Source organism: Ensifer sp. Root558 (assembly GCF_001427045.1).
Classification (GTDB): Bacteria; Pseudomonadota; Alphaproteobacteria; order Rhizobiales; family Rhizobiaceae; genus Ensifer; species Ensifer adhaerens.
In genome coordinates this window covers 953310-1008154 of sequence record NZ_LMGC01000001.1, presented here as the reverse complement: position 1 = coordinate 1008154, position 54845 = coordinate 953310, and the positions used below count along the sequence as shown (strand labels likewise).

Here is a 54845-nt window from a genome sequence, read left to right as displayed (position 1 = left end):
ACCGCGACAGTACCGGCCACATGACCTGAGCTCTCGGTTTTTCAGCGAAGGGGCACGCTCGCGGTGATGCTGCGGCGATGTTCGGGCGGTGGGCTGTTCACAGCCGGCGAATGCGGCGGCAGAACCTCAGCTTCCGGCGGGCGCCCCTGAGAGCGCCTCGCCGGCGACGGCATCTCGTTTGGGGATGGTTCCCACCTCAGCTACAGCATTTGGAAGCGGATGAACTACAGCACGAGGCTTCCGTAGCGGCTTTCTCGGCCAACCAACGGTCCCGAGGCTTGCAGCTCGCAGGCCGTGGCGTCAACGCGACCTGGAGAGTGCCGTCTTCCGCGACAGGAGCATTCGCGCAGAACAACTGCATCGGCCGGACGCCATCGCTCACTTCGAAGGTCAGCTTTGCGGAGCCGTCGAGACGGACGCGTTCGGAAACCTTGCGGACGATGGCCGAGAACTTCCCGGCCGTCATATGGGTCCGCTCGCCCTCCTCGATGTCCCACAGCTGCACGAAAATCTCCGACCAGGCTTCCGGATTTGCCCCGCAATCAAGCGCGGAGAACTGGCCAGCCTTGACCTCGGTCACGTGATAGCCGGGCTTCACGGGCTTTCCGTCGTACAGGAAGACCAAGGGCAGGTCCGGTGTCTCTGCGGCTCTGCCGAGCAACTCCCCAAGCGAGATATCGGTTTTGTCGGATTGGCTATTGTCGATCGCGCTCATTTGTGGCTATCCTCAATTTCAATGATTCAAGGATTATTGAAATATGGATGATCGTCAAGCCCTCTCCTCCTTCGCCGCGCTTTCACAGGAAACCCGACTTTCCATCGTGAGGACCCTGGTCATCGCCGGCCCTGAAGGTCTGGCGGCCGGCGCGATTGCCGAACGCATGGGCGTCTCTCCATCAAACGTCTCGTTCCACCTCAAGGAACTCGAACGATCAGGCCTCATCTCCCAACGCCGGGAGTCGCGCTCGATCGTCTATAACGCAAGTTACGACACGCTGGCCGATCTGGTGACTTTCCTGATGGAAGACTGCTGCGCGGGGCATCCCGGCATCCGCGGGTCCGTCGAGCGATCCGCCAGTTGCTGTTCAAGCGAAGCATAGCCCGTCAAGGAACACGTCATTGCATACGATCAAGGTTCCGGCGGGCATCGTCTCCGCTCTCGGTGTCACGCAGATCATCGGCTACGGCACTCTCTACTATTCCTTCAGCATCCTCGCACCCGGAATGGCCAAAGACCTTGGCATCAGCCTGGAGCGGGTCTTCGCCGTCTTCTCGGTCTCGCTGTTCATCGGCGGCCTGTCTGCGCCGTTCATCGGCAGGCACATGGACAAGATCGGTGCGGCAACGGTGATGACGCTGGGGTCGGCCCTTGCGGCGTTAACGCTGGTGCTTTGTGCATGGTCGCCGTCTGTGTCGCTCTTTGTCCTTGCGATTGTCCTGCTCGAAGTGTCCTCCGGGATGGTCCAGTATCAGGCGGCCTTCGCAACACTGGTCGAAAGCGAACCTCGCACCGCGTCCCGCAGCATCACCTATCTGACACTCATCGGCGGCTTTGCCTCCACCATCTTCTGGCCGATCGCCGCGGCACTGACCGGATATCTGACGTGGCGGGAAATCTATCTGGTGTTCGCCGTCCTGAACCTTATCGTCTGCATGCCCCTACACTACTGGATCATGCGTGCCGGAAGGCTGAGTTCCAAGACGGACGAGACAAGAACCCGCGAGGTCGTTGTCGGCGCTCTCGAACCCCAGGCGCGTCGCCGTGGCATGCTGCTGGTCTCCTTTGCCTTCTCTCTTTCGGGCTTCACCCTCGCCGCGATCCTCGCCCACATGGTGCCGATGCTCGGCGCGATCGGACTTGGCAGTGCGGCGGTCCTGATCGGTTCCTTGTTTGGTCCGGCCCAGGTCATGAGCCGCCTGATCAACATGGTCTTCGGAAAGAGCCTGTCGCCGCCCGCGCTTGCGATTGTCTCTGCCGCTCTCATGGTCACTGGCGCGGTAATACTCGGGGTGTCAGGTGATTGGCTGCCCGGTGCGGTGGCTTTCGCCATCTGTCTTGGCCTTGGGTCAGGGATCAACAGCATCGCTCAGGGGAGCTTGCCCCTCTATCTCTTCGGGTCCGCTGGCTATGGCGCGATCACGGGCAAGATGGCTGCGGCAAGGTTGGCGACTGGCGCGGCCGCCCCGTTTGCGTTCGCAGCCGCTATGAACCACTTCGGGACAACCCTCTCGCTTTTCGTGATCGCCGCGCTGGGTACGCTTGGGATCCTGGCGTTCGTCGCTGTCGCCTCATCGGTGCGTCGCGACCGCGTTGCCCGATAATGGAAGAGCGTACATAAAAGTCCGCGGATCACCGCCATGAAAGCCAAGCCTCCGTGAACACTACGATCAAATCCACGACGTCACGCAGTCATCCGGCCGCTTTCGGCGGCGGCGCCATCATCGGCGCACTCGGCGGGTTGATAGGGCTTGGAGGGGCAGAATTTCGTCTGCCGCTGCTCATCGGCGCATTCAATTTCGCGGCCCTCGAGGCGGTGATCCTGAACAAGGCAATGAGCCTTGTCGTCGTGTCTTGCGCCCTGCCGTTTCGAGCCGGCACGATCCCTTTCAGTCAGATCGCATCGAATTGGCCGATCGTACTGAACCTTCTTGCAGGAAGCCTGATCGGTGCCTGGTTCGGCGCAGGATGGGCCACACGGTTGAAATCTGAGACCCTCTACAGGGTGATATCCGTTCTTCTTGTCGCAATCGCCGTCGTGCTGGTGCTTGGCCACGGCACCTCGGCGGGTCAACCGCTTCTGACCGGAAACTGGCAGATTGTCGCCGGTATATCCGCCGGCTGCGTGATCGGCATCGTTGCGTCGCTGCTGGGCGTCGCCGGGGGCGAGTTGCTCATTCCGACGTTGGTTCTGCTCTTCGGCGCGGACATCAAGCTCGCCGGTAGCCTCTCACTGGCGGTGAGCCTTCCTACAATTCTGGTAGGCTTTACCCGCTACAGCCGCGACCAGAGCTTTTCGGTTCTGGGTCGCAACAGGGTGTTCGTCCTCATCATGGCCGCGGGATCGGTGGTGGGGACGTTCGTCGGCGGTCTACTCCTCGGCATTGTCCCGAATTCGATCCTCCTTCCCGCACTCGCCGTGATCTTGTTGCTGTCAGCCGTGAAGGTCTGGCGGCACGGCTGACAGGATTTCTTCCCTAGATCAATTTGACGCGCTTTTCGAGCTCGACCCCGTGGCCTCAGGCGACGGACCATCCGCCGTCCACCAGCAGGTTCGCGCCGGTGATCAGGCTCGCAGCCGGCGATGCAAGGAAGACTACGGCACCCACCACATCATCGGTTTCCCCGATCCGGCCGAGTGGAATGTGATCGACCGTCGCTTTGCGATTTTCGGCATCGGATAAAAACGGTGCTGTACCATCCGTGTGGATGAATGTCGGCGACACGGTGTTTACGGTGACATTATAGCGCGCCCATTCGGCTGCAAGGCAGCGCGTGAGGTGATTAATTGCCGCCTTGCTCATGCAATAGATTGCCTCACCGCGCAGTGCGACCGTACCGGCCTGTGAGCTAATGCTGATGATCCGGCCACCATTTCGCGCGATCATGTGACGGCCCACTGCCTGTGTCATCAGGAAGGTGCCCTTGATGTTGACATCGAGTATCTCGTCAAGGTCCTTCTCCTCAACGAGTTCCGCGAGATTGCCCGGGGCCACGCCGACATTGTTGACGAGGACGTCGATCCGACCGAATGCAGAAACCGCCGCGTCGACGGCTTGTGCCATATGGGCCTTCTTGGGAATGTCCAATTCAACAGGGAGAACCTTTCGTCCCGCACCCTCGAGTTCGGCGATCAGGCCCGCTGACGCTGCGACATCGCGGACCCCCAAGACGATATCTGAGCCTGCTGCAGCACAGGCAAGTGCGCAAGCACGTCCAATGCCACGGCTCGCGCCCGTCACCAAAGTCACCTTGCCCTCAAGGCTGAAATCCGGCGCACTCTTCCGCATCATTACCTCCCTAGACGAAGCTCAATTATTGCAGCGTCGGCGTGCGGATGCCAGTTGTTCTGCTCATGTCGCGCACGTGAAGTCCGTCCGACCAGCGTCATGCTCGTCGAGAACGACCTTGGGGCAGTGGTGCGCGGGCTCTAGGCTTGGCTCGGTGGGGAGATAGAAGCTTCCGGCTCAGTGCGGGCGCGATGCCTGACCGATCTTGGTCTCATTGATGGGTATCGGCCTGGGCGTTTCGATCCATGCTTTCGCCAGACCTATGGAAGTTCGATCTCACCGTTCACCACGTGGTTGAGACCAGTGCCCTCCGCCGTCAGCGTCATGCGCACCTTCAGCTTCTCGCCGCCGAACTGCCCCCCGCGCACCGCCTCTTCGATCTTACGCTGCGAGGTGACACCGACTTCTTTCAGGAACTTGCGGATCGACATGTTGAAGGCGTCTTCGCTCATCGTAGAACTCCTCGGCGTCCGTGAGGGAGCAGCGTGGGCGCTTGTCTATCGCCCGGATGTCAGCCTTGCCTCTCATCCCACGTTAGGAACCAACAACTTGCGGCTCCGTTGTTATGTTTGACCTCCTGGATTGGCGGGCAAGGCACGTCGCCAAAGGAACAGAACACACAGCAGTCCCCAGATTTTGGCCGGAGCATCATACCGCATCCATTGCAATCATAGAAAAACTGACAGACGTCGGTGGGCATCGTTTCCGTAGCCCCCTGGCCGCAATTGGGACAGGTGAGGGTTGATCGAAGCTGTATGGTCACACTTTGTGCCTCGGCAACGAATGCTTTCAGATGACGCCCGTCATCCATTGCTGAATAGCCTATTGGAAATATCGCCTCGTGCATAGTTTTGCGTCATGAGCGCTAGGTCCGTCTCGAAAGGCTGCAATGGGCCGCCACAAGCGGACAAGGCGTTGGTTCGCTTTGGCGCGGCCATTGCGATTGCAAGATGGCCGCTATCGGAACATTGCCGATGGCCTTTGACTAAATCGATCTCAGTGACACCCGCTTCTCCAACTCGGCCGCGTGCTCCTTCCGCTCGCTGTAGCGGTCTGTAAGGTGGGCCGAGGCGTCCCGTGTCAGCAGCGTGAACTTCACCAGTTCCTCGCAGACATCCACGACGCGGTCGTAGTAGGACGACGGCTTCATGCGGCCGTCGGCGTCGAACTCCTGGTAGGCCTTGGCGACCGACGACTGGTTGGGGATCGTGATCATCCGCATCCAGCGGCCGAGCACGCGCATCTGGTTCAGGGCGTTGAAGGACTGGCTGCCGCCGGAGACTTCCATGATCGCCAGCGTCTTGCCTTGCGTCGGCCGGATCGATCCCAGGGACAGGGGAATCCAGTCGATCTGGGCCTTCATGATGCCCGTCATCGCGCCGTGGCGCTCGGGGCTAACCCAGACTTGGCCTTCCGACCATTGCGACAGGTCGCGCAGCTCCTGCACTTTCGGATGGCTGACCGGCGCCTCGTCGGGAAGCGGCAGCCCCCTCGGATCGAACATCCGCACCTCGCACCCCAACCGCTCGAGAAGGCGTCTGGCTTCGTGCGCGAGCAGCCGACTGTAGGAAACCTCCCGGAGCGAGCCGTAGAGGATCAGGATGCGCGGCTTGTGCGTCGAGAACGCCGGACGCAACGCGTCAATGTCAGGTTGGCGAAGATGCCGCTCCTGCAAGGCGGGAAAAATTTCAGACAACGCGCTTGCCCTCCTGATCGAGGACCTGCTCGCCGTCTTCCTTGAAGAAGGCACCCTTGAAGGCATCCGGCAGGATGTCGAGCACGGCCTCGGAGGGTCGCGCAAGCCTGGTGCCGAGCGGCGTGACGACGAACGGACGATTGATGAGGATCGGGTCCTTCAGCATCGCGTCGAGCAGCTGGTCGTCCGTCAGGTTCGGGTCGTTGAGACCCAGTACCGCGTAAGGCGTGCCCTTCTCGCGGATCGCCTGTCGGACGGTCAGTCCGGCATCGGAGATCATCCTTGCCAACGCGTCGCGCGACGGCGGTGACTTGAGATACTCGATGATATCAGGTTCGATCCCGGCTGCGCGGATCATCTCCAGCGTGTTGCGGGACGTGCCGCAGGCGGGGTTGTGATAGATGGTGGCGTCCATTGTCATGTCCTTTCAGTGATGGTGTTCCGGGAGACAGCGGGAGCTGCCTCGTACCAGCCCTTGGTGCGGTTCACGGCCCAGACGACCGTGAGCATCACGGGAACTTCGATGAGCACGCCGACGACGGTTGCCAGCGCAGCACCTGACTGGAAGCCGAACAGGCTGATGGCCGCGGCAACCGCAAGTTCGAAGAAGTTGCTGGCTCCGATCAGTGCTGAAGGCCCGGCGACGCAATGGCGCTCTCCCGACATCCGGTTCAGGAGATAGGCCAGGCCTGAGTTGAAATAGACCTGGATCAGGATGGGAACGGCCAGCAGTGCGATGATGGTCGGCTGTGCGATGATCTGCTCGCCCTGGAAGCCAAAGAGGAGAACAAGCGTCGCGAGCAGGGCGAGGAGCGAAAGCGGCTGGAGTTTCGTCAGCATGGCGTCCAGCGCTTTGGTCGTGCCGTCGGCGGTCAGCCGCGCTCTCAGGACCTGAGCGATGATGACCGGGACAACGATATAAAGAACGACCGACAGAACGAGCGTGTCCCACGGTACGGTGATAGCCGACAATCCGAGAAGCAGTCCGACGATCGGCGCAAAGGCGACGACCATGATCGCATCGTTGAGCGCTACCTGGGAAAGCGTGAACAGCGGCTCGCCGCGCGTCAGGTTACTCCAGACGAACACCATCGCGGTACAAGGTGCTGCCGCGAGGATGATGAGGCCAGCGATATAGGAGTCAATCTGGTCGGCCGGCAGATACGGACGGAAGAGCCAACCCACAAATAGCCATCCCAGCAGCGCCATGGAGAACGGTTTGATGGCCCAGTTGATGAACAGGGTCACGCCGATGCCACGCCAATACGTGCTGACCTGCGCCAACGAGCGGAAGTCGATCTTGATGAGCATCGGGATGATCATCAGCCAGATCAGGATGGCGACGGGCAAGTTCACTTTCGCGACCTCTGCCGCGCCGATGACCTGGAAAACGCCGGGCATCAAATGACCGAGGGCGACGCCGACGACGATACAAAGGAAGACCCAGATGGTGAGGTAGCGTTCGAAGGTAGACATCAGGCCGTCTTTCCCTGGGGTGCCGTCGAACCTTCCATCGCGCCGATTTGGCGGAGTTTCGTTTCGAGCGCCAGGCGGTCGATCGATGCCAGCGGAAGGCTGATGAAGGCCATGATGCGGTTCTTGAGGAAGCGAGCGGCCTGTGCAAAGGCGCGCTGGATTTCGACCTCAGAACCCACCACAGCCGCGGGGTCCTCGACACCCCAATGCGCGGTCATCGGATGACCGATCCATACGGGGCAGGCCTCGCCGTGCGCGCTATCACAGACGGTAAAGATGAAGTCCATTTCGGGCGCGCCCGGCTGTGCGAAAACGTCCCAGCTCTTCGAAGAGAAGCCAGTCGCCGGATAACCGAGGACGTCCAGTTCCTTCAGGGCATGTGGATTGACTTCGCCCTTGGGCTGGCTGCCCGCGGAAAACGCCCGGAAGCGCCCGCCGCCTTCCTTGTTGAGGATGGATTCGGCGAGAATAGAACGAGCGGAATTGCCCGTGCACAAGAAGAGCACGTTGTAAGTCTTGTCGGTCATGGTTGTGTTCCGTGGTTAGGTCGGAGCTCTGTCGAGTTTCATGATCGTTGCCGATGCCGGGCAGATGCCCGACAGTTGACGGGTTGCGAGAACGGCGGGCGGCACATCGGCCCGCTCGACCACAATGAAGCCAAGCCTTTCGAAGAACGGTGCGGCGGAGGTCGTCGCAAGGAAGACTGCCGAGCTTACATCGACGGCCTTCAGCGTTTCCCTGGTCAGCGATTTTCCAAGCGCCTTGCCACGATGCTCGGGCAAGATGACTATCGACCTGAGAAGCACGTCGTCACCGCACGCCTCAATGCCAGCATAGCCAACCGTGCTTCGATCTGAGGAAACCGCCCTGAAAAACGAGCGCCCAGTGTCTTCGAGGTCTTCGGTTGGAAGACCGGAAGCCGACAGCGCCAGTTTCAGTTCGGGATCGCTCCCCGTGACTGGCTCTAGCCTGATGTCGCTCATGACAGCTTCACCTCGGGAGCACAGCAGGGTGTGAGTTCTGCGATGAGCGGCGCGCAGAGTTCCGCCGAGCCGCCGCAGCAGTCTTTCAGCAGGAAGAGGGTCAGGTCGCGCAGCCCCTGAAGGTCCGCCCGATAGATAATTGAACGGCTCTGCCGCTCGCTTGAAACCAGGCCCGCACGCGACAGCGTCGCAAGGTGCGCCGACATGGTGTTTTGCGGTACGTCGAGAAGCCGGGCGAGTTCGCCGGCAGGAATGCCGTCGGGTTCGTGTCGGACGAGAAGTCGAAACGTCTCGAGCCTGGTAGACTGGGCGAGTGCGGCAAGCGCCGCGATTGCTGTATTGCTATCCATACATCCAGAATAACGGATACGATTTTCGTGTCAACCTCCGCCGGCTTATGGAGGGCCAGAAAACTTGGCGGATCGAAATCCGCCAAGGCCCCCTCTCGATTTCACGCTGGCTCAGAACCGGCATCGGCTGGTTTTGAGCGAGGTCTGCCGGACGGCTCCTGTGTGGATGCTGAAGGCTTCATCTGGAATTGCCGCGTCGCCGGCGGCGGATGTGTGGTCCGATTTGCACCCGCCGACGGCTCCGCTGGAGAGCCTGTGGCTGGATCCCGGTGCTCAACGCCGTTTCACGCCGCCCGCCGTAAGCCGACTTTAGTCGGATATAGCGGCCACAGAACTCTTAGCATTTTGAGCCAGGCTTACCCGCCATCGGCGACGCTCTATTGCAATTCGCCGGGGCGGATCACCCGCGTTTTCCCGACATCAGGCGCCGGTGTTTTGATTTCAGTGTCGCCGACGCGAGGGGGCTTCAACACCCCATCGCAATCGTCCAGTTTTTCTGAGAGATTCTTCTGGTTCGTGTCGTCGCCCGAAGCAACGCGACAACGATCCTTGTCCTCAGCGTTCGCCGGCTGGGTAAAGACCGCCGCCGAGACCAAAACGGTCACTGCTGAAAGTGCGTTAAGGACGGATCTAAAGGCGCCGATCGGATTCCCGCTGCTTCTGAAAGCGGGTGAAGTGTTGACACCCACAAATCAAACCTTCGGGTGGCCGGATTGGTTCCAATTTTTTCGGCAATGACCCCTGAGCTTGTCAGTCGTTTCCTAGTGGACCGGGATGGGCGATGTCTCTATGGCTGCGGTCCCGCAAAGCAGTATGGCATCCTTCAGAACGTAACGGGTGACCGCATCGACGCCGATCTTTTTCGTGGGCACTGTGACGACATCCTGCGCCTGATGACCTCTCTTGGCACCCCGCACCGTCAGCGCCTCGGAACACAATCTACACCGGCCGCGTCGTCCATAAACGCGGCAAGCTTTAGAAGTGCTCGGCGAACTTCGCCGAGCACACAATGCTACGGAAGCTGGCGAGTTCCAAACGAGCCGAACACGGATCGAGTTTGAAGAGCGTCTCTTCGATCAATTGGGGAGCGCGCCGCTCTTCTTGGCTGCCCATGTGGCGATCACATCCATCAGGACCGGGTTGAGGCAATCATAGGGTTCAAGTCTTAGCTCGCGCAGCCGCGCGCGCACACCGTCCATCTTCGCTGGATCGTAGCCACTTTCGATGATCGAGGAGACGAAGGCGGCAAACCCGGGCTTCGCCCAGCCGCTTTCCTGGAAGCGCTCAGGAGGGCTGCGCGCCCCGGCCTCGAGCTCGTGCTACTGCGTCACGCGAAACGTTATATCGAGGCTCGCCTCGACGCCAGCACGCTGAACATCGTTGCGATCTGCAACATTGTCGCCGTATCCCGCCGGACGCTTTATCGCTTGTTCGAAACGGAAGGTGGCGTTGTCCATTACATCCAGAGCCGTCGGCTCGAGCGGATTAGGTCTATTTTGGCCAATCCCAGGGATATGCGCCGCATCTCCGACATTGCGGCCGACTTCGGATTTTTGAGAGGCGATCATTTCGCCCGCGCCTTCAAACAGCAGTACAGGCAAAGCGCACGGGAGCTTAGGCAATCGGTGAAATCAGACGGACGACCGAATACGGGTCTGGCGGTACAGGCCCCACACGCTGGATTCGACGATTGGATAAGGCAACTTCCGTCATAGGAGGTTGACCGATTTGCTGCTTGGCACGTTTCTCAGCGTCTGCGGACGATTCCCTCGCCTTGAAGGGAATCGAACCTGAGGCCTATTGGTTATCGAGACCTTGGAAGTCTCAAAAATGCTCGGGTCTGAATACTGAGCGAAATTCTCACGCGCTACCGCCACAACGCCGATATTGGCACAGCGGACAAACGTTCTCCGAAAGGGACCACTTTGTGGTGGTCATACAAGACCATGCCCGAAACAAACCGTTCTCCGGATGCTTCGGCCAAAATTCGCAATCCGGAAAAATCGGAATTCGAGACGGATGCTGCCGCCTTTATTTCGATACCGACGATCCGCCCCCTTGTATCTTCGATGACGATATCGACTTCGTTCTGCTGCTTGTCTCGAAAATGCGAAAACTCGAAGCGGGTTTGCCCGCCGCTGGCGAGTTTAAGGATCTCGGCAAAAACGAAAGTCTCCAGCAATGCCCCGAACTGACCCCTGTCGCCGTGGAGACGGTCGAGAGAGAGGTCACGAAGGGATGCGAGAAGACCAGAATCGAGGAAATGTATTTTCGGTGTTTTCGTGAGGCGTTTTAGTTTGTTCGAAAACCAGGGTTGTACGGTTCGAGCGAGGAACAGGCTCTCGAAGATGCCGACATATTTTTGCGTTGTAATGTGGTTCATCCCAATGGCCGCGCCAATTCCAGAATAGTTGACGAGCTGTCCCGAATGCTCTGCCAGGATGCGTAGGAGGCGCGGCATTTGAGCAATCTGCTCGATTTGCGCGACATCGCGAACGTCGCGTTGAACGATCGCCTGGATATAATCCGCATACCAGTCCTGTCTGCGGTTCAAGGTTTTGCGGGCCAGCGCCTCGGGATATCCACCGGCCAGAACCGCAGCCATGAGGTCGTCTCCGAAGAATGGCTCTCCGGCCTTGGCTTCGTTTTGGAAGGCGTCGCGCAGGAAGCTGCTGCCGGCGGTTCTGATCTCGCTTTGCGCAAGCGGCAGCAATCGAACAACCTCCATTCGCCCTGCGAGCGAGTCTGCCACGCGTGGCAACGTCATGAGATTGGCTGAACCGGTCAGAAGGAACCGCCCTGGGCGCTGGTCGGTATCCACGCTTTCCTTGATGGCCAACAGCAGTTCGGGCGCGCGCTGAATTTCATCGATGATGGCGCGATCCATACCTCTTACAAAGCCAACGGGATCCTGTCGCGCTGCGTCCAGGATGGTTGCATTATCCAGCGTGTAATACTCCATCCCCTCGTTGGCCATCTTCTTAGCCAACGTCGTTTTTCCTGATTGTCTGGGACCTACGATCAGTACGACTCGCGTGTCTGACAGGGCGTCGGCAACGCGTTGCTCAACGAGCCTTGGATACAGCGCCACAGCTTCATTCCTTTGATGACTGTTTGAAACTACGACGATGACCAATTGAAAGTCAAGGAGTGACGGTTTGAAATCTCCGTGGCGACTGATTGAAACTCGAAACCAGAAGTGGGTAGCATGTCAGATTGCGGCATGAGGGAAGCCACAGGCCATGAAAGGGGAGTGGGAAAAAGGTGGGGGTAAGAAATTTCGGCTAAGCAGGAGCCTTTTCTGAAGGGGCTTTCGTTGGCGTACGACATCCACAAAGAGCGGCGGCAGCGCCTGAGGAAGCTTGTGCGGCACCCGCAATTGCGCGAGCTTGTGATCGAGCAGCTGAAGACACCTTGGTCACCGGAACAGATTGCCGGTCGTCTGCTCGCCGATGGCGTCAGCGCCGTGCGGGTCTGCAGCGAGACGATCTATCGCTTCATCTATGGCAAGGAAGATCAGGCGCTGGAACTCCATCAGCATCTGGCGGAAGGCCGCAGCAAACGCCGCCCCCCGCAGCTCGAGGAAACCCCGTGACGGCACTTTTCCGGCTGCCTGCAGGATATCGCAACGCCCTGATTTCATGGTGATCGTTCGCAGTTCGGGCATTGGGAGGGCGACTTGTTGATCTTCGAACGTGATTTCGGCAACGCCAACCTGATCTCGTTGGCCGAGCGCAAAAGCCTCTACACCGTGATGATCAAGAATCCGAGCCGGCGCTCGAGACCGATCATGGACAAGATCATCGAAACGTTCTCACCTTTGCCAGCCTTTGCCCGGCAGAGTTTCACCTTTGATCGCGGCACGGAGTTCGCCGCTTTAGGGCTTTGGAAGATGGCATCGGCGCGCGGAGCTGGTTCTGCGACCCCAGTGCGCCGTGGCGGAAAGGTGCGGTGGAAAAACGCCAACAAGCGCAGCCGCCGCTTCACGCCCAGCGATACCGATCTCACCGCCGTCACCCAGCAATAGCTCGTCGCGCTCGTCCACCATCTGAACGCGCTGCCACGCAAGTGCCTGGGTTACCGCACACCCGCCGAGCTCTTCATAGCGCATTTGCGAGACTGCGCGTGATGCCCTACCCTTCACACGGCAATGTTGCACTTGGACTAGATTCTCCAGGGTTAACATTGGACCTGGAGGCATTGGCAACCAGAGCCGCTGTGATAACTGAGACCCTCGGATCTTATTCCGCATCGAAGCTATGTTCGACGAACAGAGAGCCGCTCGATGTTCTTCGTCTTGGCGGAACCACGGTCACGCCCAGCTCTCCTCCCCAACGAGCCTGGCTAAGGCTTTAATGCCGCAGTTCCTCGGGAGCGAGGTCTACGTACCGGCCAGTTGTATGGTCCTGACGGATAACAGCCAAACGACACCGTCAATCGACTACGATTGAAGGAAATATGGGTTAGTTATCGTCCGGTAATGCCCGGGAACGCGATCAACATGGAGACGGCGAGGATCTGTAACATGATGAACGGAACAAGAGCCCGGAAGATGATCCCCAGCGTAATGCCCGGAGGGGCCACTGACTTCAGGTAGAAGGCGGCCGGCCCAAAGGGCGGCGACAGGAACGACACCTGCATGTTCATGCAGAAGAGAACGCCGAACCAGACCGGGTCCATGCCGAGCGACTTGATGATCGGTACGAAGATCGGCATCGTGAGAAGGGCTATCCCGACCCAATCCAGAAAGGCGCCCAGCACGAACAGGATCAACATCATCACCAGCACGATCACAGTCGGACTATCGGAAATGCCGGTGATCATGCCAGAAACGAAATTCACGCCGCCCATCAAGTTGTAGACGCCCACGATGGCCGTGGCACCTATGCCGATCCAGACGATCATGCCCACAGTCGATAGCGTCTGCATCGCCGCATCGCGCAGCAGTCTATATGAGAACTCCCCCCGCAGAATGGTCGAAAGGATGACCCCACCGACTCCGATTGCGGAGGCTTCAGTTACGGACGCGATGCCGCCGTATATCGAGCCGAGAACAACGAAGACGACAAGCACCGGCAGGGCAAGACCCTTAAGGAGCCGGAGTTTCTCTTCTGTTGGGATCGGCGTCATATCTACCGGCGGCACAACGCCGGGCGTAAAGTAGGCGCGCACGAGAATATAGGCTACATAGAACATCGCCAGCATGAAGCCAGGCAAGAAGGCTGCCGTGAACAAATCACCGATAGAAACGTTCGCCGTCAGGCCATAGATGATCAGGACGATGGAAGGCGGGATCATCGTGCCGAGCGAACCGCCCGCGCAGACGACGCCGATCGCCAGGTTGCGATCATATCCGAGACGCAGCATCTGCGGCAGCGCGATAAGGCCGAGAAGAACGATCTCGCCGCCGATGATACCGCGCATGGCAGCGAGGATCACCGACACAAAGACGGTTTGAACCGCAACGCCGCCGCGTATTCGGCCGGCAAAAAGCTTCATGGCATCGAAGAGGTCGCGTGCGATGCCGGAGCGGTCGAGTATCGCGGCCATAAGGACGAACATCGGCACCGAAACGAATACGAAGTTCATCACAAAGGAATAAACGCGGCTCGTAATGAGCGGGATCGACATGGGCCCGAACCAACCGAGCGCGAAGATAAGTGCTACGAGAAGTGTGACAAAGGCGAGCGGCATGCCGGAGAGTAGCAGCCCTACCATCATCACGAACATAAGCAGGGTGCCCCAACCGATGCCGAGCGCCTGCAGATTGATGCTGAAATCAAACAGATCGGTCATCGTTCAGTCCTTTGAAGCTCGCTTGGCGTAGTTGACGGCAAGAATCAGAAACTGAACGACGAGCAGGATCATAACCAAGAGGATAAAGATCTTGATCAGGGCCGGCGTCGGCGGGCTCCAGGCACTACCGGTCGTCTCCAGGCGGACCTCGCCGGAAGGAGTGACCACGGCCCGTTCGACCATGTGATAGGCGGCAAAGGCGAAGAAGCCGCTGGCAAGGGCGCTAACAAGGGAGATGACGATGTCGGCGATCCGGCGCGCGCGGGGAGAGAAATGATCATAGAGCAGAACGACGCGGATATGGGTGTTGCGGGCGGTGCAATAGAGGCCGCCGAAGATGAAAGCGACGCCGCAAAGGAATACCGTCGTCTCATGTGCCCAGATCGTCGGGCTGTTCAACACGTATCGCAGGAATACTTCCACAAGCAGTATGAGCGCTGCGAGCACGATGCCGACGGCAAAAACATAGCCGGCTTCTCGATGAGACGGCCGAGCATGCCGGCTTCGGGAACGGCCCCGACGACCTCGGCGCCCATGGCGGCCCCGGCGTCCTCTGAAAACGTGTCTCTTGTCATGCCCCTCTCCCTCGGCACGAGAAAACGACGGCCCGGAGCGGGCCGCCGCATGGTTGGGTCAGAGCAAGCCCTTTTCCTTCAGGTAGGCCGTCAGCGTGTCGAACACCTTCTGGGCCATTGGCGAACGCTTCGCGATATTCTCCCATTCGGCGACCCCAAGCTTGCGAAACTTGGCACGCTCCTCGGCCGACCAATCGTGGATCGTAATCGAGCCTTCGGCCTTGGCCGCCTCCACCGCCTTCTGGTCGGCGGCCTTGAGACCGTTGTTCTGGGTCTGCTGGAATTCCTTGACAGTTTCCTCAAGGATTTTCTTGAGGTCATCCGGCAGCGCTTCCCATTTCGCCATGTTCATGGAGACCCTCGACGAGTGGCAGCGAGTGGAAGCCTGGATACACCGGATGTTTCGCAACGCCATTGAGGCCCTGCGCCTGATTGACCGAGAATGCGGAATAATCGGCCGCATCGACGACGCCCTTGTCGATCGACGTATAGACTTCGGAGGACGGCAGATTGACCGGGGCAGCGCCAGCGGCTGCAAACACGTTGGCAATCGGACCTTCCGGGGCGCGCATCTTCAGCCCCTTGAGATCATCGACACCATCAAGCGGCACACGCGAGACGAACGCTTCCAACCCCGGAGTGGAAACGCCGATAAAATGCAGGCCGTAGGAGCCCAGCAATTCCTGCATGATCTCCTTGCCACCGCCGTTCTCCACGAAGTCGATCATCTGCGCCGGATCGGACCAGGCGCCGACCGGATTGGAGATCAGGCCGAAAGCCGGATCCTTGCCGGCCCAATAGGACGAATCGCAGATCTGACCATCGAGAATGCCGCCTGCAACCGCATCAAGCGTTTCGTTATATTCCACGACCGAACCGACCGGCAGAAGCTCGATCTTCACCTTGCCGCCGGAGCGCTCGGCGACGAGGTCGGTCCAACCTTTCTGATATTCGAAGTTCGGGTTGCCCGCCGGGTCCGAAGACTGGAAGCGGAACGTGAATTCCTGCGCAAGCGCAGTGCCGGCAAGGCCGATGGCCGTGACGACGGCAAATGCACCAATAAGAAAACGCTTCATGCCTACCTCTACCCCTTCGGCGAAGCCCTTGCAGGTATCCTGATGATCGCTGGCGTATGGTTGTGGCTTGCAATTCCGGTTGCGTTCGTAGTCGGCACCATTGGTGCCATTTCCGTTTTCAAGGCCGTATACATTGACCGCCGTAAGCTGAAATGTGCTTGCGTCGGCGGCGACAGCAATGTCCCGTTGGGCCTTATCTCACTCACTGAAAACCTAATGTTGATTGCTATGGCGGTCTGGATGCTCATCAATCGAATAGAGGGATAGCATGTCCTATGTAACGGGGCTGGTAGGGCTCGGCCATGGGTTACGATGCGACGGCTACGAGGAGAAAATCAAGCCAGCCCACCTATTCAACCTCAGAGATTGAATAGGTGGGCTGGCGAGTTCCATCCTGCCGGCCCGGCAGAAGGACGACACTCTCATGGCCCCTTAATCGCCTTTCGGGGCCATTCTTTTTCTGGCCTGCCCTTGGAAGCGAATTCTACGCCTCCTATATAAGCTAATGCGCATTTAGATCCCCGCCCTTCGGAGACTGAAGGCGCCTGACGGCTTCACCATTAGTGAAGTCGTGTAGCCGGCCTCGTCGCCCCCCACGACGAGGCCGTTTCTTAGAGTCGCCTTTCCGAGCACACCCGTAGAATCTCTGAACCATTGGGCGCATAGTATAGCGCGTTAGAACTAGCGCGGGCCGCCTGCCGCCCCACGCGAAGGAGGCCGCATGTCTTCCAAGGATCCAGATCTAGATATAGACGCCGAAGACATCAGCCTTTTGGTTGAAATACTAAAAGCCGCTGGTTATCTCGAAGCCAAAGAAAGAGATGAACGCGCAGAAAAGCTTGCTCTGGCGCGGTTCCTGACGGCCGCCATTCAGCGGGGCGAACTGACAAAGGCGCAACTGACCGCCTTTCTTGGGAAGAGCGGCGCGCCAGGCGGACAAAATCAAATTGCAGCCCAAACGAAAACGGAAGCCATCAATCGGTGGGAGAATGAAGGTGGCGCAATCGCAGGTTCACCTTTTGAGCTTCCTCCAAGTCCGGTTCGACGCGCACCCCCTTCATTCATAGGAGGTGTCAGTGCACATACCGCCCAAACTCGCAATTCAACATCTTGGTCCCCGAGATCTTGCCTTGATACGAAAAGTCTTCGAAACGGCCTGTGCCAAAACTCGCATTCCACATCTCAGCAAGCGAGCCGTCCGCCTAGCAAGCTTCATCGCTGATGAATACCGGCTTGGGAACAAGGATGAAACTTCCCTTCTAGAGTGCGCTATCTGGTTCGGTACCGCCCGCATTCCCTTAGCAACTGAGGACAGATCACCCAGCGACACCCAAGTTGCAGCGACGAGAGAGGCTAGAGGTCGGGCGGGCTTGCGCAAAACCGGCGTGCCCAAAAGCCAGGGCTAGACACGCTCCCGAACATGCCATCGCCACCCAGTTAGCGCCCGGATTGGCGATACCACCGCCAGGACGCAGCGGTAGAGGAGCTTTTCCACGCAGGTGAAGAGAATGCTCAAAGTCTTTATAGCCGCGGGCGAATATCGAGAAGTTCAATGAACTGATTTCGAAGGAGGTGGCCCGGTAATGGCTTTCAGGCCTCACGTCTTTGCAGGGTCTCTGCCCAATGCATCACAGATTTTCTGCCACGATTTTGCGCCCATTCCCTTCATCCGCAACGCGTCCGTCGTGGGAACGTGCTTCATGTCATCGACGGTCTCAAACCCCCGTCGTTTGAGCTCGCCGAGGAGCTTTGGGTTTCTCAGCCTCAAGTCTGAAAGCTTCGTGGTCATGCCCGCATCAGATCAGGCTTTCGCCCGACGCGCAATTTGTAGGATTCTCCAAAGGGCTCGGAATTTGTCGCCGCACGTGATAGTCTTAGAACGAGCCCGAGTGATCCCTTTCGCCTGCTCGGGCTTCTTGGCACAGCACACAATTCGGCCCCGCACTTTGGGGCCATTTTTTTTTGCGAAGGCAGGAACTCAATAACGCCGTCGGCGTTTCTCGCCTGTGGCAGCCCTGAGTCCCCCGATCAGGATGACGCCTTCACGATCCGCCCGGATCTGAAACTCATGAAAGTGCCCCATGGCCTCGCTCTCCCCGGCGAGGCCATACTTTTTGGCGGGGACCGCTTTGCTCCTCTGAGGAAGCGCCTTTCCCACCCACCCACAATCTGGCATTGTGCGCGGCCGAGAGGGGGAACCTCATGTCCTACGATTGGGAACGTGCCAGGCGTCGACGGTACAGGCACGCGCGGCTCGGGCTTTGATTGCCTTAGCAGCATGACTGGTCGCTCTCGCTTCAGCGCAATAGCCTAGCGGATCTCCCGAATCCCTACCCTTCCTGCTCGATCAAAGGAGGATTAATATGGCCCAAAGCAAGCCGCGAAAGATGAAGCCGAGCGAAATACCGGATTTCGTGTCTGAGATTATTGCGGCCGGTTGCGATATCACCGCCATAGGGCATGACAAGTACGTACTTGGTGATATCGAGGAGCAGGATGCAGCGCTTGAGGATCTTGACCGGATCGGCGACAAATTCGGCGAGCGCGATCACCTGAAGCTGCAGATCGTCGCCTATCTCTGGTCCATCGGCCGATACATAGAACTGGAGATCGAAGGGACGCGGCATTGACTGCGTCCTAGCCAGTGGTAGGGACAACAGACAAGCAGCGCTGTGTATATGAGGAAAATGGACTTTTCGTCATATGTGCAATCGTGCATTGTGCGCCACCGAGAGGGAGGCACTGATGTCTTACGATTGGGAAGGGGCAAGACGACAAAGGTACAAGGGCGCTCGGATTTGGCTTCTGATCGCCTTGGCCGCTTGGCTTATCGCCCTCGCGTTAACGCCATAGCTGGAACGAACCAATGGCCCGAAAGATCGCCGTCATCGCCTGCATTGTGGCTACTGGATTAGCTCTGGCGAGCTGTGCGGGTCGCTCTTGCCGGGATTGGCCGGGCACCTGCATTATTCGGTGATGGCGGCCCGAAAGATGAAATCCCCCGCAGCGCCAGCAAAGCAGTTCGCGCCCCCCAAATTGATTACGCGACTACCTCTTTCGCATGGTTGCGATCGGTCCCCATTTTTGCGACGATACAACCGTGATCGCGCAACAGAAATAATCCATGGTTGTACTTCTCATTGCCGTGCGATCACTGAATTAATGTACGCATTGCGTTTTTTATGGTTTGACGACCTTCCACGATGAAGCCCCGCATCCCCTGCGGGGCTTCATTCGTTTAAGTGCGTGCGAGTAGATGACGCACACGCTCTTTCGTGGCCCGTTGGCTGCAATTTGGGGCCATTTTTTTGCAGAGACGGAACTCAGTACCGCCGTTTGCGTTTCTGGCTTTGTGGAACCCTTTCCCCGATCAGGGTGACACCTTCACAATCCCTCCGGAAGTGAAGCTTGCTCAGTGCCGATGGCCTCGTCGCCGCCCGACGGGGCCATTTCTTTTCAAGCCCCCAAAATTTCCGGGGAGTATTCTTGCTCCTGTCGGCCATGGCAGGTCTCGTCATAACGTCAACGGAGGACCTGACATGACGGAGAATGACCGCCGCCAAATGAACGCCAGCGAGACCCCCGCATTCGTCGTCGACGTGATCGAAGCCGGGTGCAACATCTGCGCAGTCGGGCATGAAAGCTACGTGCTCGGGGATATAGACGAGCAACATGCCGCGATCGAGGAGCTTGAGCGGATCAGGGAGAAGTACGGCGACCGTGATCCGCTGAAGCTGGAGATCGTCGCCTATCTCTGTCGATCGGACGGTTCATAAACGTCGCCCCTGCGGGAACCAGTTATAAAGCCCCCGTAACAGGCTTCCCTACTCAATTTGGAGTAAGTGAAATCGAGCAGTGGTTGCGGTACGGTCACTACGAGAAGGGCATCCGTGGGGAGGGAGAGTTGCCGTTCAAGCCAACGTGGGCGTGCTGCCTCGGCCTACTATCCGGCGCAATTGTGGGTTATCTCACTGGCTTCGGCGCCGGCATGGGTATGCCCGAACTGGGAACGGAACTTGTCGGGCTGATTGGCGCTGTTGCCGGAGGCGTCGGTAGCTTGGTCGAGCCGGCTCCCGAGGATGAGAGACGGCCAAGATGATGCTTTCTGCTGGTTCTTCGGGCCAGATAGGTCAGGACCCCGGCAGGCCGATCGTGAGCGCGTAGAGCGCCAGATAGCCGTACCAGGGCGTGCCCTCGGGCATGAACGCCAAGAGCTTTCGAGATGCTACCCATTATTGTGCTTCCTTCAGTGCGAGAGATATGGTCGCGTATGCGGTCGCAGCGACGACGAGCGCGTTGGCAGCCGTGACGCTTCCCGGATCGGCGCAGCTGACGCGAACGCCGTCGTAGGCGGCCTTTTCCTTGGCGATGGTCGAAGCCTTGATGTTGCCCGAGACCGAGGCCGCGATGAACGCGGCGTGCGCCGTCTCGAGCAGAGCGCAGGTCTTCGGAAGGCTGGTCTTGATCGCAGTGTCGATCGAACCAGTGGCGGTGCAAGCGGACAGCACAAGGGCCGCCGCCGATACGATGATCAGCGAACGCATGTTCGTTTCCTTCGATGTTGGAGAGGGTTAGAGGCGTGCTTTGACGTCGGCGCGCATCTTATCGCCGCATGCTTTGGCGCCGATGACGTTCGTCGCGAACGGGAGCCGGGTGAAATCCTACTTCCCGGCCTGTTTGATGCCCAGATTCGTTTGAACCTCGGCATGGGAAAGGATCGTCTTCGAGGTGACCGGGATTTTGTAGAACTCGGCCAGGTGCGCGATGACGTCCATGGCGCAATGCCACTGCGTTTCCGTCATGGGATATTTGCCCGCATGGGATGGACTTTCGATCGCGCCGGCCATGCAGGCCAGCGAGACGCCGATCGAACCGGTGTTGCAGCCCCGCGTATGGGCGGCGTAGTCGTCATCGGCAGTGCTCACGTTGTCGGCGATCGTGTGATCACCGCGGACCACGTTGCCGGAGCCCTCGACGATGAAGTAGTAATGCTCCTTGTCGAGATCGGATGCTCGATAGGCGCCGGCGCTCCATTGCCGAAGCGAACCTGGGATCTGGATCTGGTATTGATCGTTGTCGTGAACAGTGGCGCGTTGCTGGCGCCTTGCTATTTTTCACGATTTGACAGTGAAGGGCCCGAATGCCGACGTGAGTGTGACAAAGTTCGACCAGATGGTTTCGGACCGGCGAATGCCGAGGCCGAAGCGCATCGATGGTTGTGTGGTATGGGACCGGCTGATGATCGACGCGGCGTTCTCCGATTTGCACGACGAGAACCATAACCGTATTGATGAGCTTCTATCCGGAGCCGCCGATCGCCGAGCGACCGCGTTCGATAATGCTAAGAAGCGTTAGGGCATTGATGCCGTCGATTTGGCTCTGTTCAGGCGCTCACTAAAAGGCGCGCGCCTCGCATAGGCGAGCAACGTCGTTCTGTTCATCGGGTTTTCCTTCGGTTGGGAGAGTGATAAATAGTTGTGGTGTATGCGCGGAGGCAGCCGTGGATTGCTCAGACACCTTCGATATTCAGTGCCTGACGGGCAGTGGGCGGGAGAGGTTCACTTTCGCTCAGATGGAGACCAGGGAGCGGGTTCAGCGCACCCATTGCGGCGCTGCCCGCAGCATGCAAAAAGAAGACATTCTGGAAATCTGTCGTGACGCGGCAAATATGACGCGACAAAGGCTGTACCAAATGTCGTTGGTCAAGCTCGGACGGGCGCGGCTCTCCTTGGTATTGCCTTATCACCGTGAACAGTTGCGAGCAGCCAGGAATCCGACGCTGTACGATCTGTTCGAGTCCTACGCGTTGGCCGCGCAGACCCTCGACAGACTGCTGACGGAGCACCGCCGCCGCGAGGAATTGATCAACGAGTATCAGGCGCTGTGCCTGGACATGCAGGCCGAAGTCATCGCGCTGCTGAAGCAAATTGAGCTAGCGGCACCTCAATCCCGAACCCGAGGTTTTGAAGGATAGCCAGCCCGCCTCCAGAGGTGCATACTCAGCCCATCGCCGGACTGTAAAACAGCCTCTGACAGCCGACATATTTCTCGGCACAGTAAGGAAAGTGAGTGCCTGGCGCGATATGCGCTCAAGTTTTGCATGAACGGCACGGGGGATGCGTGGGAACTTGAACAGAGGCTCAAGACCGTTTGTGTGTTCGTCAATCGTCCGCCGCAACCTGCCCCTCGCGACGACGAGTTCTCGGCTTTTCTGCCTGAGCTACTGGCATGGGCGCGCAGCCTAACGACCTCACCGGTTGAGGCGGACGCTCTCGCCGAACAGACACTCGGTTACGCCATCGAGCATTTCGACGAGTTTCGCGAAAACCCCGATCTACGAGAGTGGCTCGTCGGGCTGATGATGGAGCGTCGCTTTGGCCGCGGGAGTAACCGGCGCCCACATTGACGTGAAGCAGAGCCGAAAGGCGCTCGCGCTATGGTGATTTGCATGCGACCGGAGGCAGTTGATATGTTGTATTCACGATGCGATAAGCTGGACCTGTAGGGTGAAGCGAAAGAGTTCTGGGCGCTTCACCCTTTTTTTGTCTCGTAGCCTTGTCAGCGAAAGACGCGGCAACGGCTTGAAACGCCCCCATGATCACGTCCGTGTGGAAACACTAAATTAACCCGCTCCCGCGCAATCTACGGTCGGTTGCCATTGTCCCTGCACGTTACCACTGGCACTCAGAACCGCAGCCACCGACCTCGGGGTTGCGGTTTTGCCGTTGGGCGCGGGGAAAAATCGGCAGGAGAGCTCGTCGCTTTAGCGAGGTCGCTCGCAATTGAAATTTCGATTTAACCCTTCCTTGGCTGCGCCATCTTAGATTGCCCTGAAATGGGGGAGAAAATGCAGAAACTCAGAGAACTAGGACGGCGCCGTTTATCGGTGAGACTACCGAAATTCCGACGGGCGCTCGAAGGTGATGTCTGTCCGGCGGAGCTGGATGACCTTTTCGAGGCGTATGCACTCGCAGCCGAACGGTTAGAAGAATTCCGAGAAGCAGAACAGCCAGATCAACGTCTTGTATTCGAGTACGAGGTGGCAAGCAGAGGGATACAAGAGGAGGTATCCCGCCTCCTGACTGCTATCCAGGGCAATGCCGCGAACACCACCATTCCTGTTGCATCGCTCCGAGACGCAAAAAGGCCCCAGAGTCCCACGAGGGTGATCCGGGGCCTTTCCGTCTGAGCGTTCGACTTCTACAGACACAACATTTTACGCCGCCAACCAGTTGGGACGCAATCGGTACGCTCGGTCAGTGTCAGGGGTTTGATTGTGTTTCGGCGTGCAAATTTGACCCCCTTGGCGGGGTAATCGGCGTCCAATTTTGACCCCCCTCAGATTTCATCTGACCATCCGGCTTTTAGCGGCGGATGGAGCGGGAGTTGAAGCGAGTGGATACGATTGCGCGTGTTCGACGGGCCTTCCATGTGCAGGGCTGGTCGGTGAAGAAGATCGTCCGGGCCACGTGTCGCGCAACACGGTACGCAAGATACTGCGTTCCGATGAGACCGATTTTACCTATGCCCGAGAACGGCAACCGTTACCGCGGATCGGAGCCTGGAAGGCGGAGATCGAGCGGTTTCTGACAGCCAATGAGGGAAAGCCGTCGCGTGAACGGCTGACGCTGATCCGGATTTACGAGGAGGTTCGGGCACTCGGCTACGATGGCAGTTATGACGCGATCCGGCGATATGCCAAGACCTGGGCGAAGAACCGCGGAACCGTGACGACGGAAGCCTATGTACCGCTCTACTACGCGCCAGGTGAGGCTTACCAGTTCGACTGGAGCCACGAGATCATTCTGATCAACGGCGTGACGACGACCGTGAAGGTGGCGCATGTCCGGCTCTGCCACAGCCGGATGATGTTCGTCCGGGCCTACATGCGCGAGAGCCAGGAGATGGTCTTCGATGCACATGACAAGGCCTTCGCCTTCTTCCGTGGCACCTGCACGCGCGGCATCTACGACAACATGAAGACTGCGGTCGAGACGGTGTTCGTCGGCGAGACGGTGTTCGTCGGCAAGGATCAACGGCGTGACGACGACCGTGAAGGTGGCGCATGTCCGGCTCTGCCACAGCCGGATGATGTTCGTCCGGGCCTACATGCGCGAGAGCCAGGAGATGGTGTTCGACGCACACGACAAGGCATTCGCCTTCTTCCATGGCACCTGCACGCGCGGCATCTACGACAACATGAAGACGGCAGTCGAAGCCGTGTTCGTTGGAAAGGAACGACAATACAATCGCCGTTTTCTGCAGATGTGCAGCCATTATCTGGTTCACCCGGTCGCCTGCACGCCCGCATCTGGGTGGGAGAAGGGACAGGTCGAGAACCAGGTTGGTCTCGTGCGTGAACGCTTCTTCACCCCGCGACTGCGGGTCAAAAGCCTGGAAGAGCTGAACGTCTGGCTGCTCGATAAGTGCATCGCCTACGCCAAGGCTCACCGCCATCCCGAGCAGACCGAGCGGATGATCTGGCAGATGTTCGAGGCGGAGCGCGCCAGCCTGGTGCACTATGTCGGGCCGTTCGACGGTTTCCACTGCGTTCCGGCCTCGGTGTCGAAGACCTGCACCGTCCGCTTCGACAACAACAAATACTCCGTCCTCTCGACGGCGGTCGGCCGCCCTGTCGAGATTCATGCCTACGCCGAGAAGATTGTGATCCGGCAGGATGGCGTGAACGTCGGTGAACATCCTCGTTGCTTTGGCCGTGGCGAGACGGTCTACGATCCCTGGCATTATGTCCCTGTTCTGGCTCGCAAACCCGGAGCTTTGCGCAACGGAGCGCCGTTCCGGGAATGGGTCTTGCCCGCAGCGATGGAGAAAGTGCGCCGGCGGCTGAAGAGCGTCATGACGGTGATCGGCAAATGGTCACCATCCTCGGCTGCGTTCCCACCGACGGTCTGGCGGCCGTCGATGCTGCCTGCCAGGAGGCTTTGGAGCACGGCGTCTGCTCGGCCCCGGTGATCCTCAACATTTTGGCCCGGAGCCGTGATCCGGCTCCGACCGCAACCCTGCAAACCCCGGATGCGCTGCGGTTGACCCATGAGCCGGTCGCCGACTGCGCCCGCTATGACAGCCTCAGGAGGGCAAGCTGATGGAACGCACACAGGTTCTCGAACTGATGAGCACGCTGAAGCTCTATGGAATGCGTAGCGCTTACGACGAGGTCATGGGCAACGGCATCAAGCGGCAGCACGAACCGCCCCGCATCGTCGGCGAACTCTTGCAGTCGGAGATCGCCGAGAAGCAGGCACGCTCCATTCGCTACCAGCTCAGCATCGCCAAGCTGCCGCTCGCCAAGGACATCGACGACTTCGACTTCGCCGATACGCCGGTCAATGAATCCCTGGTGCGGGAGCTGGCCACCGGCACCTTCGTCGCCGATCAGCGCAACGTCGTCCTCGTCGGCGGCACCGGAACCGGAAAGAGCCATCTGGCCATCGCGATTGCCCGTGCACTGATCCGCAATGGGACACGCGGGCGCTTCTTCAATGTCGTCGATCTGGTCAATCGGTTGGAAACGGAAACCCGCAGCGGCAAGCAGGGGCGGACGGCCGACAATCTCAACCGTCTCGACTTCATCATCCTCGACGAACTCGGCTATCTGCCATTTGCCCAGGCCGGTGGCCAACTGCTGTTCCATCTGATCAGCAGGCTCTACGAGCGCACCTCGGTCATCGTCACCACGAACCTGGCCTTTGGAGAATGGCCGACAGTGTTCGGCGACGCCAAAATGACGACGGCGCTCCTCGACCGCCTGACCCACCACTGCGAGATCGTCGAAACCGGGAACGAGTCGTGGCGCTTCAAAAACCGCTCTCAAAGCTAAAGTCGAAGACACCCATCACCCGCACTTGGCCTACCCTCTGCAACCCCGGCCAGCGCCGGGCAGGCCAAGCGCTGATCTACACCACCAGGGGGGTCAAAATTGGATGCCGATAAGGGGTGAATTTTGGATGCTGATTGACATTGAATCCACATTCTAGTCGAAAAAAGGGTTGCAAGAGCCGAGCGCCCTCAATCTCATGAAAATAGTCGCTCATCTGTGAGCGTGAGGAGGACCACGACCTCCGCCTGCAAGTCCGAGCCTCTACGCGCGCCGGGTACTCCTGCATCAGGTCGTCGAGAGTCGTCGCGGCGAGCCCGTACGCCTCGAAAAAATCTAGGAGGCAAGGTTCTCTGGCTTGGCGCAGCTGAGGGCGATACCGAGGTAAAGCCATCCCCAGACGGGCTCGACCTAAATGCATCAATCTCATGGTTGCTCCCTCGCTAAAGCTCAAGGCTATTTTGACGTTGGGGCGGGGGGGGGAAGGATGGCACTGGTTTGGTGAGGATCGTTCGAGAGCGCGCTGCCCACGAAGAGATAGGCTCCGATGACAACTATCGCCAAGAGCGTGATGCCGATCGGCAACCCTCTAGACAATTTGCGCGGTGGCTCGCCGTAGCAGTATGGTTCGTACATTCTCGATCCTCCTGTCGGCAACGACACCAGAACGAACCGAAGGGCGGGTAGGCTGCCTCGGCGTCGTTGTCGCTATGGAGCACTGGATGGATTGTCCACAGGCTAAAGCTAAAATAACGCGACGATATGGGACCGCTACGGATTAGGACCTTTGCGGCCAGATCATGGGACTAAAGTCCAATCGCCGTTCTTCCTCGCGTAGCTCGCGAAGACGTCCCTTCCCCGAAAGGAAGGGACGTGTCTTCAGTCATTCGATAACGCGAACGATCTTGCGAGTGCCTGGATCTACCAGCACGGTGCGATTATCGATGACCACATAGCGGTATTTGATGTCCGGCGCATCAATGGTGTGCAATTCCACCGTCTCGGGGAGTGCGGAGCCCACATTCAGCTCAACGCCCGGAAGATTGATGGAAGCGAGGGGTTTCTTCTTCACGTATTCGCGAACGACCGTTTCCTGCTCTGGCGTGACTAGGACCGTTTGAGCAAAACCAAAGCCGGAAGCCCCGAGCAGAAACAAACCTGCAAGGGCAGAACTGACAACCTTCTTCATGTACGTCTCCATCTGTTTTGAATTCCCTGCTCTCAAAGCGGGAACACTTTGCAAACGTTCTTGGGCAATTAGCGTTCCAGGGTCAGACTTCAGTCGCACGCACTTCGACTTAGGTCTTGCCCCCGCCCAGACCATAGTCTGGCTTGAATCGGTTCAACGAGGCCCAAGCAGTTCCCTCCTCCTCCTCTTTTGACCCTGCAACGCCGCGGTGCAACGGGCCGCCGCGAGGTCCTGAATGGCCTTCGAGGTGGCACGGCTATCGCCTCACCATGCTGAAGCGGGCAACGTGAGGGCAATCACCCGTGGCGGTCACGACGACGAAAAGTTCGGGTCGCCGAGCCTCGCGAGTACGGCCATCTGGCGAGGCGGTTGTTCTCGACGACCAGGGTCCGACTTCGGCCTGCTTCAGCGCAGCGGTTGGCAGGCATCCGAGCCTGCACGATGCCGCCGAAATCATCTTCTTTGCCTTCGTTGTTCCGCATCTATCTCGGGATGATGCCACTTGCCGAACAACAGCAACTGCTCATAACCGATCGTCTCTGGCAGGACTGGCGCGATCCGCTTCTGCAAGGAAATGCACGCTTACGGCGCCGAGTTCTTCCGCGTCGCGTGCGAACACGGGCACGAAGGGATCAAGCCAAGCAGGGGGACCCGCCCTATCGATCGGGGCACTGGCCGGAGCGTCAGAAGATTAAATGCGTGCCTCGCGACACCTTTGTGATCGGAGGTTATGGGGGCGCGACAGTAACTGGCGCCATTGACCGACTGCTGCTGGCGGCGAAGAAGGGCGCGGAACTTGTACGGTGCCGGATGGAACAAGGAATCCGTGCAGCTTCGCGAGCCTCTCGACATCATGCCGGCGATCCGCCCGCCAGTTGTGCTGAAACGAAGGGGCGCGCCATTTCTGCTACCTATAGCTGTCGCTGAAGCATGGCCCCATGACCGCAACCTGCGTCATCCGTCATTTAAGAGGGTCGGCGAGCGAAACGATACGTTTACCAGCTCAATCGATCTCTACCGCGGTCGACGCCCCAGGCGGAGCTCCACCATCAGACGCACCAACCATCTTCTGACATCCGAGGTCGCAATAAATTCTTCTACATGTTCGATCGCGTAATCGAGCGTTTGTTCAGTCAGGGCAGTCGCCTCACTCGGCGAGGCAGTCAGGCTCCGCGCCCATGCTGACAAATCAGGCAACAAATCTACTACGCGGGAGTTCCCGTCGCCGCTCATGGGGAGGCTGAACTCCTCCAAACGCGTTTCGAGTTCCCGCGCATCACGCGTGCCGCTCATGAACAATTCAAGGGTGTATCGGGCCAGCCACTCTCCCTCGTCGCTTTGGCGGTTTATCGCGCGAGCACTCACGATCTTCTCATAGACCGTGGCAATTACAGTGAAATCTTCAGGAAGTATGTATCCGGATTGTTGCGGAACAAACATGGCGCAATCTCCTCCAGTTGGGGCGAAAGCGCTTTTTGATCTTCCAGCCGCCGGAGCCCTTCTTAAAGTCCAGCGATGATCACATTGTGCGCCTCTGAAGGCTCAATTGAAAGTAACTTTGACATATTGAGCGGAATTCTGGTTTTCTGCTTTCGGATTTCAAGTTTCCGGCAATCGTACTGCCTTTGACAATGCCTGTTTGTTCGCGGCCGGCCAGAAACGTGTGTAGATCCTCAATCGCTGCCAGTCCTTGCCCAACCACCCGTCCAAGTTCTCGGGCGCCCAGGCGTTGGTTTGACCCTTGTGGCGCGAGGCCCAGGCACGCACTCCGAGCAGGAAGGCCGGTCCGCGCAGGCTCAACCTTCCCAGCGCGATGGATGCGCGCGGGGTAACAGCGATGACAATGAGGTACGACCGGATCAATAAGGCAGTTCTAAACGCCGCCGCCAGCGGCCTCTTGCTTCGGCGCTGGGTAAGGTCCTGCAGCAAAACACAGAGCACTCAGTAGCTGTTTGGCTGCTTCGCTTGCCGATCCCTTTGCGGGCTTTCTAAGGGATGAGTTTCGTGGCGGCGTCAGCGACGAGGCGGAGCTATTTGAAGAAGCGATGGCGCGTGAGGGTGTCCGCCACGGCCGGCATCCGTTCCTTGTCAAACCGCCCGCAGTCGCTTGAGCTTGAGCTTGATCAACTAGAAGCAATGGCGCGCCACCCAAGCTGGGGTGGCGTCTAACAAGAGGACGTGACGATCGGCACCGTGCCAAAGCCATTCATAACCTATCGCGTTGGTCTAACTTAGACCCCTGAGGACACTCTCGATCTCCACGGCGAGTTGTTGCTGACTGTAGGGCTTTGCGAGCCTCGCCACGTCGAAATCGATGCCGGGTGGCAGCTCGGCATATCCCGATGCAATGAGAATCGGAAGATCCGGAAATAGGTCCCGCGCGGCATTTGCGAGGTCTCCCCCCGTCATTTCCGGCATAGAATAATCCGTGATGAGCAGGTCGAAGCGGCCATCGTCCTTAAGATGAGCGAGTGCCTCCTTTCCAGAATGCGCCTCGACGACCTCGTGGCCCAGATCGACGAGCATGTCGACCGAACTCATGGCGATCAGGAAATCATCGTCCACCAGAAGAACGCGTAGCGGTTTTACCCTTTGGTCCGGTTCCGAAACCTCCGTGTCCTTTGACACAACTGGGCTTTCGTCCGAAACCGGAATCCAGAGCTCGGCTCTGGTGCCTTTCCCTGGCGTGCTAGTGAGCCGCAGCGCTCCTTGCAACTGAAGGGCGAGGCCATGAATCATCGACAAGCCCAAACCCGTCCCCTTGCCAAGTTCCTTGGTCGAGAAGAACGGCTCTATCGCCTTTTGCAGCGTGTTGTCATCCATGCCGTGGCCCTCGTCGGCAACGGAGAGCACGCCGTACCGACCCGCCGCGAGTTCGCCCTCCGGCTTCGCCACATTCTCCACCTGAAGCGATATGCAGATCGTCCCGCCGTTCGGCATAGCATCTCGGGCATTCACCACGAGGTTGAGAAGGGCGAGCTCCAACTGGTTGGAGTCAGCAAGTACCGGATCCATTCGATCGGGAATGCGAATTTCGATCACAATGCCCGTGCCGACTGATCGATTAAGGAGATCCGTCATCTCCCTCACCAACTCGCCCAGATCTACTGGATCTACACTGAGGTCCTGCCGGCGCGCGAATGCCAAAAGCCGCTGTGTTAGCGACGCACCGCGCTTTGCGCCCTGAAGCGCACCATCGATCAAACGCTCGGCTTTCGCGTCACCACCAGTGTGTTTGCGCAGGAGCTCCAGGTTTCCTAGCACCGCCATCAAAAGATTGTTGAAATCGTGAGCGACTCCACCTGTCAGCTGACCGATAGCTTCCATCTTCTGGGCCTGCCGAAGCTGCGCCTCGGCACGCTCGCGCTGGGCCACTTCCGCCATGACGGTTCCGTGAGCCTTGTGCAGTTCAGCCGTCCGCTCGGCGACACGCTCTTCAAGGATCTCGTTCAATCGCTTTTGCTGCTCTTCGGACGATACCCTGGCGGTGATATCAGAAGAGACGCCAACCAACTTGACCGCGTTCCCACTCCGGTCGCGATAGAGCTGCGCGCGCATTTCCGCCCAATGAATGGACCTGTCGGGCCAGACGGTACGATATTCGATTGCATAGTCGGCCCCGCTCTCGATGGTGGCCTGCATCGCCGTTTTCATCCTCTCCACATCGTCAGGATGAGTAGCGGCAAGGAGGTCGCCATAGGTGAATGCCCCGCCAGCGCTCCTGCCGAACACCCCCCGACAGGTGATCGATGTGGTGAGAGCATAGGTGGTGAGGTCGAGTTCCCACGCACCCAGATGGCCTGCCTCAAGCGCCGTCTTTAGCCGCCGTTCCCCCTCGTCCAGCGCCTCGATCCGGAGTCGAGCTTCGTACTGGCGTCGGCGGCCCCGCAGCGCCGACCTCGCAACGCTGATGAACGTCGTGGCATGAAATGGTCGTTCTACAAAGCTGACGTTCCCCAGCACCTCCAACAGGCGGCTCGCGGAAGGGTTACGCTCAGGCCCACCTCCTCGATGGGTCAAGATGATAAAGGGAAGGTCGGACCAGCTCGGTTGCGATTTGATCCACGCCGAAAGTGGGCGAAGGTCGGCCGAGCGCAAGGCCTCCTCCGTCACGACAGCAAAAGCAACATCCTCATCCAGAGCCGAGACGAAAGCGGCAACGTCCTTGCCGATTTTCGGCCGAATGCCGGCTTCCGACAAAAGCGCGGCCGCGATCTGCGCGTCCCTTCCCAAAGGGGCATGGATCAGAGCAATGGCGTCTCTATTTGGAATCGTCCTCGCCCTCACTTGACTTCAGCAGCGGTTGGTTTTCACCGACAAAGGTCGGGACGCCGCGTAACACGCCCTGGAAATCCGAAAGAGGATCTCCAAGCGAAAGGCCGCCCTGGCCGATCGTAAACTCCCTTATCGTGTCCTCGTGTTTGCCGGTCCGCTTTTTCACGACGGAGATCGCCCTCCTGACCTTGCCGACCGCCTCGAAGTAGCGCAGCAGAACGACGGTGTCGGCGAGATAGGTCACGTCTACCGGCGACTTCATGTCACCGACCAGACCATGCTGCGCCACCGTTACGAAGGTGTTTGCGCCCTGGCGGTTCAGATACTGCAGCAGCTCGTGGATGTGGAGGACGAGCGCGCTTTCCTCCGGCATGGAGGCCTGATAGCCGTTGATGCTGTCTATGACGACCGTCTTTGCGTCAAATCTGGTAACGTGCTCGCGCACACGCTGGGCGAACTCGCCAGGTGAAACCTCAGCTGCATCCAACTGCTCGATGTGAATAGAGCCGTCCCGCTGGTAGTCTTCCAAGTCAAAGCCAAGGTCTTTCATGCGCCGGAACAGCAGCCCCAGTTCTTCATCGAAGATGAAGAGGGCGGCCTTTTCGCCACGCTTGACGGCCGCTTCGACGAATTGAAGCGCAAAGAGACTTTTACCCATGCCCGCAGGACCGATCAACAGCGTGCTCGATCCCCGCTCGATGCCGCCACCCAGCAACGCGTCAAGTTCAGCGATCCCGCTCTTTAACGTAGAGCGCTCGAACTCCGTGCGGTGCTCGATCGCTCGCAATCGCGGAAAGACGGAAACACCTCCAGTCTTGATGATAAAGTCGTGATAACCACCGCGGAATGCCTGACCGCGGTACTTGGTAATCCTCAGGCGGCGTCTTTCCGAACCATAGCTCGGCGCCAGTTGTTCAAGGTGAATAACCCCGTGCACTACGCTGTGAACCGTCTTGTCGAGACTGTCGGAGGTCATGTCGTCGAGAAGCAAGACCGTGGCGCCTGTAGACGAAAAGAAGTGCTTCAAAGCCAGAATTTGCCGGCGATAGCGAAGGGAGCTTTGGGCAAGCAGCCTGATTTCCGACAGGCTGTCGAGCACGACGCGGTTCGGCTGAACCCTTTCGAAAACCTCAAATATCATTTTGGTGGTCTCGCCGAGTTCCAGATCCGACGAGTAGAGCAAGCTCTGCTGTTGTTCGGCGTTCAACAGGCTCTCAGGCGGAACGAGCTCGAATATTTCGATATTTCTATGGATTTCCATCCCGTGCGACAAGGCACTGTCGCGTAGCTCATCCTCGGTTTCGGACAACGTGATATAGAGACATTTCTCACCGAGCGCGGCGCCCTGCTGAACAAACTGCATGGCGATCGTGGTCTTCCCCGTGCCCGGCGCCCCCTCGAGAAGGAATACGTGTCGACGTGACAACCCCCCCGAAAGGATGTCGTCCAGCCCTTCGACACCTGTTTTGGCCTTCGACATAACGCTTGTGTCCATTTTTGCCCTCCGTTGATCACAGGTAACTAGTGTCGAGCGGAGCGAAGGCAACAGGCGAGTCGTCACCATACGCATGACACCTACGGCTGAACCGAGGATTGGCGACCACGATCATGGCGCCGTATCCGAACCTCCCGATTGTCCTGGCGACCGGCTACGCGGACGTCGAACGCATCGGCGCCACGTCACTTCCGGCCACGTGCAAAGCCCTATGCGCGACGGCCGCTCGCTGAGGCTTTGTCGGCAACGGCCGTGAAGGTTGAAACCCTGCCGGCATGCGGTTTCTGCGAAACCACCAATATTTAAGCGATATAGAATGCTCTGCGCATCGGAAATACCCACCAGCATTCCGGCCGTGCACACTGGAATCCCGCCGCCGAAGATCTGTCGTGCAATCCTCTCCTCTACAGATACTCGCTAGAGATCATTGACGACGAGCTTCTGTGAAGGGGATGACGCAGGTCGTCATGCGGCCGGAAGAAGTAGCGGCGCGCCACGTCGAGATAGCCGTCATAGATGAGCCCGCCATTGATCAACACAAGCGTCTGCTTGTGCCGTTGGTAAAGCGCCGGGATCCGGTACCAGGGAACACCCGGCCGCTGGTGGTGGAGGACATGCAGGTTGTTGTAGAGAAACAACAAACCAAAGAGCGTGCTGTTTTCGACGATCGCTGTGCGCTCGTCGTGATGATCGGCGTAACGGTGCTCCGCATAGGAGCGCAACCGGGTCAGGGCCGCGCCGACATAGACAAAGCCGAAGAGGTAGAGCCACAGAGGCATGCCGCAGACGGCGATGACCCAGACCAGAACGGCGGCTACGCCGATCGCGTGACGGATCCAGAAGTTGCTGCGGGCTCGGGCCCCTTCCAGGAGGAGTGCTGCCTCCTGCGCCAAGAAACTGACGATCATCACCAGCGGACCCAGGATCAAGCGCCCGAACAGGGTGCTGTTCCACCTGGCCAGAGACCGCCCGACGAGACCCAGCCGATCCCAGCCTGCCTGGGTGAGATAGGATGACTCCGGGTCCTCTATGGGATCCGTCAGATGTTCATCGCGGTGATGGGTCAAGTGTCCCTCGCGGTAGATCGCGTAGGGCAGCCAAAGCGACAGCGGCGGCCAGCCGATGGCGTCGTTGATGCTCCGATTTCGGGTTGGATGGCCATGGATGACCTCGTGTTGCAGCGATCCATGCCAGGCAATCAGCCATCCGCCGAGCGCGATGACAACCGCAAGGGGGAGCGATTGCCAAAACCAGGTAAGCCCAAGAAAGCCGCCATAAATGACGAGCGCGAGAACGACGGTCTGCCACTCAATACGGGTGATGCTGGAGAGGGACGATTGTGACGGAAGGTCTTCTGAAGACCGAGAATTGGACATGTCGTGTTACCCGGAAAGCGAAAAAAGCAATAGAATTCAACCGCCAATATAATCGCGCTGCACCGGAACCCGCGCCGCATGTCTTTGCAAGACGGCGCTGAAAAACGGAAAACTGGTTGCGTCAGAAGAACGAAACGTAAAATATTTATTCTATGTAATTGATGTATTATTAGCTCTAATGCGCCCATCGAATTGACGCGCTGCCCTGCCCTGGGGAGCGCCAATCCTGGAGGACATGCCATGACATTCAACCCCACGCGACGGCAGGTACTTGTCGGCGGCGCTTCCCTCGCGACGATCGTTGCGCTTGGTGGCGTCCATCCGGCCTTTGCCGGCGCCGATCGCACCAAGATCACCGTGCGCGTCGAAAAGGATCTCTCGAACCTCGATCCGGCCAATCGATCCGGTCCGATCGACCTCAACGTCATCTGGTCGGTGCAGCAGGGGCTGATCTCCTTCAAGCCCGGCTCGACCGAATGGGAATTGGATGCGGCCGAAGAACTGGAACAGGTGAGTGATACTGAAATCCGCTTCAAGCTGCGCAGTGGCCTCGCCTTCACCGGCGGCTACGGCGACCTGACAGCGGAAGACGTGAAGTTCTCTTTCGAACGCTTCATCACGCCAGACGCGGAAGGCAAGCCCGTCACCTACGCGAAGGACTGGTCAGCGCTCGATCGCGTGGAGGTAACCGCGCCGCTCGAGGGTCGGATCATCCTCAAGAATCCGGCGCCGGCGCTCTATACGATCGCGCTCGCCGACGGTTCCGGCCGCATCGTCTCGAAGAAGGCTTTCGAGGCGCTCGGCAAGGATATCGCCACCAAGCTCGTCGGAAGTGGACCCTACGTGCTCAAGGAATGGACGCCGCGTGAACAGTTCGTGCTTGAGATCAACCCGGACTACAAGGGACCGATCAAGGCGCATTTCCATCAGATCGTCGGCAAGCCGATCGGCGAGCAGAAGACCGCCGAAATCGCCTTTAAGTCCGGGGAGATCGACTTCACCGCGATCGATCCCGAAAACGGAAAGTCGATGGCGGCGCTGCCGGATGCAAGCATCACCGAGATCCCGGCGATCGACTATGTCTGGTTCGGCCCGAACATCGAGAAGGCGCCGTTCGACGATATCCGCGTGCGTCAGGCCATCCGCTATGCCGTCGATATCGATGCCATCCTGCAAGGCGCCTATTCCGGCCTTTATCCGCGCGCTAACGCTCTGCTTGCCCCGAGCCTGCTGGGCTACTGGAAGGACGCGCCGGTCCATGCCCGTGACCTCGATAAGGCGCAGGCGCTGCTTAGAGAGGCGGGTCACGCCGACGGTTTCAAGACGAAGCTCACCATCGAGGCCAATGCCCGCTATGAGGCGATCGCCCAGATCATCCAGGCAAACTTTGCCGAAGTGGGTATCGAGGTCGAGATCGAGGCATTGGAATCGGCCGCCTACTGGGCGCTCGGCGAAAACGACGCCAGCAAGGACCTCGAACTTTCGCTCATCAAATTCAACGGCAAGTTCGACCCCGGCTTCCAGACACAATGGTTCACCTCGGCGCAAGTCGGTCAGTGGAACTGGCAACGCTGGAAGAATGCCGATTTCGATGCCTTGCACGAGAAAGGCGGCGTCACGGTCGATCCGGCCGAGCGCGAGAAGATCTACATCGAAGCGCAGAAGCTTCTCGACGAATCGGCTGCCTTTATCTGGATCACCCACAACCTCAACGCGTTCGCTTCGCGAAAGTGGCTGAAGCCCGGCGTCCTGCCGAACGGCAATAACTGGCTTTACACCGCCTTTACGCAAGCGACGGCTTGACCTGATGGCAGCCTGCGTTGCGACAGAAGAGGATGCGCTGCAATGAGGAGCGCGTCCCTTCAAATCCATCTTGGCTTCAAGCTGGCGACGGCGGCACTTGCCGTGGCCGGTTCAGTCGTGCTCCTGATGGCCCTGACGCGGCTAATCCCCGGGGATCCCGCGACCGTGATCCTTGGGTCGCGCGCAACGCCTGAAGCGGTCGCGACACTCAATGCCCGCATCGGCCTCGACAAGCCGCTGATCGAACGGGTTTTCACCTTCTTCGGCAGGCTCGCCTCCGGCGATCTCGGAGAGGACGTCTTCAACGGGCGGCCGGTCCTCAGCCTGGTTCTGAATGCGCTGCCGAACACGGCCGCGCTTGCGGTCGCATCAATGCTGTGCGCCGTAGCCCTCGGCTTGCCGTTGGCGCTTTTCAGCGCCCGCTGGCCGGGCGGCAAGACAGATCGAATGGTCGCGTTCCTGAGTGTCGGATTCATTTCGACGCCGAGTTTCGTCGTATCGGTCTTCCTGCTGATGGTGTTTTCCGTGCATCTGCGCTGGTTTCCGGTGCTGGGCGCCGGGGAAAGCGGCAACCTCGGCGACCAGCTTTGGCACCTCGTATTGCCGACGGCGGCGCTCGCGGCCGGCTGGGTCGGCTACATCGCCCGGCTCCTGCGCTCATCGCTGCTCGAGGTCCTCGGGGAAAACCACGTTCGCACGTTGCGTGCCTATGGTGTCAGCCAAACCAAGATCATGATGAAATACGCACTCAAGCCGGCAATCCTGCCGACCCTGGCGGTGCTTGGCATGGGTTTCGGCGAACTCCTCGGCGGCGCCGTCTTTGCCGAAGTGATCTTCAACCGCCCGGGCCTCGGCTCGCTGATCTACGACGCCATTCGCACACGCAACTATCCGGTCGTCCAGGGCGGCGTCTTCGTCATCGTCATGCTCTATGTGCTGACCAATCTGATCGCCGACCTCTCCCAGAGCCTGATCGATCCACGCGAGCGCGCCCGCCTTACATCTGGTCAGGGACACTGAGATGCAAGCCTTCATCGCTCTTTCCCGTCGCCCGGGTGGCACGTTTGCAATGCTTGCGGTGACGCTTCTCTGTCTGGTGGCGATCGCCGCACCGGTGATTGCGCCCTATGGCCCGAACGCAATAGCGCCGGCGAACCGGTTGATGGAGCCGTCGTGGCAGCACCTGCTTGGAACGGACCATCTCGGTCGCGACATCCTCAGCCGGCTGATCTATGGAGCACGGGTGGCGCTCGGCATTTCACTCTCGGTCATTGCCATTTCCTTGAGCGCCGGCGTCACTTTCGGGATTGCGGCCGCCCTTTCGCCGCGTGCAATCGATCTCGCCGTGGTCGGCGTCTTCGACATCGTCACTTCGTTTCCCAGCATTATACTGGCCTTGGCATTGGTGGCCGTGTTCGGCCCTGGCCTCGGTAATGTCGTGCTGCTTGTCAGCATTGTTTTCATTCCCCATTTCGGCCGAGTTGCCCGCGCCCAGACGATCGCCATTCGCAACAGTCCCTTCATCGAGGCCGAAAAAGTGCTTGGGGCAGAGACCTGGCGGGTCGTGCTGCATCACGTAACCCCGAACATCATTGGTCCGATCTTCGTGCTGGCCTGCATGGATATCCCTGTTGTCATCACCATCGAGGCGGGCCTGAGTTTTCTCGGGCTTGGCGTGCGTCCGCCGCTGGCAAGCTGGGGCAACCTCTTGAATGACGGCTATACCTATCTCGACCAGTCGGTTTGGCTCGCGACCTTTTCCGGACTGGCGCTCGTCCTTGCTACCCTCGGCTTCGCGCTTCTCGGCGAGGCCTTGCGCGACACGCTCGACCCGAAGCTGAGGAAAGCCCTTTGACTGACGCCCTTCTCACCATCGAAGACCTGCACGTGTCCTACCGGGGTCACGAAAGCACGGCTCACATCCTCGACGGCGTCGATATAACCATTGGTCGCGGACAGTCCGTCGGTCTCGTTGGCGAAAGCGGCAGCGGCAAGTCAACGGTCGCCTTCGCCCTGCTCGGGCTGCTTGACGGCAACGCGCAGGTTTCCACGCGTCGGGCCGCCTTCGATGGGCGCGAAATGCGCTTTGGCGTAGACGAAACCAGGGCGTTGCGAGGGACCGACATCGCAATGATCTTCCAGGATCCCATGACCGCGCTCAATCCGATGTTTACCATCGGAACGCAGCTCGTCGATATCCAGCGGCGGCGCTTCCCCCGGGAGAGCCGCAACAGGCTCTGGGGCCGCGCGCAAGCAATGCTTGTCGATGTCGGCGTGCCGGATGCGGCAGCGCGCATGCACCGCTATCCGCACGAGTTCTCCGGCGGCATGCGCCAGCGCGTGGTGATCGCCATGGCACTCCTGGTTGAACCGAAGCTGTTGATTGCCGACGAGCCGACAACCGCGCTCGACGCGACGATCGAAGCGCAAGTGGTCGAGGTGCTGGACCGGCTACGACAGCGCACGTCCGCCTCCATGCTGGTGATCAGCCATAGCATGGGCCTGATCGCCGAACTCTGCGACAGCGTAATCGTCATGTATGCAGGCACGGTGGTGGAACACGGACCCGTGCGCGTCGTCTTCAGCCGCCCGCGCCATCCTTACACCCGCGCGCTGCTCGCCTGCGAGATCGATCCCTATGCGGCCTTCGATCCCTCGCAGGATCTGGCAACCATTCCCGGCACCGTGCCCGATCCTGCACGCCGTCCCCAAGGCTGCATTTTTGCCAGCCGTTGTCCTGCCCGCCACGACCGCTGCAATGAAAGGCCGCCCCGGCGGCAGACGCGAGAGGGGCGAACCTATTCCTGCTGGCAGGAGGCTGTGTAATGGCCCGCCCCATTCTAACCCTCGATAACGCGATGGTACGCTACGATCGGCTCACCGCGGTCGACAACGTCTCGCTTGAACTGCGGCGTGGCGAAACCCTGGGACTCATTGGTGAAAGCGGTTGCGGCAAGTCCTCGATCGCCCGCGCGATCGTCGGGCTGCAGCCGCTTTCCGAAGGCACGCTTGCCGTGGAGGGCGAGACACTAAAGGATGCCTCCAGGCAACACCGCCTCATCCTGCAGCGCCGGATCCAGCTCCTGTTTCAGGATCCCGTCGCGTCCCTTTCGCCTCGTCTGACGGTCCGAGCCTTGCTTAGCGAGCCCCTGAAGATCCGCAACGCCTTCACGGCCGAGAACTGGGGGCGGATCATGCGGCTGGCCGAAAGGATCGGGCTTGGCGAGCAGCTTCTCTCTCGCTATCCCCATCAGCTCAGTGGCGGGCAGGCGCGGCGCGTGGCTCTGATCCGCGTGCTTGCAGCCGAACCGTCGATCGTCGTCGCCGACGAACCGACCGCCGGCCTCGACATCTCGGTACAAGGCGATCTTTTGAACCTTCTGCGAGGGCTCAAGGATCACCTGGGCCTCAGCTATCTGCTGATCTCCCACAATCTCAATGTCGTCGGGCGGGTCGCGGACCGGGTTGCCGTCATGTATCTCGGACGCATCGTCGAGAGCGGGCCGACCGCCGCTTTGTTTCGCGGCCCCGCGCATCCCTATACCCAAGCGCTTCTTTCGGCCAATCTGACGCTCGATCCCAGCCGCCGACACGAACGAATCGTTCTTTCCGGAGAATTGCCGAGTCCCGCCCATCCGCCGGCCGGATGCCGGTTCCATAGCCGCTGTCCCTTGGTGCAGCCGATTTGCGCAGCAGAAGCCCCTGCCCTTCGGGCGGGCGAAGACGGACGCGCTGTCGCCTGTCACTTTCCGCTGGCCGCAAGGCCGGCCGTCATCCCTCAGACGATAGCAGGGTAACCATGGCGTGCAGCGTCCCGATCAAGCTCGGCCAGTGCCTCGTAGTCGGAATCGCCCAGGAGGCTGATGCCTTTGAGCGAGAGCGTGTCGCAGACGCCGCCGAGTTCAGGATCGCCGATCGTCTCCGCCAGTGTACGACGCAGGATCATGAGGTCTTTGGCCGAGGTCAAGGCGGATGTGATGAAGGGCAGTCCGGGTCCTTTCGTCGTCTCAGCAAGAACACGGACCGCGGCCACGCGATCGGGATCGAAGCGCAGTGTGTTGCCGAACGTAACGCAGTCGATTGCCGCGACGTCGGCCGCGCCAGTCGCTACGGCATCGATGCTTGCTCGGTGCCCGCCCGTCTCGATGACCGACGAGAAAAAGCGGCCGTCGACCGCATGTGGCGCCACCGCAGCTCGAAACAGGTTGTAGCCGGAATTGCTGCCCGGTTCATTGATCGCCGCACGCATCCCGCGCAGATCGCCGAGCGAGCTGGCCGACGACCGGGCATTGACGATGATGAAACTGCATTTGTGCGGGCCGTCGCAGCCAGGCAAGTCGTAAACGGGCGTCGCCACCAGTTGAACCCTCCCGCGAAGGTGCTGGACATAGGGATATCCGCAGGTCTGGCCGAACAGCAGGTCCGGACGAAACCACGCCTCGTTGTAGGCGACGGTCTCGTCAAGCGCCCCGGGCGCATCAAGGCCATACCCACGCAATCGGTCCCCCAATGCTTTCCAGAAAAGCCGCGTCGCCTCCTCGATCGGCGGCGGACTTACATACATGGCGAGGCTGGCGAGAGGCATGGGCGGGCTCCGGCAAAAACGACTCAAAAATCTATGCATTGCATAGATTTAAATCGCAACGATATTTCTTGGTCGAGAGGATCCCTGTCATGAGTGTGCCATTGCAACAGTCAGGTGAGGCAAGCGTCGCCGCCGTCGAAATCGGTTGCGACGTGCTCGTGATTGGCGGTGGACCCGCCGGGTGCTGGGCCGCCATCGAAGCTGCATCCAGCAACGCTAAGGTCGTGCTGGTCGACAAGGGATATTGCGGCAGCTCCGGTGCCACGGCTTCGGCCGGCACCCAGATCTGGTATGTGCCGCCGGACCCGGCGGAACGGGAGGCAGCCATGGCCAGCCGCGAGGCGATGGGCGGTTATCTGTCCGAACGTTCCTGGATGGTGCCCGTCCTCGACGGTTGGCGGACTGGGGCTACCCCTTCCCCCGTAACGACGACGGGGAAGAGCAGCGTATCTCGGTCCAGGGGCCGGAATACATGCGGCTGATGCGGCGCCGGGTAAGGAATGCCGGGATCACCATTCTCGATCATCATCCGGCGACGCAACTGCTGACACTGGAAGGACGCGTCGTCGGCGCAAGCGGCCTGCGGCGCCAGGCCGGCGGTCATTGGGTGGTGAACGCCGGCGCCGTCGTTCTTGCCGGTGGCGGCTGTGCCTTCATGAGCAAGGCACTCGGCTGCGACGTCTTGACCGGAGACGGCTATCTGATGGGCGCGGAGGTTGGCGCCGAACTCTCGGGCATGGAATTTTCCTCCGCCTACGCGATTTCGCCCGCCTTCGCCTCGATCACCAAGACGGCGCTTTACCGCTTTGCGCAGTTCTACCGGAAGGACCACAGCCTGATCGAGGGAGCGGGTTCGGCCCGTGGGCGCTCGATCATCGCCCGCACCTTGCTTTCGGAGCCGGTGTTTGCGCGGCTGGACCTTGCCGGGACTGATGAGGTCAAGGCGATCCTCAGGCGCGCGCAGCCGAACTTCTTCGTTCCGTTCGATAGGCGCGGCATAAATCCCTTTACCGATTTCTTCGAAGTCAAGCTGAGGCTTGAAGGTACGGTCCGTGGTACAGGTGGATTGAGGCTGACCGGCCTCGACTGTTCCGGGGCTTTACGCCGCTGGCGACAACGCCACCCGCGAGCCGATCTGCGGCGGGTTCACCGGCGGTGGCAGCCACAACGCGGCCTGGGCGATCGCCACAGGTGCCTTTGCTGGCGCGGCTGCCGCGTCCTATTCATTGCAGCGGGTAAGCGCTACCGATTTCGGCCCGGCATGCATCGCGCTCTCTGACACGAAGGGCATCGACCCGGCAGAGATCATCAAGGCTGTCCAGAACGAGGTATTCCCCCTCGACATCAATTACTTCCGCACGCATTCGGCCCTTTCGGCATCTCTGAAGCGGCTGGACGCGCTTTGGGAAAACGTCGGACGGGCAACCGCTCTCAACGAGGATCATTCCCTCAAGCTACGGCAGGCGCAGGCCATGCTGGCAACGGCGCGTTTCATGTATCGCGCGGCGCTTTCTCGTACCGAAACGCGCGGTATGCACAGACGGGAGGATTATCCGACGCAGAACCCCGCCCAACACCACAGGCTCATCCTCAGCGGCCTCGACCACATCGCCGTTCGGCACGAAGCGGTCGATCCCGGCGTATACAAGCAAGCAGCAGAATAATGATTGAAGTTCTAGACACCAACACATGCACCGACTGCAATCTTTGCGTCCAGGTCTGCCCCACCAACGTGTTCCAAGCACAGCGCGAAGGACCGCCGCTCATCAAGCGTCAGGATGCATGTCAGACCTGCTTCATGTGCGAACTCTACTGCCCCGTCGATGCGCTGTATGTTGAACCGGATGCTGAGGCCGTCCACGGCCTGACCGTCGAAGGCGTGCATGAAAGGCAGCTTTTCGGCAGCTACCGAAAGGCAATCGGCTGGCACAAGGACACTCGCCACCACCGTCTCATCGACGACCATTTCCGATTACCGCAATAGACAAGAGCCACGTCGTGACGTCACGCGCCGCCGGATCAGGCGTCAAGACCGGCGACGCGCGCCGATGGCTCGGAGTGGGATAGCTGGTAAGGTTTCGGGGGCGATGCATTTCTCTTGGCCATTTCCGTCTTACGCGGGTGAGCAACACGCGCGCTCTTGGAGCGCAATTTCCAAGATTTTCGTCCGCTGAAATAATTACCCATCGCCTTGATCTTGTCAGGCCGATTTACGACTGACCGAGCCCCGGACGACCAACGTGCAGCCAAGCTTTTTTAGGCTGTGATGCGTTGAGCGCGGCTTCTTTGCAAGGTGCTCAATCGCCCAGGCGCCCATCGGCCGGTGCGGAAGCTCCAGGGTAGTCAGTTGCGGTCGCAGATGGCGCGACAGTTCGTCGTCATCGTAGCCGACGACAGAGATGTCCCGCGGAACGCGCAGACCTGCTTCGCCAATTGCCATTAGGCAGCCCATCGCCATCTTGTCGTTCTGGCAGAAGATCGCCGTAGGCGGCTCTCGAAGCGACAGGAGTTTTTGGGTAGCCTCGAAACCGGATGTCGGTGTCCAGTTTCCTTCAGCCACCAGGCCGTCATCATAGGGCAGCCCCGCCTCCGCCAGCGCCTCACGATAGCCCGCGAGGCGATCCTGCGCCGCCTCCATGAAGCTCTCCCCGACGATCGTTGCGATGCGTGTATGCCCCTTCCTGATAAGGGTCGCCGTCGCCATGCGCCCGCCGGTCACCTCATCGGGAACCACTGCGGGAAAACGGTTATCACTGGTATAGCAGTTGAGCAGCACGAGCGGAACGGGTAGGTCCTCGAAGACCGGGTCGAGCGATATGCGGCGGGTGAAAACGGACATGTAGACGATCCCCTGCGCACCGGCCTGCAGAAGGCTGGCCACCGCTTTGCGCTCGTGCGTGGCCCGTCCCTGCGTCTGCGCCACGAGAATTGTAACATCGTTCTCCCAGGAAGCGTGCCGCGCGCCCTCGATGGCGTTGACGGCTTCCGGGGTCGTCGCGAGCTGATCAACGATGAAGCCAATACAGCCGCCGCGAAGATCCTCAAGGCCCGCGCGACGGATGGGGCTTGCAAGCCCGTAGCCAAGCCTATGCGCGACATCCAGCACGCGCGCCCGAAGCTCAGGGGATATCTTGATGTCCGTGACATTGTTGAGAACCACCGAGACCGTCGCCTGCGAACAGCCGGCCGCCTTGGCCACATCCATCATGGTTACGCGCGTCTTCGTTTTTCCACCGCTCATGTCGCCCCCGTCTTGCCCTCTCTACACCAACTAATAAAAATCGGCCATTGACTAATATTTATTAGTCGCAGTAGCCTTGTTGAAAATTGGGAGGAGAACCGGATGAAAACGAAGCCAGCACCCGACTACGATATTGCTGCGCAGATGGCGCAGCTGGCGGCAGACGGCATCATCGGGCTGAAGGGTGCTTTTAGTCTTGCATGGGCCGACGATATGCACGAGGACATGATGACGGCCTTCTGGTCGGCCATTCAAAGGCCCGGCGGCGCGGTCAGCCGGGGACCGCGCCGCTGGTATGTCGAAATCCATCCCCAGGCCTTCCGCGGCTTCGTCGATCTCATCACCCATCCATGGGTGGTGGATGTCTGCACCAACGTGCTAGGATCGGACTACCAGATCGTGGAGATAGGCCTCGACGTGCCGTTCCAGGGCGCGAAATACCAGCCGTGGCACCGCGACTTCCCCTCGCCTGTAGATACCTATCGAGACCACCAGATTACCTCGCTTGCCTTCAACCTCACCGGCGTTGACGTCACCGAGGATATGGGGCCGTTCGAAGTGGCGCCGGGAACGCAATATGACGATGGCCGGGAATGGAAGCACGAAATGTTCCCGGACAAGGCGCTCTGGAGCCGGTTTCAAGAGCGTGCGACACGCAAGTATCCGCAGCGCGGCGACATTTCCTGCCGGTCGGCGCTGACGGTGCACCGAGGCACGGAGCATCAGTCCCCTATTGCACGACCCGTCATGGTGCTGGGTGTGGACAGGCCGGGCGCTGGGCATGCAGAGTTGCACGACATGATGGTCACGCGGGATTGGTATGATGCCCTGCCGGAAATCGGCAAGAAGCACCTCGTCTGCCGCGTGGTGGACGAGCTCGTGCCGATTACGCAAAAGCACGACATCGAGGGACTAGTCATGGGCGCCGATCCAAGTTGATCATTGGCCCAGCCGATTGCTCCGAAGAGGCCCTACGCACGACCGGATCGGGCACGAAGAACGCGGCCCGCTGAAAGCCGCCTTCTGATCGTGGGGATGCTTCACGGTTTGCGGTACAGCACCATGCCCGCATGATAGAGCACGCCATCGACAAAATCGCCATCCGCCGTGAACCCGGTATCATCCCAGTATTCGATATGGTCGCCGGTCACTTCATAGCGCCCCTGATAGGCGCTTTCGCGCCGCCCGCGCGCCTCGTCGTAGCGGCCGTTCGGCAGAAGCGCGTGCCGGATGTTGCCATCGGCCGTGACCCACATGCCGGCATAGGGGTGTGGTGAGGTTTTCCCGGTCATTGTGCCTTCCCCAGGAATTTTTCGATTGTTTTGGGCTCGACCGTCCAGGCGTAGTTCAGCTCATGGCGGATCTTCCATGCCCCCTTCACGCATTGCCAACCCAACTGCGAACGACCGTCGAAAGCAATCACTTTTCCGTCGAGGCGTTCGATCCGGCCGACAAAGCCCAGAGTGGTCGAGGCAACGCTGTCTCCGATGATCTCATCGTGCCCGTCGGTCAGGCCGTGGGCAACGGACCGTGCCGCATTCTGCAGGTCTTCCCAGTTTGCACCGTAGCGGGCCGCATTGCGGAAGAGCTGTTTCTCACCGGGCGCAAAATTATCGTAGAAAACGCCGGTGGTGTTCTCCAGGTCGTAATATGCGCGCATTTTCTCGGCGAATACGAAGCGGGGATCACCCTCATGCCGTTCCCATCCCGTCATGATCCAGCTCTTGTGGAGCGACAAGGGAGCTTTGTCGCCCTGCTGGGGGCAAGCGGCGTCCCGGGCGGCGGCCGGAGCTGTGAATGCGCCAGCAATGGCGGCTGCAGTCAGCAAAAGCTTCAAAGAGGTCATCGTTCTTCCTTTCATCCTGGGTGGGTTTCGATCTCCACTCGCCTTGTGCGTTGTGGGATGAAAGAAGGATAGACGGCGTTGATTGTCGTCGGTATCCCATTATACATAACCATATTGGTTAGCAGGACGCGACAATGACAATCGACTTAAACCTGTTACCCCTCTTCCTCGCGGTGGCCGAGGAGGCGAACTTCGTGGCCGCCGCTGCTCGCCTCGGTGTTACGCGCTCGGCCGTCAGTCAGGGCATCCGGCGGTTGGAAGATGGCTGCGGGATCGCGCTCGTCACGCGCACGACGCGCAGCGTCAGGCTCACTGAAGCGGGCGAGCGCCTTCGCGACACGCTTTCTCGCCCCCTGGCCGAGGTCCTGTCCGCGCTTGAAGACGTCGGCGGCAACGTCAACCCCCACGGCGTGCTTCGCATCGCGGCGACCTCGATTGCCGAAGAATTTCTCTCTGGCCCGCTCATTGCGTCGTTTGCCGAGGCTTACCCCAATATTGTCTTGGATGTGACGGTGACGGACGACACGTTTGACATCGTCTCCGCCGGTTTCGATGCGGGGGTACGTCTGGGGGACATCGTTGAACAGGATATGGTGGCCATTCCGCTATCGGGCGAACAAAGGGAAGTCGTCGTGGCGAGCCCGGCCTATTTCGAAGCCAATGGATTGCCGACCCACCCAAGGGATTTGATTCATCATCGTTGCATCGGGTGGCGCCCAGCGCCGGACACTGCACCATATCGGTGGGAATTCGTGCAGGAGGGAGAAGCCTTCGATGTTTCCGTCGAACCCCAGATAACGACCAATGACCTGCGCCTGATGATGCGGACGGCGCTCTCTGGCGGCGGTATCACATTTGCGCTGGAGGAGACGTTTCGCCCCTATCTCGAACGGGGCGAATTGATTTCAGTGCTTAAGGATTTTCTGCCGCCCTTTCCGGGGCTCTTTCTCTATTTCCCCAGCCGGCGCAACATGGCGCCCAAGCTGCGGGCGCTTATCGCGCATGTTCAGCGCTTTCGACGGGAACACCGAACCAGAGCGGACACCACGTCTGTGGCGTGAGGCATAAGGTTTCCGGGGCCATCGGCAAATAGCTGCCGAAGGCCCCGAAATTGACGGACCACTAACAATTTTCGGGCAATGGCCCCTTCCTTACTTGATCTGGACGCTATAGCCGCCATCGGCCATCACGACGGAGCCAACGATGAAGCTTGCGCGGTCGGACGCGAGGAACGCCACAATTTCCGCGATCTCCGACGGCTGGGCGGCACGGCCGATCGGCGCACCCTTGCCATGCTCCGTGAGAAAGCCGGGACCGTCTTCCATGAAGCTGTTCAGCAAGTTGGTGACGACATCACCCGAGCCGATCGCATTGACGCGGATGCCATGCTCGGCAAGCTCCAGCGCCAACGTCCGGGTCAACTGTGCCAACGCGCCTTTGGACGACGTGTAGGCGGCGATTGTCGGAAAGGCGAAGTAGGAGGCATAGGACGCGATATTCACGATCGCTCCGCTCTTCTGCTTGATCATCACCTTCGCCGCTTCGCGGGAGTGAAGGAAAGCACCGGTAACGTTCGTCTCCATCACATAATCCCAATCATGGCGAGTCATCTCCACGACGGGCTTGTAGACGATGCGGGCCGCATTATTGACCAGCAAGTCGAGCTTTCCGAAATGCTCCAGAGCAAGCGCGACAGCCTCCTCGGCGCTGCCATCCCTGGAAATATCGGCCACCAAAGGCACGATTCCGTCCGCTTTTAGCGATCTCACGTCGGGATCGACATCTTCGGCGATGACTTTCGCGCCGCGCGCACGCAGCAGTTCGACAGTTGCCTTGCCGATTCCGCTCGCGGCACCCGTTACGATAGCCACCTTGCCTTCGACTTCATTTACTTGATTCACAGTCATTTTCGCTCTCCTGGTTGGAATGTCCTTTCATCGGACACAGCCAGACTAGGCGCCTCGAACAAATGCTGCTCTCGCACGCTTGCTACCATCATCGGGCTCTTGCGCTTTTATGAGCGCGGTTCGCTTTAGGGGCACAAACGACTGGCTGACCGCTGAAATCCAAGCACGAATTGTTTTTTCCCGTCGTGGTAGCTCGAAGCAAATGTTCGGGAAGCACGAAGGACGACAGTTTTTCGCCCGCTGGGCGGATTGAGCAGGGATAGCTCGGCCCTTGTTGTGCTCCATTACCAGCCGCCCTTTCAAGGGTGGCACGGCGCGGCTGGCGCATTGGGTGCGCTCGCAGATGCGCCAGGAAATAGCGGTCGAATTTCAAACCGTGGAAACTGTCTGCGCAGGAAACCTCACAGCTGAGTGCCAGCACATAGTGTTGTTGCGGATGCGAAAGCCGCGACCGCCGTGCGAAACATGTCCGGCGTTTCGGCGAGCTGGCGGAAAATTCGGCCGGGATTTTCGAGGGCCCGGTGCGCGTTCCACAGCGGACAGGCGGCGCCAAAGCGGACGAATTGAAACGCGTGCCGCTGTGGTGCTTGGTGATGTTGCCCGCCCGGTCATGGATTCCGGCCGCGCCGTGCTCGACCTCCTCGAGGAGCGTCTGAGGAACCGATAGGGGAGGCCTAGCCGGAGTACTCAACCACATTGCTCCCCATTGCCGCCGTTCCGGCCGAGACCGATCCCTTCTTGCAAGAACGAGCAAAGTTCGGATCAATCAACATCTTATTCTCCGCGCGCGGGCCAACGAGCCCGACAGTCTCGAACCTCACGTTCTAAGCCTTCCATCAACACGCGAGCGGGGGGGCGAACGCCTTGGCGCTCGCTCTCAGCTGTCGTCCGGGCCCGGTTCCACGAGTTCGATCAACACGTTGTCTGGCCCTTTCAGATAGACGACGCGGCGACATGCCCAGGGACCTTTCGCCACGACCTGCGGTGGGCCGAAGGCGACCCAGCCGTGGGTCACCGCCATAGAAAGTAAGGCGTCGATACCCTTTACCACTAAGGCGATGTGTGTGGCGCCGCTGTCGCAGGCCTGGAAGGCCAGCGTTTTGCGTCCGAGCGCCGTCTTGTATTCCAAGAGTTCGACGATATGCGGTCCCTTTGCCAACATGGCAAGCGTGATCGAACCGCCACGAACGCCGGTAACGGCATGAACGAAATCACTGTCCAGAAGCTCATCGCGCCCGACCAGGTCGAAGCCGAGGACACCAATCCAGAAAGGTAACGACTTTTCGAGGGATGTGACCGTGATGCCGATATGATGCACGGCGACGCCGGACACTTCCTCACGCATTTCCGCGCTCTTCCCGGAACAGATAGAGTGCCTGCTGTACCGGGCGATCGGAGAAGGAGAAGAGCACGCTGTCCTCGTCGGCCTCATGCCGGACGTGATGCCATGACGGCACGACGAAGATATCGCGCTTACCCCATTCAATGATGGTATCGCCGATATGAGTACGGCCGCGGCCCTCGATGGGGACGAAAACGGTGGCGTCGGTCGAGCGGTAGCGGGAAGTCGTAAACCCCTTCGGCAGGAGCTGGATGAAGGTGCCTATAGTTGCCATGGCGTGGTTGCCGGTAATCGGATTGGTGTAGCGCATCTTCAACCCGTGGCACGGGTCCCAGGCGTTATGGCGGCGCATGCGTTCCAGCGCGTCGCGGGTCCGCTCGTAGGGATAGTTGAAGACAGGCGATGTGCCACTGCCGGCCCCGTGATCGACGGGAAGAAGATTGGCACCGTAACGGGCGTCGCTATCGCCGATCGGACGATCAAGCGGCTGCTCATCCCGATCGAGTTGCTCTGCGAACGACGCATCGAGGAACTGCACGATCGGAATATCGAGACCATCGAGCCAGAAGATCGGTTCTGAGCTCTGGTTGCCGTGGTCGTGCCATGCCATCGGCGGAGTGATAATGAAATCACCCTCGTGCATAATGGTCTTCTCGCCATTGACCGTCGTGTGAGCGCCGCTGCCCTCCAGCACGAAGCGCAATGCACTTTGCGTATGGCGGTGGGCCGGGGCGACCTCGCCAGGCAGCACCAGTTGCACGCCGGCATAGAGATCCGTGGTGATCTTGGATTGACCGCGCAAGCCCGGATTTTCCAGAACGAGGACGCGCCGTTCGGCCTCCTTGGCCGTGATCAAGCCACCGGCTTCGAGGATCGCCTCGCGGATCGTCGAGAAGCTCCAATGCGCCGACCGGCAAAGGCTACGGGGAGTAGGCGTGACAAGATCGGCGAGCGACGTCCACAGCGGCGTCATGTTGCTTCGACCGATCCGGTCGTAAAAGTCCTGGCGCAGAGCCTCAGTCGAAGTGGTGGGGTGAGAATTAACCGACATGGGCGCCTCCTACTGCAGCGGCCTCGGCGACGATCTTGCCACGAAGACGAACGGGGGCGGTTTCCTTCAGCAGTAGGATGACCACGATGCCGAAGCCGAGAGCATAGAGCGGAACCGCCGCCGCATGTTCGATGCCATAGTGTTTCGCAATGGTGCCTGCGATAGCTGGCGCAAAGCCGCCGCCAAAGACTTCACCGATGCCGATGACCATGCCGGAGCCCGTGGCCATCAGGCTGGCGGGCACAGATTCGGCCGTAATGGGCCCGACTGTCAGGGTGAGCAGGGCATAGAGGCTGCCCATCGCCACCATCATGCACAGGAAAAGCACCGTGACATTGTCGCCCGCGCCGCCAAAAATCCAGAAAGCTCCGAAGGCAAGCACTGCGGAAAGCAGCATGACTGGCTTGCGGCCGACCCGGTCGGACAGCGCCGGCAAAAGCAACGCTCCGATCGCCCCGCCAAACCCCATGGACGAGAGAATGAAGCCCATCTGATCCATGCTGAGATGCAGGTGATCGACGAGATAGCTCGGGAACAGCGCGGCCACCACGATGATGCAGGTCAGCCAGAAGAGCTGGCAGAGGATGGCTAGCGGGACGTTGCGGTACGAGAAGACCTCATACCAGCGATGCGTGCCAGGATCATGCGTAGTGCTGTGGGACGCAATTTCCGACGGGTTCGGCTGCTCCAGCACCCGGTGCAGCAGATAGGCGACGATTAGACCGGGAACGGCCACCATCAGGAAAATCCAGGGCCAGTCCACGACCTTGAGCAGTTGTGTCACCGCAAGCGGCGCAAGGCCAAGGCCGAGCAGCGCCGGCATGGTCTGCTGGATGCCAACGTTCAGGCCGTGGCGCTTCGGCGGCGAAGCATCCATCGTCGCGATGATACTGGCAGGTGTAAAGGCGCCTTCTGCCAGCCCCATGAGGACGCGAGCGAGCACGAGCGAGGCGAGGCCCGTCGCCAGGCCGCTGAAGCCGGCGATCAGCGAGAAGATGAAGAGCGCCGGCACGATGATCTTCTTGAAGCCGAAGCGGTCGGAAAGATTGCCCGTGAACAGCGAGGAGAGGCCCCAGGCGATCGCGAGCGCCCCGGTGATGATACCGAGGTCCTGATAGTCGAGGCCGAGATCGCGGGCGAGAACCGGCATCATCGGCACGATGATGAAGCGGTCGACGCCGACGAGGCCGAGGCCGAGCGACAAAAGCGTCACGGCTTTCCATTCATAGCCATTCGGCCGGCCGGATCGGTCAACCGTATCGTTTGCATTCGTCACGACGGGTATCATTCTGCATCCTCCTGATTTGCTGGCAGAGCCTGTTCGAAAGCGGGCAGCGACAGCGCCGTGTCCGCGATTCGTTTCACGGTGGGAAAGAGAGAGAGGTCCAAGGCATAGGTTTTGGCGTTGATGATCTGAGGCACGAGGCAAACGTCGGCGAGCGAAACTGTGTCGCCGTGACAGAACCGGCCGGTCTCGCCGTTGGCCGAAAGTGCGGCCTCCAGCGCTTGAAATCCCTCGGAGATCCAATGATTGTACCAGCGGGCGACAGCATCGTCCGGTTGGCCGAGCGGCCCCCGGAGATAATTAAGCACCCGCAGATTGTCGATCGGATGCACGTCGCAGGCGATGATTTGCGCGAGCGCGCGCACCCGTGCCCGGCCCGCGGGGTCTTTCGGCAACAGCGGCGGTTCTGGCCGTGTTTCGTCCAGATATTCCAGTATCGCCAGCGATTGCGTGAGAACCCGGCCGTCGATTTCCATTGCCGGCACCAGCCCCTGCGGATTGATCCGGCGATAGTCCGGCAGGTTCTGTTCGCCGCGCCGCAAATGATGCGGCACAGCTCTGTAGGCCAGCCCCTTGAGATTGAGGGCGATACGCACCCGAAACGATGCCGAGGAGCGGTAGTAGCCGTGGAGAGTAACGGGCGCGCTCATGTGATCGACACCCGGAGCGGCGGCAGACCGTCGATGCGGGCTTCGAGCCGGTCGCCGCTCACCACGGCGCCGACACCCTCGGGCGTTCCGGTATAGATGAGGTCGCCAGGGGCGAGGTCCATATAGCGCGACAGCCAGTGGATGATCTCATCCACCGACCAGATCAGCTTGGAAAGGCGGCTTTCCTGGCGGCGCGCGCCGTTGACGTCGAGCGTCACCGTCGCCTCCGCGACGGCATCCCACCTCGCAACCGGAACGATCTCGCCGATTGGGGCGGAGCGGTCGAAGGCTTTGCCCATGTCCCAGGGCCGGCCCTTTTCGCGGGCGGCGATCTGCACGTCGCGGCGGGTCATGTCGAGGCCGACGGCATAGCCGAAAATGTGCAATGCAGCCTCTTCGACCGAAATCTCCGCACCCGCCTTACCGATGGCGACGACGAGCTCGACCTCATAGTGGTAGTTGCCAGTCATGCGCGGATAGGGGATGTGCGCGCCGTCCAGCTCTACCGTGTCAGCGGGTTTCAGGAAGAAGAACGGCTCTTCTCGATCGACCGCAAAGCCCATTTCCTTTGCATGGGCCTCGTAGTTCCGGCCGACGCAGTAGATACGCCGGACCGGAAAGGTGCCCCCGCCGACGACCGGGACGACCGTAATGGCCGGGGGCTGGAAGACATGGCTGTTCGTCATGACGCTCTCCGTCGGGGTCTCACCAGGCGGTGAGGCCGCCATCCACCTTGATATCCGTGCCGGTGACCCAACTCGCCTCGTCGGAAACGAGGTAGACGATGGCCCAGGCGACATCCTCGGGCTTGCCGTGGCGGTCGATCATGGTGTTGGCCTTCATGGAGTCCTCGAAGCCCGGAAGGTTGTCGAAGGCGAACTGGGCAGCGGGCGTGTGGATGATGCCGGGCGAGACCGAATTGGCGCGGATCTTGTGCGGGGCGCCCTCATAGGCCATCTGGCGGGTCATTGAAAGCACGCCACCCTTGCCGGTCGAATGGGCGATGGCGCCCATGTTGCGAGTCGCGCCCCAGGCGGAAATCGATGCGAAATTGACGATACTGCCGCCGCCGCGCTTGATCATGTGCGGCCAGGCGGCGCGTACGGGCAGGAACACGATGTCGAGTTCGCCCTTCAGCGTCTTGTGCCACTGCGCCAGCGTCATGTCGGGCACGGATGCGAACTCGACGAAGCCCGCCGCCGTCACCAGCGTGTCAATGCCGCCGTATTTTTGCGCGACATAGTCCATAAGCGCTGCCGCACCGGCTTCGCTGGTGAGGTCATACGAAACGGCGTCAATCTCGAAACCGTCGGCCTTTGCGGTGGCCACGGTGCCGGCAAGCGCTTCCTGATTGACATCGACGCCGATGACGGTCGCGCCTTCCCTGGCGAATAGCAGTGCTGTTCCCTGACCGATGCCACTGGCGGCACCCGTGACGATTGCGACTTTTCCCTTGAGACGATTGGGCATGTCCTGCTCCCTGAATAGTTGGTGATGAGGTCCCTGCCCCATTTTGGGCGCAGGTATTCGCCGCCGCCGCTTCCGCGTCGGAATCGAAGTGTTGAATCGTTCGGTATTGGCCCGCCGCGGTCAGGCCGGGACGGGATGCCTGGCTTTTTCCGCCAGGAAATCGAGGAGCAGATCGCCCACCACGTCCGGCCGCTCGATGTTGGCGCAATGGCCGCAGCTCGGAATGACCGCGACCCTGCTGCCGGCAATGCGTTTTGCCACTTCTGCCGCGTAGCCGGGCAGACGCAACTTGTCTTCAGCCCCGGCGATAAGCAGCGCCGGGACGCTGATGGCCTCGTAATTGGTGGCGTCGGCCTGACCGAATTCCTTGCGTTCCGGCGCGTGGGGCGAGCGGAAACGGGCAGCCGCCACCGCCTCCCAGGCGCCCGGTGTGATGCTCAGGGCATGGCGTCGGCGCACATAATCAACGTCGTCGTGCCAGACGCTGTCTTCGAACAGCGACTGAAGGATACCGACCATGCCGTCCATACTGCCGTCATAGTCCGTGAGGCGTTTGCGCGCCGCGTTCTCAGGCATCCAGCCGCCACCGCTGATCGCGACAAGTCTCTCGATAGCAAAGCCGGGATGCTGTTCCGCTGAGATCTGCAACAGAAATGTCGCCCCCATGGAATTGCCGACGAACGAAGCCCGGCCGATCGCCAGCACAGCGAGGAAACGAGCCATATGGGCAATCATTCGCGCCCGCTTGCCCTCGAAGTCGTGGATCTTCGCCGTCTGTCCGAAGCCAAGCCAATCCGGCGCGATCACCCGGTAGCGTTCCGCGAGCCTCGGGATCAGATATTCCCAGCTTAGCTCGGCACAGCCGCCAAATTCGCCGCTGTGCAGCAGCACGACGACCGGGCCTTCGCCGGCCTCCAGGTAGTGCGTGCGGATGCCGTCGATATCGACGAAGCGGCTGCGATAGGCCTTCTCGACCGGCGGAACCTTTCCGACGGCGTTCACGGCCGCGCCTCCGGCAGCGGACGCAGGCGCCGCAGACGAGCCGTCGCATCCGGGTGCATCATGTCGGGCATCCATTGCGCCCGGCCATTCAGCGCGCAGACCACGCTCTCGACCTCCGGCAGCGCTCCCACCGCCTCTTCCACCATGGCGATGATATTGGCGGCCTGCCAGCAGACGGGGCTCGTCAGCCGAAGCGTCACACGCACCGCGCCATCATCAATGTCGATCGCCTCGATCATGCCCATTTGCCGAAGCGTGATCGGTGCGCCGGTCGCAATGGAGCACGGGTCCACCACTCTTTCGAGGGCTTCGTAGATTGCTGCCTCGTCAAGCATAGGCCACCTCCTTCATGGTCGAGAAGGGCGCCCCAACGCCAGCGCGGCGGCGCTTGGCGAATTCGTCATCCTTCGTCGCAGGAATGCGCGATTCCAGGTCGAGGCCGGTCATCCGGGCATAGTTGTCGAAGAGGATCTTCTTCTTCGCCGACCGGTCGATTTGCGGTAGGCCGGCGCCGGAGACGAGTTCGTCGGGGA

Annotated in this window: 62 protein-coding genes and 6 pseudogenes (1 of these 68 only partly in view); 28 read left to right on the top strand and 40 right to left on the bottom strand. The window is 59.9% G+C overall.

What is annotated here, in order from left to right:
• Positions 1-196: 196 nt before the first annotated feature.
• Entirely contained in the window at positions 197-715 is a 519-nt protein-coding gene (locus tag ASD63_RS04995) for a DUF6428 family protein (protein ID WP_060520392.1), read from the bottom strand.
• A 43-nt stretch (positions 716-758) separates the two neighbouring features.
• Here ASD63_RS04995 and ASD63_RS04990 point away from each other — a divergent pair, with 43 nt between their 5' ends.
• From ASD63_RS04990 to ASD63_RS04980, 3 genes are read left to right on the top strand one after another with little or no spacing between them, the layout of a single operon-like run.
• Positions 759-1100 (top strand): metalloregulator ArsR/SmtB family transcription factor, encoded by a 342-nt coding sequence (locus ASD63_RS04990; protein ID WP_060520391.1) that lies wholly within the window; start codon positions 759-761, stop codon positions 1098-1100.
• 28 nt (positions 1101-1128) lie between these two features.
• On the top strand, positions 1129-2322 hold the full coding sequence (gene arsK / locus ASD63_RS04985) for an arsenite efflux MFS transporter ArsK (protein ID WP_034801600.1): 1194 nt from the start codon (positions 1129-1131) through the stop codon (positions 2320-2322).
• A gap of 53 nt (positions 2323-2375) precedes the next feature.
• Entirely contained in the window at positions 2376-3182 is an 807-nt protein-coding gene (locus ASD63_RS04980; protein ID WP_034801549.1) for a sulfite exporter TauE/SafE family protein, read from the top strand.
• 55 nt (positions 3183-3237) lie between these two features.
• Here the strand turns inward: ASD63_RS04980 and ASD63_RS04975 are convergent, their stop codons facing one another.
• The 9 genes from ASD63_RS04975 to ASD63_RS04940 all read right to left on the bottom strand — a co-directional run bounded on the left by ASD63_RS04975 (position 3238) and on the right by ASD63_RS04940 (position 8513).
• Positions 3238-4008: a glucose 1-dehydrogenase gene (locus ASD63_RS04975; protein WP_060528875.1), complete on the bottom strand. Its 771-nt coding sequence runs from the start codon at positions 4006-4008 to the stop codon at positions 3238-3240.
• A gap of 260 nt (positions 4009-4268) precedes the next feature.
• The gene (locus tag ASD63_RS04970; protein ID WP_060520389.1) at positions 4269-4460 is read right to left on the bottom strand and encodes a DUF6494 family protein; all 192 of its coding nucleotides are present in this window, start codon (positions 4458-4460) and stop codon (positions 4269-4271) included.
• A 59-nt stretch (positions 4461-4519) separates the two neighbouring features.
• Positions 4520-4765, bottom strand: coding sequence for a GDCCVxC domain-containing (seleno)protein (locus ASD63_RS36005; RefSeq protein ID WP_082572791.1), 246 nt, complete (start codon positions 4763-4765; stop codon positions 4520-4522).
• A 228-nt stretch (positions 4766-4993) separates the two neighbouring features.
• The gene (gene arsH, locus ASD63_RS04965; RefSeq protein WP_034801596.1) at positions 4994-5722 is read right to left on the bottom strand and encodes an arsenical resistance protein ArsH; all 729 of its coding nucleotides are present in this window, start codon (positions 5720-5722) and stop codon (positions 4994-4996) included.
• Positions 5697-6119: an arsenate reductase (glutaredoxin) gene (gene arsC / locus ASD63_RS04960; protein WP_034801540.1), complete on the bottom strand. Its 423-nt coding sequence runs from the start codon at positions 6117-6119 to the stop codon at positions 5697-5699. Before arsC ends, arsH begins: the two co-directional genes overlap by 26 nt.
• A gap of 2 nt (positions 6120-6121) precedes the next feature.
• The gene (gene arsB, locus ASD63_RS04955; protein ID WP_034801539.1) at positions 6122-7180 is read right to left on the bottom strand and encodes an ACR3 family arsenite efflux transporter; all 1059 of its coding nucleotides are present in this window, start codon (positions 7178-7180) and stop codon (positions 6122-6124) included.
• On the bottom strand, positions 7180-7707 hold the full coding sequence (locus ASD63_RS04950; protein ID WP_034801538.1) for an arsenate reductase ArsC: 528 nt from the start codon (positions 7705-7707) through the stop codon (positions 7180-7182). The genes arsB and ASD63_RS04950 overlap by 1 nt, the downstream gene beginning before the upstream one ends.
• Positions 7708-7722: 15 nt before the next feature.
• Positions 7723-8163, bottom strand: a complete 441-nt coding sequence (gene arsN2 / locus ASD63_RS04945; RefSeq protein WP_034801537.1) for an arsenic resistance N-acetyltransferase ArsN2 — start codon at positions 8161-8163, stop codon at positions 7723-7725.
• The gene (locus tag ASD63_RS04940; protein WP_034801535.1) at positions 8160-8513 is read right to left on the bottom strand and encodes a metalloregulator ArsR/SmtB family transcription factor; all 354 of its coding nucleotides are present in this window, start codon (positions 8511-8513) and stop codon (positions 8160-8162) included. The genes arsN2 and ASD63_RS04940 overlap by 4 nt, the downstream gene beginning before the upstream one ends.
• 126 nt (positions 8514-8639) lie before the next feature.
• Between ASD63_RS04940 and ASD63_RS33945 the strand changes: the two are divergent.
• Positions 8640-8753: pseudogene (locus tag ASD63_RS33945) on the top strand (SMP-30/gluconolactonase/LRE family protein); the annotation flags it as partial.
• A gap of 137 nt (positions 8754-8890) precedes the next feature.
• Here the strand turns inward: ASD63_RS33945 and ASD63_RS33940 are convergent.
• Together ASD63_RS33940 and ASD63_RS33935 are read right to left on the bottom strand one after the other, a co-directional pair.
• Positions 8891-9202, bottom strand: coding sequence for a hypothetical protein (locus ASD63_RS33940; RefSeq protein ID WP_234798867.1), 312 nt, complete (start codon positions 9200-9202; stop codon positions 8891-8893).
• A gap of 387 nt (positions 9203-9589) precedes the next feature.
• Positions 9590-9802 (bottom strand): annotated as a pseudogene (locus ASD63_RS33935) (aldehyde-activating protein); the annotation flags it as partial.
• Between the two features lie 27 nt (positions 9803-9829).
• Between ASD63_RS33935 and ASD63_RS04935 the strand changes: the two are divergent.
• Complete coding sequence (locus ASD63_RS04935) at positions 9830-10228, top strand: helix-turn-helix domain-containing protein (protein WP_051659587.1); 399 nt, start codon at positions 9830-9832, stop codon at positions 10226-10228.
• Positions 10229-10380: 152 nt separating this feature from the next.
• Here the strand turns inward: ASD63_RS04935 and ASD63_RS04930 are convergent, their stop codons facing one another.
• Complete coding sequence (locus tag ASD63_RS04930) at positions 10381-11604, bottom strand: ATP-binding protein (RefSeq protein ID WP_034801592.1); 1224 nt, start codon at positions 11602-11604, stop codon at positions 10381-10383.
• A gap of 225 nt (positions 11605-11829) precedes the next feature.
• On the opposite strand from ASD63_RS04930, the gene ASD63_RS34895 reads away from it, so the two are divergent.
• Positions 11830-12108 (top strand): hypothetical protein, encoded by a 279-nt coding sequence (locus ASD63_RS34895; protein WP_156553107.1) that lies wholly within the window; start codon positions 11830-11832, stop codon positions 12106-12108.
• Positions 12109-12192: 84 nt separating this feature from the next.
• Positions 12193-12540: an IS30 family transposase gene (locus tag ASD63_RS34890; RefSeq protein ID WP_143106295.1), complete on the top strand. Its 348-nt coding sequence runs from the start codon at positions 12193-12195 to the stop codon at positions 12538-12540.
• Between the two features lie 440 nt (positions 12541-12980).
• Here ASD63_RS34890 and ASD63_RS04915 read toward each other — a convergent pair whose 3' ends face one another.
• The 4 genes from ASD63_RS04915 to dctP all read right to left on the bottom strand — a co-directional run bounded on the left by ASD63_RS04915 (position 12981) and on the right by dctP (position 15960).
• Positions 12981-14309: a TRAP transporter large permease subunit gene (locus ASD63_RS04915; protein WP_034801534.1), complete on the bottom strand. Its 1329-nt coding sequence runs from the start codon at positions 14307-14309 to the stop codon at positions 12981-12983.
• A 3-nt stretch (positions 14310-14312) separates the two neighbouring features.
• Positions 14313-14711: a TRAP transporter small permease gene (locus ASD63_RS04910; protein WP_200953435.1), complete on the bottom strand. Its 399-nt coding sequence runs from the start codon at positions 14709-14711 to the stop codon at positions 14313-14315.
• Between the two features lie 231 nt (positions 14712-14942).
• Entirely contained in the window at positions 14943-15236 is a 294-nt protein-coding gene (locus ASD63_RS36565; protein WP_200953434.1) for a DUF1517 domain-containing protein, read from the bottom strand.
• Positions 15202-15960, bottom strand: coding sequence for a TRAP transporter substrate-binding protein DctP (dctP, locus tag ASD63_RS04905; RefSeq protein WP_200953433.1), 759 nt, complete (start codon positions 15958-15960; stop codon positions 15202-15204). Before dctP ends, ASD63_RS36565 begins: the two co-directional genes overlap by 35 nt.
• On the opposite strand from dctP, the pseudogene ASD63_RS36000 reads away from it, so the two are divergent.
• Both ASD63_RS36000 and ASD63_RS35995 read left to right on the top strand, forming a co-directional pair.
• A pseudogene (locus ASD63_RS36000) lies at positions 15958-16227 on the top strand (MauE/DoxX family redox-associated membrane protein); the annotation flags it as partial. The gene dctP and the pseudogene ASD63_RS36000 sit on opposite strands and share 3 nt — an antisense overlap.
• A gap of 454 nt (positions 16228-16681) precedes the next feature.
• Positions 16682-17182 (top strand): hypothetical protein, encoded by a 501-nt coding sequence (locus ASD63_RS35995; protein WP_244495234.1) that lies wholly within the window; start codon positions 16682-16684, stop codon positions 17180-17182.
• Positions 17183-17557: 375 nt separating this feature from the next.
• On the opposite strand, the gene ASD63_RS04895 is transcribed toward ASD63_RS35995, so the two are convergent.
• On the bottom strand, positions 17558-17749 hold the full coding sequence (locus tag ASD63_RS04895) for a helix-hairpin-helix domain-containing protein (RefSeq protein WP_034801532.1): 192 nt from the start codon (positions 17747-17749) through the stop codon (positions 17558-17560).
• A 574-nt stretch (positions 17750-18323) separates the two neighbouring features.
• Here ASD63_RS04895 and ASD63_RS04885 point away from each other — a divergent pair.
• Positions 18324-18590 (top strand): hypothetical protein, encoded by a 267-nt coding sequence (locus tag ASD63_RS04885; RefSeq protein ID WP_034801529.1) that lies wholly within the window; start codon positions 18324-18326, stop codon positions 18588-18590.
• A 909-nt stretch (positions 18591-19499) separates the two neighbouring features.
• Complete coding sequence (locus tag ASD63_RS04880; protein ID WP_335669428.1) at positions 19500-19736, top strand: hypothetical protein; 237 nt, start codon at positions 19500-19502, stop codon at positions 19734-19736.
• A gap of 456 nt (positions 19737-20192) precedes the next feature.
• On the opposite strand, the gene ASD63_RS04875 is transcribed toward ASD63_RS04880, so the two are convergent.
• Together ASD63_RS04875 and ASD63_RS04870 are read right to left on the bottom strand one after the other, a co-directional pair.
• Complete coding sequence (locus tag ASD63_RS04875; protein ID WP_034801528.1) at positions 20193-20504, bottom strand: hypothetical protein; 312 nt, start codon at positions 20502-20504, stop codon at positions 20193-20195.
• Between the two features lie 117 nt (positions 20505-20621).
• Positions 20622-20918 (bottom strand): N-acetylmuramoyl-L-alanine amidase, encoded by a 297-nt coding sequence (locus tag ASD63_RS04870; RefSeq protein WP_051659586.1) that lies wholly within the window; start codon positions 20916-20918, stop codon positions 20622-20624.
• A gap of 190 nt (positions 20919-21108) precedes the next feature.
• On the opposite strand from ASD63_RS04870, the gene ASD63_RS04865 reads away from it, so the two are divergent.
• The 6 genes and pseudogenes from ASD63_RS04865 to istB all read left to right on the top strand — a co-directional run bounded on the left by ASD63_RS04865 (position 21109) and on the right by istB (position 25798).
• Positions 21109-21315 (top strand): hypothetical protein, encoded by a 207-nt coding sequence (locus ASD63_RS04865; protein ID WP_143106294.1) that lies wholly within the window; start codon positions 21109-21111, stop codon positions 21313-21315.
• A 145-nt stretch (positions 21316-21460) separates the two neighbouring features.
• Positions 21461-21934, top strand: coding sequence for a hypothetical protein (locus tag ASD63_RS35990; RefSeq protein WP_244497217.1), 474 nt, complete (start codon positions 21461-21463; stop codon positions 21932-21934).
• Between the two features lie 126 nt (positions 21935-22060).
• Positions 22061-22366 carry a hypothetical protein gene (locus ASD63_RS04855; protein WP_060528837.1) on the top strand — a complete coding sequence of 102 codons (306 nt, stop codon included), beginning with the start codon at positions 22061-22063 and terminating at the stop codon, positions 22364-22366.
• A gap of 980 nt (positions 22367-23346) precedes the next feature.
• Positions 23347-23969 (top strand): annotated as a pseudogene (istA, locus tag ASD63_RS33920) (IS21 family transposase); the annotation flags it as partial.
• Between the two features lie 28 nt (positions 23970-23997).
• Positions 23998-25122, top strand: a pseudogene (istA, locus tag ASD63_RS04845) (IS21 family transposase); the annotation flags it as partial.
• The gene (istB, locus tag ASD63_RS04840) at positions 25064-25798 is read left to right on the top strand and encodes an IS21-like element helper ATPase IstB (protein ID WP_060528836.1); all 735 of its coding nucleotides are present in this window, start codon (positions 25064-25066) and stop codon (positions 25796-25798) included. The pseudogene istA (ASD63_RS04845) and the gene istB, both read left to right, overlap by 59 nt.
• A gap of 880 nt (positions 25799-26678) precedes the next feature.
• On the opposite strand, the gene ASD63_RS04835 is transcribed toward istB, so the two are convergent.
• The 5 genes from ASD63_RS04835 to ASD63_RS04810 all read right to left on the bottom strand — a co-directional run bounded on the left by ASD63_RS04835 (position 26679) and on the right by ASD63_RS04810 (position 34130).
• Complete coding sequence (locus tag ASD63_RS04835) at positions 26679-26984, bottom strand: DUF1236 domain-containing protein (protein ID WP_034799902.1); 306 nt, start codon at positions 26982-26984, stop codon at positions 26679-26681.
• A 1014-nt stretch (positions 26985-27998) separates the two neighbouring features.
• Entirely contained in the window at positions 27999-28424 is a 426-nt protein-coding gene (locus ASD63_RS34880) for a hypothetical protein (RefSeq protein WP_060528835.1), read from the bottom strand.
• A 786-nt stretch (positions 28425-29210) separates the two neighbouring features.
• Positions 29211-31271: an ATP-binding protein gene (locus ASD63_RS04820; protein ID WP_244497216.1), complete on the bottom strand. Its 2061-nt coding sequence runs from the start codon at positions 31269-31271 to the stop codon at positions 29211-29213.
• Entirely contained in the window at positions 31246-32754 is a 1509-nt protein-coding gene (locus ASD63_RS04815; RefSeq protein ID WP_060528833.1) for an ATPase domain-containing protein, read from the bottom strand. The genes ASD63_RS04820 and ASD63_RS04815 overlap by 26 nt, the downstream gene beginning before the upstream one ends.
• A gap of 404 nt (positions 32755-33158) precedes the next feature.
• Positions 33159-34130, bottom strand: coding sequence for a fatty acid desaturase (locus tag ASD63_RS04810; RefSeq protein WP_060528832.1), 972 nt, complete (start codon positions 34128-34130; stop codon positions 33159-33161).
• A gap of 240 nt (positions 34131-34370) precedes the next feature.
• Between ASD63_RS04810 and ASD63_RS04805 the strand changes: the two genes are divergently transcribed.
• From ASD63_RS04805 to ASD63_RS04785, 5 genes are read left to right on the top strand one after another with little or no spacing between them, the layout of a single operon-like run.
• On the top strand, positions 34371-35933 hold the full coding sequence (locus tag ASD63_RS04805) for an ABC transporter substrate-binding protein (RefSeq protein WP_034799894.1): 1563 nt from the start codon (positions 34371-34373) through the stop codon (positions 35931-35933).
• Between the two features lie 42 nt (positions 35934-35975).
• Positions 35976-36953: an ABC transporter permease gene (locus ASD63_RS04800; protein ID WP_060528831.1), complete on the top strand. Its 978-nt coding sequence runs from the start codon at positions 35976-35978 to the stop codon at positions 36951-36953.
• A 1-nt stretch (position 36954) separates the two neighbouring features.
• Positions 36955-37788, top strand: coding sequence for an ABC transporter permease (locus ASD63_RS04795; protein ID WP_034799891.1), 834 nt, complete (start codon positions 36955-36957; stop codon positions 37786-37788).
• The gene (locus ASD63_RS04790; RefSeq protein ID WP_060528830.1) at positions 37785-38759 is read left to right on the top strand and encodes an ABC transporter ATP-binding protein; all 975 of its coding nucleotides are present in this window, start codon (positions 37785-37787) and stop codon (positions 38757-38759) included. The genes ASD63_RS04795 and ASD63_RS04790 overlap by 4 nt, the downstream gene beginning before the upstream one ends.
• On the top strand, positions 38759-39730 hold the full coding sequence (locus ASD63_RS04785) for an oligopeptide/dipeptide ABC transporter ATP-binding protein (protein ID WP_034799888.1): 972 nt from the start codon (positions 38759-38761) through the stop codon (positions 39728-39730). Before ASD63_RS04790 ends, ASD63_RS04785 begins: the two co-directional genes overlap by 1 nt.
• On the opposite strand, the gene ASD63_RS04780 is transcribed toward ASD63_RS04785, so the two are convergent.
• Complete coding sequence (locus ASD63_RS04780; protein WP_034799887.1) at positions 39712-40518, bottom strand: PhnD/SsuA/transferrin family substrate-binding protein; 807 nt, start codon at positions 40516-40518, stop codon at positions 39712-39714. The two genes, ASD63_RS04785 and ASD63_RS04780, sit on opposite strands and share 19 nt — an antisense overlap.
• Before the next feature lie 89 nt (positions 40519-40607).
• Here ASD63_RS04780 and ASD63_RS35985 point away from each other — a divergent pair, with 89 nt between their 5' ends.
• From ASD63_RS35985 to ASD63_RS04770, 4 genes are read left to right on the top strand one after another with little or no spacing between them, the layout of a single operon-like run.
• Positions 40608-41000 carry an FAD-binding protein gene (locus ASD63_RS35985; RefSeq protein WP_244497215.1) on the top strand — a complete coding sequence of 131 codons (393 nt, stop codon included), beginning with the start codon at positions 40608-40610 and terminating at the stop codon, positions 40998-41000.
• The gene (locus ASD63_RS35980) at positions 40991-41797 is read left to right on the top strand and encodes an FAD-binding protein (RefSeq protein ID WP_244497214.1); all 807 of its coding nucleotides are present in this window, start codon (positions 40991-40993) and stop codon (positions 41795-41797) included. The genes ASD63_RS35985 and ASD63_RS35980 overlap by 10 nt, the downstream gene beginning before the upstream one ends.
• Positions 41745-42182 (top strand): FAD-binding protein, encoded by a 438-nt coding sequence (locus ASD63_RS35975; RefSeq protein ID WP_244497213.1) that lies wholly within the window; start codon positions 41745-41747, stop codon positions 42180-42182. Before ASD63_RS35980 ends, ASD63_RS35975 begins: the two co-directional genes overlap by 53 nt.
• On the top strand, positions 42182-42502 hold the full coding sequence (locus ASD63_RS04770) for a ferredoxin family protein (protein WP_060528829.1): 321 nt from the start codon (positions 42182-42184) through the stop codon (positions 42500-42502). The genes ASD63_RS35975 and ASD63_RS04770 overlap by 1 nt, the downstream gene beginning before the upstream one ends.
• A 216-nt stretch (positions 42503-42718) precedes the next feature.
• Here the strand turns inward: ASD63_RS04770 and ASD63_RS04765 are convergent, their stop codons facing one another.
• Positions 42719-43759 carry a LacI family DNA-binding transcriptional regulator gene (locus tag ASD63_RS04765; protein WP_060528828.1) on the bottom strand — a complete coding sequence of 347 codons (1041 nt, stop codon included), beginning with the start codon at positions 43757-43759 and terminating at the stop codon, positions 42719-42721.
• 102 nt (positions 43760-43861) lie between these two features.
• Here ASD63_RS04765 and ASD63_RS04760 point away from each other — a divergent pair, with 102 nt between their 5' ends.
• Positions 43862-44698: a phytanoyl-CoA dioxygenase family protein gene (locus ASD63_RS04760; protein ID WP_034799881.1), complete on the top strand. Its 837-nt coding sequence runs from the start codon at positions 43862-43864 to the stop codon at positions 44696-44698.
• A gap of 101 nt (positions 44699-44799) precedes the next feature.
• Here the strand turns inward: ASD63_RS04760 and ASD63_RS04755 are convergent, their stop codons facing one another.
• Together ASD63_RS04755 and ASD63_RS04750 are read right to left on the bottom strand one after the other, a co-directional pair.
• Complete coding sequence (locus ASD63_RS04755; RefSeq protein ID WP_060528827.1) at positions 44800-45051, bottom strand: Atu4866 domain-containing protein; 252 nt, start codon at positions 45049-45051, stop codon at positions 44800-44802.
• On the bottom strand, positions 45048-45605 hold the full coding sequence (locus ASD63_RS04750; protein ID WP_060528826.1) for a hypothetical protein: 558 nt from the start codon (positions 45603-45605) through the stop codon (positions 45048-45050). The genes ASD63_RS04755 and ASD63_RS04750 overlap by 4 nt, the downstream gene beginning before the upstream one ends.
• A gap of 134 nt (positions 45606-45739) precedes the next feature.
• Between ASD63_RS04750 and ASD63_RS04745 the strand changes: the two genes are divergently transcribed.
• The gene (locus ASD63_RS04745; RefSeq protein WP_060528825.1) at positions 45740-46666 is read left to right on the top strand and encodes a LysR family transcriptional regulator; all 927 of its coding nucleotides are present in this window, start codon (positions 45740-45742) and stop codon (positions 46664-46666) included.
• A gap of 90 nt (positions 46667-46756) precedes the next feature.
• Here ASD63_RS04745 and ASD63_RS04740 read toward each other — a convergent pair whose 3' ends face one another.
• The 11 genes and pseudogenes from ASD63_RS04740 to ASD63_RS04695 all read right to left on the bottom strand — a co-directional run.
• Complete coding sequence (locus tag ASD63_RS04740) at positions 46757-47512, bottom strand: SDR family oxidoreductase (RefSeq protein WP_034799873.1); 756 nt, start codon at positions 47510-47512, stop codon at positions 46757-46759.
• Positions 47513-47752: 240 nt separating this feature from the next.
• Positions 47753-48122: pseudogene (locus ASD63_RS35970) on the bottom strand (short-chain fatty acyl-CoA regulator family protein); the annotation flags it as partial.
• Between the two features lie 267 nt (positions 48123-48389).
• Positions 48390-48857 carry a VOC family protein gene (locus ASD63_RS04735; RefSeq protein WP_060528824.1) on the bottom strand — a complete coding sequence of 156 codons (468 nt, stop codon included), beginning with the start codon at positions 48855-48857 and terminating at the stop codon, positions 48390-48392.
• Entirely contained in the window at positions 48850-49905 is a 1056-nt protein-coding gene (gene gtdA, locus ASD63_RS04730) for a gentisate 1,2-dioxygenase (RefSeq protein WP_060528823.1), read from the bottom strand. The genes ASD63_RS04735 and gtdA overlap by 8 nt, the downstream gene beginning before the upstream one ends.
• Complete coding sequence (locus tag ASD63_RS04725) at positions 49895-51181, bottom strand: MFS transporter (RefSeq protein ID WP_200953432.1); 1287 nt, start codon at positions 51179-51181, stop codon at positions 49895-49897. The genes gtdA and ASD63_RS04725 overlap by 11 nt, the downstream gene beginning before the upstream one ends.
• An 8-nt stretch (positions 51182-51189) precedes the next feature.
• Positions 51190-51840, bottom strand: a complete 651-nt coding sequence (gene maiA, locus ASD63_RS04720) for a maleylacetoacetate isomerase (protein ID WP_060528821.1) — start codon at positions 51838-51840, stop codon at positions 51190-51192.
• Positions 51837-52526, bottom strand: a complete 690-nt coding sequence (locus ASD63_RS04715; RefSeq protein ID WP_060528820.1) for a fumarylacetoacetate hydrolase family protein — start codon at positions 52524-52526, stop codon at positions 51837-51839. The genes maiA and ASD63_RS04715 overlap by 4 nt, the downstream gene beginning before the upstream one ends.
• A 19-nt stretch (positions 52527-52545) precedes the next feature.
• The gene (locus ASD63_RS04710; protein WP_060528819.1) at positions 52546-53310 is read right to left on the bottom strand and encodes an SDR family NAD(P)-dependent oxidoreductase; all 765 of its coding nucleotides are present in this window, start codon (positions 53308-53310) and stop codon (positions 52546-52548) included.
• Between the two features lie 120 nt (positions 53311-53430).
• Positions 53431-54312 (bottom strand): alpha/beta hydrolase, encoded by an 882-nt coding sequence (locus ASD63_RS04705; RefSeq protein WP_060528818.1) that lies wholly within the window; start codon positions 54310-54312, stop codon positions 53431-53433.
• The gene (locus ASD63_RS04700) at positions 54309-54647 is read right to left on the bottom strand and encodes an iron-sulfur cluster assembly protein (protein ID WP_060528817.1); all 339 of its coding nucleotides are present in this window, start codon (positions 54645-54647) and stop codon (positions 54309-54311) included. Before ASD63_RS04700 ends, ASD63_RS04705 begins: the two co-directional genes overlap by 4 nt.
• Positions 54640-54845 carry the 3' end of an amidohydrolase family protein gene (locus ASD63_RS04695; RefSeq protein WP_200953431.1) on the bottom strand. It continues 823 nt past the right edge of the window, so the window shows 206 of its 1029 coding nt (coding positions 824-1029); the start codon falls outside the window, past its right edge — the gene reads right to left on this strand; the stop codon is at positions 54640-54642. Before ASD63_RS04695 ends, ASD63_RS04700 begins: the two co-directional genes overlap by 8 nt.

Excerpts from the sequence above, each read along its gene's own strand:
- ASD63_RS04995 (WP_060520392.1), bottom strand. The coding sequence starts at position 715 with ATGAGCGCGATCGACAATAGCCAATCCGACAAAACCGATATCTCGCTT.
- ASD63_RS04990 (WP_060520391.1), top strand. The coding sequence starts at position 759 with ATGGATGATCGTCAAGCCCTCTCCTCCTTCGCCGCGCTTTCACAGGAA.
- ASD63_RS04975 (WP_060528875.1), bottom strand. The coding sequence starts at position 4,008 with ATGCGGAAGAGTGCGCCGGATTTCAGCCTTGAGGGCAAGGTGACTTTG.
- ASD63_RS04970 (WP_060520389.1), bottom strand. The coding sequence starts at position 4,460 with ATGAGCGAAGACGCCTTCAACATGTCGATCCGCAAGTTCCTGAAAGAA.
- arsC (WP_034801540.1), bottom strand. The coding sequence starts at position 6,119 with ATGGACGCCACCATCTATCACAACCCCGCCTGCGGCACGTCCCGCAAC.
- arsB (WP_034801539.1), bottom strand. The coding sequence starts at position 7,180 with ATGTCTACCTTCGAACGCTACCTCACCATCTGGGTCTTCCTTTGTATC.
- ASD63_RS04950 (WP_034801538.1), bottom strand. The coding sequence starts at position 7,707 with ATGACCGACAAGACTTACAACGTGCTCTTCTTGTGCACGGGCAATTCC.
- arsN2 (WP_034801537.1), bottom strand. The coding sequence starts at position 8,163 with ATGAGCGACATCAGGCTAGAGCCAGTCACGGGGAGCGATCCCGAACTG.
- ASD63_RS04940 (WP_034801535.1), bottom strand. The coding sequence starts at position 8,513 with ATGGATAGCAATACAGCAATCGCGGCGCTTGCCGCACTCGCCCAGTCT.
- ASD63_RS04915 (WP_034801534.1), bottom strand. The coding sequence starts at position 14,309 with ATGACCGATCTGTTTGATTTCAGCATCAATCTGCAGGCGCTCGGCATC.
- ASD63_RS36565 (WP_200953434.1), bottom strand. The coding sequence starts at position 15,236 with ATGAACATGGCGAAATGGGAAGCGCTGCCGGATGACCTCAAGAAAATC.
- dctP (WP_200953433.1), bottom strand. The coding sequence starts at position 15,960 with ATGAAGCGTTTTCTTATTGGTGCATTTGCCGTCGTCACGGCCATCGGC.
- ASD63_RS35995 (WP_244495234.1), top strand. The coding sequence starts at position 16,682 with ATGTCTTCCAAGGATCCAGATCTAGATATAGACGCCGAAGACATCAGC.
- ASD63_RS04895 (WP_034801532.1), bottom strand. The coding sequence starts at position 17,749 with ATGACCACGAAGCTTTCAGACTTGAGGCTGAGAAACCCAAAGCTCCTC.
- ASD63_RS04885 (WP_034801529.1), top strand. The coding sequence starts at position 18,324 with ATGGCCCAAAGCAAGCCGCGAAAGATGAAGCCGAGCGAAATACCGGAT.
- ASD63_RS04880 (WP_335669428.1), top strand. The coding sequence starts at position 19,500 with ATGACGGAGAATGACCGCCGCCAAATGAACGCCAGCGAGACCCCCGCA.
- ASD63_RS04875 (WP_034801528.1), bottom strand. The coding sequence starts at position 20,504 with ATGCGTTCGCTGATCATCGTATCGGCGGCGGCCCTTGTGCTGTCCGCT.
- ASD63_RS04855 (WP_060528837.1), top strand. The coding sequence starts at position 22,061 with ATGAACGGCACGGGGGATGCGTGGGAACTTGAACAGAGGCTCAAGACC.
- istB (WP_060528836.1), top strand. The coding sequence starts at position 25,064 with ATGGAACGCACACAGGTTCTCGAACTGATGAGCACGCTGAAGCTCTAT.
- ASD63_RS04835 (WP_034799902.1), bottom strand. The coding sequence starts at position 26,984 with ATGAAGAAGGTTGTCAGTTCTGCCCTTGCAGGTTTGTTTCTGCTCGGG.
- ASD63_RS34880 (WP_060528835.1), bottom strand. The coding sequence starts at position 28,424 with ATGTTTGTTCCGCAACAATCCGGATACATACTTCCTGAAGATTTCACT.
- ASD63_RS04815 (WP_060528833.1), bottom strand. The coding sequence starts at position 32,754 with ATGGACACAAGCGTTATGTCGAAGGCCAAAACAGGTGTCGAAGGGCTG.
- ASD63_RS04810 (WP_060528832.1), bottom strand. The coding sequence starts at position 34,130 with ATGTCCAATTCTCGGTCTTCAGAAGACCTTCCGTCACAATCGTCCCTC.
- ASD63_RS04805 (WP_034799894.1), top strand. The coding sequence starts at position 34,371 with ATGACATTCAACCCCACGCGACGGCAGGTACTTGTCGGCGGCGCTTCC.
- ASD63_RS04800 (WP_060528831.1), top strand. The coding sequence starts at position 35,976 with ATGAGGAGCGCGTCCCTTCAAATCCATCTTGGCTTCAAGCTGGCGACG.
- ASD63_RS04795 (WP_034799891.1), top strand. The coding sequence starts at position 36,955 with ATGCAAGCCTTCATCGCTCTTTCCCGTCGCCCGGGTGGCACGTTTGCA.
- ASD63_RS04785 (WP_034799888.1), top strand. The coding sequence starts at position 38,759 with ATGGCCCGCCCCATTCTAACCCTCGATAACGCGATGGTACGCTACGAT.
- ASD63_RS04780 (WP_034799887.1), bottom strand. The coding sequence starts at position 40,518 with ATGCCTCTCGCCAGCCTCGCCATGTATGTAAGTCCGCCGCCGATCGAG.
- ASD63_RS35985 (WP_244497215.1), top strand. The coding sequence starts at position 40,608 with ATGAGTGTGCCATTGCAACAGTCAGGTGAGGCAAGCGTCGCCGCCGTC.
- ASD63_RS35980 (WP_244497214.1), top strand. The coding sequence starts at position 40,991 with ATGCGGCTGATGCGGCGCCGGGTAAGGAATGCCGGGATCACCATTCTC.
- ASD63_RS04770 (WP_060528829.1), top strand. The coding sequence starts at position 42,182 with ATGATTGAAGTTCTAGACACCAACACATGCACCGACTGCAATCTTTGC.
- ASD63_RS04765 (WP_060528828.1), bottom strand. The coding sequence starts at position 43,759 with ATGAGCGGTGGAAAAACGAAGACGCGCGTAACCATGATGGATGTGGCC.
- ASD63_RS04760 (WP_034799881.1), top strand. The coding sequence starts at position 43,862 with ATGAAAACGAAGCCAGCACCCGACTACGATATTGCTGCGCAGATGGCG.
- ASD63_RS04755 (WP_060528827.1), bottom strand. The coding sequence starts at position 45,051 with ATGACCGGGAAAACCTCACCACACCCCTATGCCGGCATGTGGGTCACG.
- ASD63_RS04750 (WP_060528826.1), bottom strand. The coding sequence starts at position 45,605 with ATGACCTCTTTGAAGCTTTTGCTGACTGCAGCCGCCATTGCTGGCGCA.
- ASD63_RS04745 (WP_060528825.1), top strand. The coding sequence starts at position 45,740 with ATGACAATCGACTTAAACCTGTTACCCCTCTTCCTCGCGGTGGCCGAG.
- ASD63_RS04740 (WP_034799873.1), bottom strand. The coding sequence starts at position 47,512 with ATGACTGTGAATCAAGTAAATGAAGTCGAAGGCAAGGTGGCTATCGTA.
- ASD63_RS04735 (WP_060528824.1), bottom strand. The coding sequence starts at position 48,857 with ATGCGTGAGGAAGTGTCCGGCGTCGCCGTGCATCATATCGGCATCACG.
- gtdA (WP_060528823.1), bottom strand. The coding sequence starts at position 49,905 with ATGTCGGTTAATTCTCACCCCACCACTTCGACTGAGGCTCTGCGCCAG.
- maiA (WP_060528821.1), bottom strand. The coding sequence starts at position 51,840 with ATGAGCGCGCCCGTTACTCTCCACGGCTACTACCGCTCCTCGGCATCG.
- ASD63_RS04715 (WP_060528820.1), bottom strand. The coding sequence starts at position 52,526 with ATGACGAACAGCCATGTCTTCCAGCCCCCGGCCATTACGGTCGTCCCG.
- ASD63_RS04710 (WP_060528819.1), bottom strand. The coding sequence starts at position 53,310 with ATGCCCAATCGTCTCAAGGGAAAAGTCGCAATCGTCACGGGTGCCGCC.
- ASD63_RS04700 (WP_060528817.1), bottom strand. The coding sequence starts at position 54,647 with ATGCTTGACGAGGCAGCAATCTACGAAGCCCTCGAAAGAGTGGTGGAC.